This is a genomic window from Gluconobacter morbifer G707 (assembly GCF_000234355.1).
In the GTDB taxonomy this organism is placed as follows: Bacteria; Pseudomonadota; Alphaproteobacteria; order Acetobacterales; family Acetobacteraceae; genus Gluconobacter; species Gluconobacter morbifer.
Map to the genome: position 1 here is coordinate 1 of NZ_AGQV01000005.1, position 57230 is coordinate 57230.

A 57230-nucleotide genomic window follows, 5' to 3' on the forward strand; every position below is an offset into this window, starting at 1 on the left:
GTTTTTTTGTTGCTGGCCGTCCCTGAGCAGGAACGCCTGCCGGGGTGTTATTTCCCGACGACGGCGCTGTTTCCCATAACCTGAGCTTTCTTGACGAGCTGATTGCAGAGCATGACGCGCTTGGTCTTGCCCAGCGTCGTGATGTCAAAGGTGCTGTTGCCCTCGGTCTGAAGCAGGCCCTTGCCACCCAGCGAGTAGAACTGGTCGTTCTGCACATCCGGGCGTTTGGCCAGCGTACGAGACGCGACGATGGGTGCCGTACCGAGAACAAGCTGATTGTGCAGGCAGTAATAGGTCAGGCCCGCGACGTTGCCGGCCTGCGCGCCCTTGATGGAGGGGAGGCCATAGGCGTCGAGAGAACCGGGCGATGCCGAGGTCTGCACGCCGTTCACGCCGCTGACGGCCTGGACATGGTTAGGGGTGATGACAGCCTGTGTGCCGGGGGGCACGGTGGCGACCGGACGGGTCTGTGCTTCAGCAGGAATTGTCTGTGCGGAGACCGCACCGGAAAATGCCAGAGCAGCAAAAGCAGAAAGAGCAAAAGTATTTTTCGTAATCATGATAGTTTTCTTTCCATATTTGAGATGATTACGTGACAGTCCAACTGGGTCTGTATCATCCCGTACCCTTGCAGGGTACCAGTGTGATACAGACCGTTGCGGCTATAACACCATATTTCATTCGCAGTTTCTTGATGGATATCATTTTTCCCTGAAATCCATTCTGCTCTTTGCCATGCCGTGAGGGTTGATGCATGGGGCAGATTGAGTCTGCACGTTTTCTGCGCCAGAGTTCTGGCATGTCAGATCATACCCATACCCTGCCTCTTCCGCCCTCTCCCCGCCGCGACCCCGTCACGATCAGGCAACTGGGCCGGACCCGCACGGATTCCTATGCCTGGATGAAGGACGAGAACTGGCAGCAGGTTCTGCGTCATCCTTCCGTCCTGCGAGCGGACATTGCCGACTACCTGAAGGCGGAAAACGCCTATCAGGATGCGGTCCTGAAAGACATGGAGCCGCTGCGGGAAGAGCTTCTGAAAGAGATGATCGGGCGCGTCCCGCCAGCCGAGGAATCCGTCCCGGTTCCGCATGGACCATGGGAATATTACAGCCGGTTTGCCGAAGGGGCACAGCATCCCATTCGCGCACGGCGACCGCGCGGGGGCGGAGCCGAGCAGGTGCTGCTGGATGCGGATGCACTGGCGAAGCAGCATGACTATTATACCGTTGCCGCGGCGACCCATTCGGACGATCACCGCTATTTCGTCTATGCGGAAGACGTCCAGGGATCGGAAGTCTATCGCATCCAGGTCGAGGATCTTGAGACCGGGGAACTCTGCGCTCCGCCGGTGGAAAGTGCGACCGGCAGCTTTACCATTTCCCCTGACAGCCAGTGGCTGTTCTGGATTTACCGCGATGACAATGGCCGGCCCTCGCGGATCTATCGCCGCCCGCTGACGGGTGGAGACGATGTGCTGGTCTTTGACGAGACCGATCCGGGTTTTTTCCTGAGCATCGCCACCACGGCATCGCGGAAATGGATCATCATCGAACGGGGCGATCATGACACGAACGAGACGCTGCTGATCCCGGCGGTCGATCCGACGGCAAAGCCGGTTGTGGCGGCGCCGCTCATCCGTGGGGAACGGTATTCCCTGACGCACTGGAATGACCGCTTCATCATTCTGACCAATGTGGGTGGCGCGGTGGACTTCCAGTTCATGCAGGCACCTGAGACTGCCACGGGGCGGGAAAACTGGATGCCATTCGTGCCTTACCGGGTTGGCCATTACCTGCTGGGCGCAAGCGCGTCGCGCGATCATCTGGCTTGGGCGGAGCGACGGGACGGGAATATCGATATTCTCGTCGTGGAGGCGGGCGTAACAGGCGATGTGCGGACACAGGCGCAGACCATCCGCATGGATGAACCGGCCTATGACCTGACAATGCAGGGCGCGCTCGAATATGACCGCCCGACCCTGCGTTACATCTACGAGTCCCCAACCACACCGGCGCACTGGTATGATTACGACATGGCGACGGGAGAGCGTGTCCTCCGCAAGGTGCGAGAGGTGCCATCCGGACATGATGCCTCGCAATACGAGACGCGCCGCCTGTTCGCTACCGCTCCGGATGGAGAGCAGGTGCCCGTGACAGTGCTGATGCGCCGCGGGCAGACACTGGATGGTTCCGCGCCGCTGCTGCTTTATGGTTATGGGTCTTACGGCATTGCGATTGACGCCAGCTTCCTGACGACCGTGTTCAGTCTTGTAGACCGGGGCTGGATCTATGCCATTGCCCATATCCGTGGGGGATCGGAGAAGGGCTGGAACTGGTTCCTTGAAGGACGCGGAACGAAGAAACCAAATACCTTTACGGATTATATCGCTTCGGCCCGGCATCTCGTGGCTGAAGGCTACGGGTCAGCCGGGCGCATCGTGGCGCAGGGCGGGTCCGCAGGCGGGCTTCTGATGGGCGCCATCGTCAACATGGCGCCGGAGTTGTTTGCAGGCATTGCGGCGCAGGTGCCGTTCGTGGACATGCTGAACACGATGTCGGACGTATCGCTGCCGCTGACGCCGCCGGAATGGCCGGAATGGGGTAATCCGCTGGAAGACCCTGCGGCCTATGACCTGATTGCCAGCTATTCGCCCTATGACAATATCGGGCCAAAGCATTACCCGCCTGTTTTGGCCATGGGGGGGCTGTCCGATCCGCGCGTGACCTACTGGGAACCTGCAAAATGGATCGCAAAGCTGCGGGAAGTTGCATCCGGAGGTCCGTTCCTGTGCCGGATCAACATGGAAGCCGGACATGGCGGCTCCTCCGGACGTTTCAAACGTCTTGAAGAAGTGGCGCTGGTGCAGGCCTTCGCCATCTGGGCGATTGATCGTGTAGGGCAGACCGGGAAATGATGCGGAGCGGCTGACGGTACGGTCCGGCGATTCAGGGCGCGGACTGGAGTTCAGGGGCTCTGCCTGAACAGAGCACTTCTTTTCGGGGTGTTCCCTGCCTGTGTGATCAGGAGATGAAACGGGTCAGGCAGGAGCCTGTTTCAGAACGAGGTCAAAGGCGTGCCCCTGATGGTAAAGCGCGAAGCTGGGGGTCTGCCGGACCAGCGTCGCCGGTCCAAGGAACTGTCTGGCGGCACTCCATTCGGCTGGCGTGTGTTCGCGACTGTCCACACCGTTCTGGCGGAACATCACGAAGCCGAAGATATCGTCGTCATGCAGCCCTTGTCGGGGAAGAAGGCGAGCAAGGACCGGAAAGGCCGACACGGCATTCCGGACGACGGGAGAACTGGCCTCGTCACCATAGATGAACAGATCGTCTCCCTTTTTGAAACCGGCGTCATCGAGAACGCCGGCCAGACGTTGGATCTGCGCGTTTTCAAAGCGGGTCTGTTCCTTCAGGGCATTACCATAGCTGTAGGACAGAACGAGGAAATACAGTACCGGCAGCGCGGCAAACCAGCGCATTTTCCGGAAAGGGCCGAAGAGGAAAGCCAGGTTGCCCAGCAGCAGACAGGCCGAAAACGACATGAATATCCGCGGTTCATAGATCGGATATTTCAGGAGCAGGATGATCCCGGACAGCAGGACAACCAGCATGACCGGCACCAGCAGCCCGACGCTTCCGGCCAGTACGGACAGGAGACGGCGCTCCCGGATGCACCGCAGACCGATCCATCCGGCGTAAACCGTTCCAACGGCATAGAACAGTCCCAGAAGCAGGGCGGGACCAGGTGTCAGAAGGGGGCGGAGCAGCGCCATCGTCCCGGAAAGGTTGATGAGAAGTCCGTCCGTGTTGACGTCCTGCCAGCCACGCATGACGGCGTGCCCGTCCTCGTAGGAACCATGGACGAAGTGCCGCGTGATCAGGACATGATAGAGGATGGCAGCTACCAGCAGGGCCAGCATGTTCCGCCCCATACACCGCCAGACGAGCGGGATGCTGGTCGTCTGGCAGTCACGCAGGAACACAACGAGGGACACGGCCACGAACGTATTGATCGCAGGCTGGTAGAACGCCATGACGCTGAACAGAAGGGCGACTGCCGTCCCGGACTGGCGCCATGGGTGATCATTCTCCGAACGTCCGATGGCGAGGACGGCGCAGCTCTGGGCCAGCAGCATGGGCAGGGCGTCAAACTGATAGGACAGGTTCTCGAGAAAGAAGGGCTGCACCACCAGCGGTAGCGCGCACAGAAGGAGCGTAACGCTGTCGGGGTACCGTTCACCGCTCAGCCGCCGTGCCAGCCAGACGCCCGTCAGGGACAGGGCCAGAAGACCGAGAAACTGCCCGAGGGGAGCGATGTTCTGAATGTTTCCGACCCGCAGATCGAGGGCATTCATCAACAGGGTTGAGAAGATCCGCCCGCTCCGCCCCCAGGCATAGCCGTGCAGGACGCGGGCGTTATCGTCCATGTAACCGCAGTTCGCGAGAGCAATCGGAAAAAAAAACAGGATTTCGACGCCAGCGACGAGGGCAGTCTGCGCAGCGATGCTGTTTCTGGGTGCCGTCATTCGTCCAAGCTCATGCCTCGTCGGGCCTGATTAGAGGAAAGCCGGACGATTGACGATGACGTTTTGTAAAATATTGTCCCGTTGCAATACCCGGAAACGGAGGAAGGTCTGGCACAGGACCTTCAGGCTCAGCCCTGCCTCCTCATACTTCCCTGTAAGACAATGTCAGACGCTGCATCCCTCCGGTCAGCGATGGCCGACCAGATGGCGCAGGTCGTCTCCAAAATGCTGGAGGGCATCCTGCGTGGAGCGGTGACGGCGGTTTCCTTCCTCGGAGACAATCGTGACGGTGGCGGTCATGCCGGCGGCCAGCGTCAGGTCCTTGGGGACCGTGTCGATCTTTACACGGACGGGAATACGCTGCGCCAGCCGGACCCATGTATAGACCGGATCGACAGTCGGGAGCCCCTGCTTGTTGACCAGTGCATTGTTGCTCGCGATGCCAAGCGTCACGCTCTCCACATGGCCGAAGAGGGGCTCGTGGAAGCCCATGAGGTCCATGCGGACGAGATCGCCTTCCTGAAGGCCATGGACCTTTGTTTCCTCAAAATAGCCATCCACCCAGAAAGAGGCCGTATCGATGATGTGGATGTTCACGTTGCCAGCGGTCGCAAAGTCACCGGGCCGCATGATGAGGTTGGTCACCACGCCATTGATCGAACTGCGGACCTGCGTACGCTCCAGATTGATTTCCGCCTGCCGCAGAGCAGCCTGTGCCGCGTTGTACTGCGCCTCTGCCTGCTGGGACATGGCCACGTATTCCAGCTTTTCTTCCTTGGAGACCGCCGTACCAGGAATGGCGCGCCGCCACTCGGCCTGGTTGACGCGGAAGGCCCAGTCCGCCTTGCGCTCGGCTACCTTGGCGCGTGCGGTCTCAAGCTGGACCTTGAAATCGAACGGATCGATTTCATACAGCACGTCTCCCTTATGGACGAACTGATTGTCCTGCACCTTTACATCCAGAATCTGGCCGGAAACACGCGGGGCGATGTTCGCCACCTGCACGCGGACCTGTCCGTTCCGGGTCCAGGGAGACGCGGTGTAATAATCCCAGAGGATGATGACAACCACGGCGGCCACGATCAGGATGCAGAGGGTAACCGAGAAACGGATCAGGCGATGGGCACTGGCAAGCACGGAACAGAAGCCTTGTCGTCAGAGGATGAGAGTGTAGAGGCCGATCAGGCAGATCAGGAGACCGAATTGCGCCAGAGGCGGATCCCAGACAAAGCGCCAGAGATCAAAGAGCGCGAGCGTCCATCTCAGGATGGCCAGCGTCAGCAGGGCAAGGGCCAGGTTGATGACGAACGCCGAAACCAGCACGCCATCCAGATCGATGACCTGTGTCGTCACCATCTTTTCCGTCCTATTCCATAACGATGCACTGCCGCCCGGTTGTGAACCAGCAGGGCGCGGACAGCTTCCAGCCCGCCGATGCAGTTGATCAGCAGGACTTCTTCCCCTTTCACACGCTGGGCCAGACGCTGGAAGAAGAGTTCCTGAAGGTCGGGAATTTCCGCTTCCAGCAGGCCCAGTCGGTCATGTGACATGGCCCGCCGTACGGGACCGAGGAGCGGGCGCAGAGTAGGCACATGACCCGCATCGTCCAGATAATGGCGGACACGGGCGATGGTGCTTGAAAAATCTTCCAGCCCTACGAACTGGTCGAACACCCGTTTGGGAGCGAGGCCTTTGCTGTTCATCCGGTTCGTCCACAGAAGGAACTGGCTGAGGCGGTCATATTTACGGCTCAGCAGCGCAGGCCCCATCTTCTCACCGTGCCATGAAAGCTGCTGTTCCAGATCATGGGCGATGGAGACGGCAAGCCTGAAACGGTGACGGCGTGCGGTCGGTGGCCAGAGCAGAACCAGAAGAATGAAGGAAATGACGGCTGAGAGGGCATAGAACGTATTGCGCGTAATGAAGGCCGTCGGGTCATAGTTGTGATGGTTACCCAGACCGATGAAGACCAGAAAGAACACCCCATAATTGAAGCCGATGGCGCTGGTTTTCGGGTTCATCAGCAGAAGACAGCTTACGATCGTCTGCGGCAACAGGACGAGGGCGAGCGTGAACATGCTGCCGACATGGGGCAGCACATAGAAATCCAGCCAGGCCGAGACGAGAATTCCGGCGGGCATTCCGATGATTGCCCCCTTACCGAACTGGGCCGTATCGAGCGCCGTTGACGCCAGCGTCAGGACAAGGGCCGTCTGAGACAGGGCAGTAAAGGAGGCGGGAATGCTGGAGCCGACACAGATTGCAGCGGTGATGCTGAAGCCCAGCAGGACGCGGATGCTGTTGATGAAGGCGGTAACGTAATCCGGTTCGCTCTCAAGCTGCGCCAGCTTGAGGGCATCACCCGCAGGCGTGGCCCGCAGCAGCGTGTTCATGCCGGTGCGGATGTGCAGGCGATTGCTGAGGAGGGTCGAACTGCGTTCCAGAAACCAGGCTTCACGCGCCGTCGGGAAATAATCAGGGTCTTCGTGGCGGATATCATCAAGAATGGTGTTCATCGTCTCCTTGCGGTCCGTTCCATCCTCGCTGCGCTCATGCCAGGCCCGGATATGACGGATCAGCAGGTCGGAAATGCCGCCGCGTTCCAGAAGATAGGAGATGGCGCGGCTGCATGTCAGAACAGTCAGCATTCCGATGATGCCGAGGCGGGCGCCGGCCATGCGCAGCCGTCCGCGCTCCACTTCCGTCCGGGCGTAAGAGATCTGGGTCATGAGGGCAAGGATTTCCGCCGCCAGGCCTGTCATCTCCGCGGGCGTGGGAATGGGCTCTCCCATCAGGGCGTTTTTGCCCGTCTGCCGCACACGATGGGACAGCAGCTCCATGCTTTGCGACAGACGCTTCCAGGCTTCAGGGGATCCGGCGAGGATGTTGACGACGGCAACAGCAGCCACGCCAATGGCAATGGTGGAGGCGCGCGCGATACTGACTGGATAGACGTTCTGCGGATCGTCCATGGTTGGGATGGCCACCAGCGCCACGGTATATCCCGCCAGCAGGGCACCGTAGGACCGGAAGTCGCGCTCGAGCGAGCCGACAAAGGCACAGCCGGCGATCCACAACGCCGTGCCCCCGAGGAACAGGGCGCGCTCCTGGTTGAACATCGCGACAAGGATGATGGACACGCTGACGCCGAGGAACGTCCCCGCAAGGCGGTAGAGCGCCTTGGACAGCGCCTGTCCACGCAGGGGCTGGGCAAGGATCATGACCGTGACCCCCGCACTGGCCGGCGCATCGAGCTGCGACCAGAACGCCGTGGCCAGAGCCAGAACCAGCGCCAGCCATGTCCGGACACTGAAATGGAGCCAGCCGGGCCGGAACACAGACTGAAGCGCCGAAGTCAAGAGAATGTACTCCTGCCCAGCAAATCCTTCATCCCGATATCCGTCCCATGACCTCACTCAACAAAATACGAGCGCTATCCTAGTCCTGCTGTTTGCAAAAGGTTAGCCCCCGTCTGCTGTTGACATACTTTGACGAGGTTCAAGCGAGTATTCAGATGATGCGAAATGATTATTCGTCGAGAGGTGGAAGGGCAGTGCAGGCCTTTGCCAGATTGGGCGTTTTACTGGAGTCAACGTCCCGGCAAAGAGTTCGCGCGTCGGCACCACACATATTCGTGACATCCTCCATCTCGGAAGACAGGACATCACGCGCCACGGCGAGATCTTCGTTGTGTTCGCTGTCGCTGCCCTCTTCCTTGCCCAGAACGTCCTGGGCCTTGTGCATTTCCTTGAGGGCGTTAATGCAGGAATCGCTGGCCTGGTCAGGATTGGCCTGAAGCACTCTGAGAATGCGGTTGATGTTCACCCCCTGCTGGTTGATGGTGGGATCATCATCATTGGTCTTGGCGCCTTCAGCAGCATGGGCAGGCATCGTCGCGAGAAGGGGGCCAGCCAGCAACAGGACGGCCAGAAAATGGCTTTTTTTCATAATGAGGGGTACGTTAGGGGAAAATCCGGATCGCACAAAGGGCTTTACGCCTGCTGTTGCAAGTTGTTGAAAAACCCCTCCGCTGCCTGTTTTCCCCTGTAAAACCGCGCGCGCAGCTTGACTCATGGAAGAGCGCTCGTTAAGCGGAGCCATTCTTTTGCGGGCTTTCCGGCCCGCTGCCCGGCCCGCAGGGCCATACCGTCGAGAGCCTGGAAACACCATGAAGATCCGTAACAGCCTGAAGTCCGCCAAGGTCCGCGACAAGGACTGCCGCGTTGTCCGCCGTCGCGGCCGCGTTTATGTCATCAACAAGAAGAACCCGCGCCTGAAGGCACGTCAGGGCTGATTGCCTTGCATCGCCGGATGACGGAAAAACGGCGCTGGCTGCTGGCTGGCGCCGTTTTGCTGTCTGCACCGGGGAAGCTTTCTGCCGCGCCGCCCGCGTCGGCCCCGCCCGCGGTTGCGCCCTCGCAGGCCACGAAATCTCCGGCTCCCGCTTCCGGCAAGACACAGCCAGAGGCCTCTGCCCGTCCGCATCGCCGGACGCTGCATGAGCGGCTCCTGGCGGCGGAAAAGGCTCTTGCCATGGCGGGGAACGAGAAACAGGCCCGTGAACTGGCAGACCAGGCCGAAGCTCTGCGCAGCAGGGCCCTGACAGGCAGTACGCGGATGCTCCTGACCGATTCGCAGGAGGCTCTGGGCAAGAACGATTTCCAGACCGCCGAAGAAGACATGACCTCGGCCCTGACGATCCAGCCGGATCAGTTTATCCTGCGTCGCCAGCGTGCGGCCGTGCGGCTGGCTGCGGGAGACAATAACGGGGCGATCGAGGATCTCGGAATCGAACTCCAGTCCGACCCGGGAGACCCAACGGCATGGGGAATGCTGGCCGAGGCGGAGCATGAACGCCACGAGCCGGACGCCGCGCTGCGCGCCTATCATCAGATGATGCTTCTGGACCCGAAAGCGCCGGATGCAGACAGGCAGCTTAAAACCCTTCAGAAAGAAAAAGAAGGACAGGAGGACTGAACCGCCGCGCAACCTCTTGCATCCGGCCGTGTTCGTTCCCTGATTCCGGTATCAGGAGGATTCCATGACGACACATTCCACAACCGTAGAAAAACCCGTCCAGAAACAGAGCTGTTGCAGCCGGATGAAGTCCTGCTGCAAACATGCAGGGCGCGCCCGCGAGATCGGGCTGGCAGGCATGACCGCCATGGCGACATTCGGACCGAAGCGCCTGCGTCCCTACTTTCAGCAGGTGCTGGCCGTGATCTCGGTCGTCACCGCAGCGGTGCAGTTCTTCCGCGCACGCAAGGGCTGAGACCGCACGGGGCGTTCGGTGAGCGCCCCGTTCACAAATGTTGTTCCAGCCTACAGGAACGAGATCGGATCGATATCGATGTCGATCTTTGCGCCACCGGCCGGTTTGATATCAGCGAGCCACTGACGGAGAATCGGCTGAACGGCGATTCCCCGCATGGTCCGCAGCAGAAGACGCCTGCGATGGCGTCCCCTCAAAACCGAAAGCGGCGCAGGCGCGGGCCCCAGTACCTGTACCCCTTCCCTCTCCGGCGCGGCCAGGGCGAGTTCCCGCGCCAGAGCATCTGCTCCTTCCGCGGTCGGAGCGCTGACGATCAGCGCAGCCAGCCGGCCATAGGGAGGCCAGAAGGACGGCCTTCTCTGCTCGGCCTCCTGCTCCATGAATGCCTGAAAATCGTTGGAGACCAGCGCGGTCATGACCGGGTGTTCCCCGACATAGCTCTGCAGCAGGACACGTCCCCGGTGTTCCGCACGTCCGGCGCGTCCGGCAACCTGATGCAGGAGCTGGACCGTCCGTTCCGCCGCCCGCAGGTCACCACCTCCCAGCCCCAGGTCAGCATCCACGACGCCGACGAGCGTGAGCTTCGGAAAATGCCATCCCTTGGCGACGATCTGCGTGCCGATAATGAGGTTGACCTCCCCATCCGAGATTTTTCGCACGGCTTCGGCCGTAGCCGCAGGAGAACCGAGTGTATCGGATGACATGACCAGAAGCTTTGCATCCGGAAAACGCATCCGGGCCTCTTCCGTAATGCGCTCAATCCCCGGACCGATCGGCACAAGGGAGTTCTCGGCATGACACTGCGGACATTCGGAGGGGATCCGCTCCGTATGTCCGCAGTGATGACAGGTCAGGATACCGCGCGCGCGATGTTCCACCAGCCAGGCCGAGCAGTTCGGACATGCCATCCTGTGTCCGCAGGCGCGGCACAGCGTCAGAGGGGCGTAACCGCGGCGGTTGAGGAACAGCATGGCCTGTTCCCCGGCCTTCAGGGTTTCATCAATCGCGCCGCACAGCTTCGGGGACAGAAACAGGCCCCGCTCGGGCGGGTCGCTCCGCATGTCTATAAGAGAGACATCCGGCAACGTGGCGTTGCCATGACGGGAGGTCAGGATTTCGTGGCGATAGCGGCCTGATTCCACGTTGGCGAGCGTTTCGAGCGAGGGGGTGGCCGAGACGAGGATGGCAGGCGCTTTTGCCAGGCGGGCGCGGACCACCGCCATGTCCCGTCCGTGATACATGACGCCGTCTTCCTGCTTGAAGGCGCTTTCATGCTCTTCATCCACAACAACGAGGCCCAGATTCTCAAAAGGCAGGAACAGGGCTGAACGCGCGCCCACAACCACTCGCGCCGTCCCGTCCGCCACGGCACGCCAAGTTTCCCGGCGGCGTTTGCTCCCGAGATCGGAATGCCAGACGGCAGGAGCCGCGCCGAAACGTCGGATGAACCGGTCCGTCCACTGGGCGGAGAGTGCAATTTCCGGCAGGAGGACCAGAACCTGCCGTCCTTCGGCCAGACAGGCAGCCACGGCCTCGAAATACACTTCCGTCTTGCCCGAACCGGTGACGCCTTCCAGCAGCGAGACCTGAAACCGGTGCGCCTTCACGGGCGTGCAGAGTTCCTGCGCAACTTCGGCCTGCTCATCCGACAGGACCGGCGCCCCGTGGGTTGGATCAGGCGTGGCGAACGGGGACGCCACTGCGATGACCGCTTCCTTCAGCAGGCCAGCCGTCGCCAGCCCGCGAATGACCGCCGCGCTGGCGCCGCTTCGGGTAGCAAGATCGGCGGTCGTTACCGGTGTCCGGGATGCGACGGCAAGGACGGCCTTCCGCGCGGGCGTCAGGCGCAGGCCGTCTTCCGGAGCGTCGGTCCGGACCCAGCCCAGGGCGGGTCTGGGCGGGTCTTTCAGATGGATGCGCGTCGCCATGGCGAGAACGAGCCCGGGAGGTGTAAGGGTATAGGCCGCAACCCAGTCGATAAAATGGCGCAGGCTGGCCGGCAGCGGACGGACGTCCAGCTTCCCCGCGACAGGACGCAGGCGCGCCAGGGCGATCTCGGGAGAAGGCGGGATGGCGAAATCCTGCGGAACGGTGCTGGTCGCATCCCAGACGCAGCCGATCGTTTCGCGGCGCCCCAGCGGGACGGAGACGAGGTCTCCCGGTTGCAGGGGAATGGTCGCGAGATAGTCCAGCGGACCCGGAAAAGGCAGAGGAACGAGCACCGGAATGCGCGTTCCGGTGACGGGTGGCTTTCGCCGCGGGTCAGGCTTGGGTAGGCTGCGTGATGCCATGATCCTTTTTAACCTCTCCGGACCCGGAACGCCATGATGGCCCTTGATGCCCTGCGGGACTGGACGGAATGGCTTCAGCACGAAAAGCGGTCCAGCCTCCGCACGGTGGAAGCCTACCGGCATGACATCATTCTGGCGTTGAACTTTTTCGGGCAGCATCTGGGGGAAGAGGTGACCCTTCAGGCACTTCAGACCCTGTCCCTCGCCGATCTGCGCGCCTGGCTGGCGCATGAAACGGCGCGGGGGGAAAAGCCGGGCCGCCGCGTCACGAGTGCGGATGGCCGCGCGCGTTCCCGTGCGCGCCGTGTTTCTGCCCTGCGGTCTTTCTACCGGTATCTGGCCCTGCGTCATGACGTCTCCAATCCAGCCCCGTCCCTTCTGGCGACGCCGCGGCTGAAGAAACGGCTGCCGCGCCCGTTGTCACGCGTGCAGGCGCTCAGCGCGCCAGAGGGCATTTCCGATGATGCGGAGACCAGTCAGGCAGCCCTTCGGGACCGGGCGCTCTTCACGTTGCTTTATGGAACGGGGCTGCGCATCGGGGAGGCGCTGGCGCTGGATGTGCGCGATCTGACGGCGGCGGGCGCAAACATGCTCCGCGTCATCGGCAAGGGGGGCAAGGAGCGGCTTGTGCCGCTTCTGCCGGCCGTACAGGAAGCACTGGCGACCTGGAAAGCCGCCCACCCTGCCCCCGCGCCGGATGCGCCCCTGTTCTGTGGTGTGCGAGGCGGGAGGCTCAATCCGGGGGTGGCACAGCGGGCCATGCGGGAATGGCGTAAAGGTGAAGGGTTACCCGATTCAGCTACGCCCCATGCGCTTCGTCATTCCTTTGCGACCCATCTGATGGAAGGCGGAGCCGATCTGCGATCCATTCAGGAGCTGATGGGACATGCCTGTCTCTCCACGACACAGACCTACACGCTGGCGGATGAAAAACGCCTTCTGGAAGTCTGGCAGAAGGCCCATCCTCGGGCAGGACAGGATTCATGAGGCGTTTTCTGGTCGCTGGCCTGTTTGTGGCGCTCTGTGCCATTCAGGGTGGAATACAGGGACTGGCGGCGGCTCCGGTCTGCCAGACGCGGCAGGCCGTGACGCTCCCCCTGCGCGATGATGGAGGCTATCTGAGTGTTCCTGCCACGGTGGAAGGACGGGACGTATCCCTGATCGTGGATACAGGATCGGAAGGGAGCCTCATGACGCCACGTGGCGTGGCGCTGCTTCGTCTTCCTGCCGACCCAGCGCACCGGACCATGATGCTAGGTCCGAATGGAGGGCCCCGCCTCGTGCCTAATGTCCGCATCCGGGAGCTGCGGCTGGGGACGCTCGATCTCGGAAGTGGAACGATGGCCGTGGGTGCATTGCCAGGCTCTCCGACGATCCAGCCGCCTATTCTCGGCCTGCTGGGGGCTGATGTGCTGGCGGATTATGATGTGGAATTCGACGTCCCCCGGCACAGGCTCATCCTTTGGACGGTCCGGGCCGGTTCGGACGTCTGCCGTCCACCGCCGCTCTGGAGCGGAAAATGGCTGTCTGTCGCAACGAAGCAGGAATCCGGACGGCTGACCGTCCCGTTTACGCTCGATGGTGCGACCGGGACGGCACTGCTCGACAGCGGGGCACGCTCCCATATCGTCAGTACGGATTTCGCCCATCGTCTGGGACTGACCGATGAGCAGCTCGGGCGCGACCCCGGCGGCGTAACGGCAGGAGTGGACCTGAATGAACGGCGCTATCACTGGCATCATTTCCAGCGCTTCGACATGGGCGGAATGGTCTGGAGCCACCCGGTCCTGACGGTGGCACCAGTGCATGACCAGGCGGACATGCTGCTCGGGGCAGACTGGTTCGCACGGCACGATATCTGGCTATCCTACGCCACGAACCATGTCTTCGTCCGAGCGGATACCAGCCCTTAGGTGCAGGACTCATAGCCAGAACATGACGTTTGCAGCGAGGCAAATGAGGTGGGCAGGCCGGTCCCTGGCCGTCACACACAACATGCAGCATCGATCATCAGACGCTTCGAACGCCCAGCCCGTTCTGTCAGCGCGACGAAAATCCGGTCGAAAATGCCCAGGCAACCCTGAAGAATGAAACGCTTGTATAAAGTCTTGTGTAAGCCATAGGCTTTTTTCACTGAAGGCCGTTATGGATGACATAGACGCTCCCGCTCAGCTCAACAAATTAACAGGTCCTGAGCCTAAATGCGGCTGATACCCTCAAGTATCAGCAGGAACATAACAAGTGCTCTATATGATGGCTTGGCGTTTGACTGATAACTGATGACGTCCACAGGCGCTTTCTTCAAAAGCGTCTTATTCCGTATCCCATTTCTTTCGGAGACTGGGCAACATGCCCCGAGGCATAATGCATTACCATTCGACCAGATCTTGACATACATTCCGCTTTCATTTCTTTTTTGTAGTGGCAATGGACTCTGCCTGACCTCATTACGTCGAACCGCGATCCTTCGGGGCGCTGATGATTCCTACCTCGCATGCAACCGTGAGGAGGAGTGTGTCCGTCACCATGCCTGTTTTATTCGGTCGAACTTTTTGGTCATGCCAGCATATCTCCCCGCCTGTATGGCGAATTACTGCCGGCATATTCTGGATCGCCATTGCCCAATTTCGGCTCAATACCCTTCATGGCATGTTGTGGTTGATAGCATCCATTGTCACGATTGGGTTCAGACCACTTCCTGCTTTTGCAGCAATAGCCAAGCTGCCTCAGGAAGATACCACTACATCAGCATTCCAAGTGCCGTCGCGAGAAGAAGCTACATCGTCGGCATCTGACACGTGTTCGTCCGGCTCTGATGTGAGGTCGCTCAGTCATCAAGGGAAATGGGGTGTTTTCAATCGTGGTGATGGTTCGGCAGCAGGATTTGGGCCTGTCAAAAATTATGGCACGGAACCTTGGGCGGAAGAGTGGCGGGAGCTTCCTTCCGGGCCATGCTCTCCACACGATCCGCTGGATGCACTGAAACACATCGATCTGAACGATAGCCGCTCCATCTGGCTCAGTCTTTCCGGCGAAACCCGTCTGCGCAACTGGTTCGATTCCAAGCCTGATCTTGGTGCCTATCACAATAATGATTCGGGCCGGTTTACCGTACGCAATCTTTATGGCGCGGATCTTCATCTTGGCACCCATGTCCGCGTGTTCGGGCAACTGGTTAATGGTGAGGCCGCCGGATGGAACGCATTCGGCTACGGTCCTACCTATCGGAAAGCAATCGACCTACAGCAGGCTTTCATCGAAATTACCGGCAAGGCTTTCGGAGCACGACAGGGCTTCATTTTTGGGCGTCAGGAGTTCCTTGATGCACCTCCATATATGCTTTCGAACCGCCAGACACCCAATATACCCATTTCGTGGAACGGCTTCCGTGCCTATTCGGTCTGGAAACGCGTACGTGTCGATGCTTTCGATTTTGTCCAGACTGACGATACTCACTCCGGAGCACAAGATTTCAAAGACACCGAAAATTACAACAATCGCCTTTATGGTGTGAATATCACCGTCGCACCGCCAGATTTGCACGTGTTCGGCGGTATCGGTTGGTCGTTTCTTGATCTGTTTTATATTGGCTACAAACTGGCCGGGCATCCTGCGGCAGCCAGTACAGTGGAGGGCGCGCTCGCTGGATCAACAACCCGCAACAATTTAGGCTTCCGCTGGCATGGAAGCGCAGGACCGCTGGTTTTTTCGATGGGAGGTATCTATCAGGGCGGCATCTTTCACGAAGCCGACAGCAGTATGCGCAGGCCTGTAGCAGCGTTTTCCATCAATACGAGCCTCGCCTACCGATTTCGGTCAGTACCATGGGTACCGCTTCTAGGCATACAGACAGATATTTATTCAGGCGGAGGTGCAAATAGTCGTACCGGTCTTTTGGGAAACTATATCGAGCCCTTCGGACCCAACACGAACTATATCGATACCACGACTTATCTAACCGGCTCCAATCTTGTTGGGGTTACGCCATTTCTTTCATTAAATCCGCTTTCTTTTTTAAATATTTCCTTGAAATATCCGTTTTACTGGCGTGAAAGCACGGATGATGCAGTCTATTCCTATTTCCTGGCCGGACGTTATACTTTTACTCGGCCCATGAGCGGTGGGTTCATAGGCATGGCACCGCAGGCGTCAATGGACCTGAAGATTGGTCGTCATCTTACCTGGACGCAATATGTCGCTCGTTTCATAACCTCCCACTCTCTCGATCGAGTTGGCGGTTCGAGCAGTACGTATTACCAGTCCAATCTCGTCTTCCGTTTTTAGGCTCAGGTTCGAGTTCAGTCAGCCCTCTTTTTCCGAACCACTTGGTTCTTGGCGAGAGAAATATCATCCCGATGGAACTGAAGCAGTATCAAGCTATCAAGTATGCCCTATCTGAGATTGTAAGGGCACTGCCATGGTGCTCTGATACGGCGCTTCGCAATCGAATATTGTTCGAACGTCTGGCCATGGACCGTTTTAATGTCGCGGTCGTCGGTCGTTATAGCCGAGGCAAATCGACGCTTCTTAATGCATTGACCGGTCTTGATCGGCTACCGATGGGAGCAGAACCGCTCACATCCGTGATTACCAGTCTTCGTTACGGGACAGAAGAAAAAGCTATTGTTCACTTTCAGGCGACCTCTCTGACAGAAGATATCCCTCTTTCCGTAATCAAAGACTATGTCACGGAGCATGGCAATCACGCCAACCGACGAAGGATACAAGAAGTTGAAATTATACTACAGTCACCCATTCTAAAATCAGGTTTCCGATTTATTGACACCCCCGGGATAGGCTCTATTATTCACGCCAATACAGAGACGACGCTAGAGTTTCTTTCTGAGATAGACGTATTCGTCTTTGTGACGGCCTGCGATTCTCCGTTAGGTTCTGACGAGAACAGCCTGCTGAGAGAAATAGCATCAATACATAAGCCATTATTTCCCGTTCTGAATAAAGCTGATCTTGCCTCCGACCTGGATCTCTTGCAGAGGTCTGAAGTTCTACACGAGATTTTGCGTGAGAATGGGCTCATGAAGAATGATCAGATATTCTGTCTGAGTGCCGTTCAGGCCCTGGAAGCAAGACTGTCGCATGACGATGACCTGTTGCAGCGATCGGGATTGCTTCTTCTGGAACAGGTTTTGTCAGATTTCTTGCTGAAAAGGCGACGTAAGACATTTCTGACAGATATATGTGCCCGTCTTACAGATGCCGTAAAGCAGGATTCCCCGCGTGATGCTGCGTTCCTGCTTTCATGGGTTGAAAATATTCGCCATGAGGTCGCAACAGATCAGGATGATGCATCTCACGCGGGACAGATCGCACAAGATGTTTTTCGCGGAAAAGTTCCTCCTTGTCCTGTCTGTCAGCATGTCGAGGAAAACGTCTTTGATCATCTGACATTTTTGCAAGGTGCTTTACGTAGTCGTCAGATTGTAAGAACTGCATTTCTACAGGATGGGGGCCTCTGTGCACCTCAATATGCATGCCTTTCAACAGCTTGCTGCGCCTCGTGAAATTGCCACGGCCTGTGCTCCATTATTCATGAGGGAGGCGGCACGTCTGCGTGAGCGTGCGGATGGTATAACCCAGCAGGACTTACCGCAGACATGTTCTGCCTGTGAGGTGGCAGCCCGGATAGTTGGCAAACAGATTGGAAAACTGGCTTACACGATCGAACATGACCCGTCTGCGCTAAAGCGCGCTGCAGGACTATGTCAGCCCCATTTTGAGCGGGTTCTCGAACAGATATCCGATCCTGAGCGAAAAACGTTGGTTCTTTATCAGCAGGCAGCCATTCTGGAGCGTCTCGCTGATGATATGAATGGTTTTGCCCTGAAACAGGATGCCAGTAGAAGCGATGCCATGACACAGTCCGAGCGATATGCCGCACGCTCCGGTCTCGACCTTTGGAGCGGCCTTGCAAATGCCTGGATCAGTCAGCCAATCGTTTCCAACGTTGTCAGGATAAAAGACAATCTGGAGAAGAGTCATTCAGAGGATGACGGTAGCTGCGAGGCAGATGGCTGAGAAGAAAGTGTGGGCACACCGGTTGTAACGCGTTGCGATACGACGCCAGCCCTTGAGTTTCCCGAAAAGGTTCTCGACCCTGTACCGCTTTCCATACGGATGATGGTCGTAAAGCAGTCGTTTCCTTCAGGTTTTTGTTGATGGAATACAGGGCGCAATACCATGCAAGGAGGCATTTCCGGTTCTGCGGCGTCGTTCAGACTGCCCTGTTCCCCCGGCGTATCAAACCTTTCCGATACTGAGGCGTAAGGGGCACAGCACAAAAAGGATTTTCCCATGCCTCTTCAGGGTCTCACACGTTTTCCCGGTCAGGTCGTTCTCGTGACGGGCGCGGCGTCCGGAATCGGGAAGGCTACGGCCCGGCGTTTTGTTCAGGAAGGCGCGACGGTCATTTTCGCCGACAAACAGGAGGAATCCCTGCACGAAGCAATGGACAGGCTGGAACCGGCACAGGCCATTCCCTCCATTACAGATGTTTCAATATCAGAACAGGTTCAGACCATGATCAGCATGGTGAATGAGCGCTTTGGCCGTCTGGATGTGCTGGTCAACAACGCCGGGACGACAGCGCTCGGCACTGTGCTGGACAGTCCCTGGGCAGAATGGGAGCGCGTCTGCGCTACCACCCTGAGCGGGACGGTGGATGTCAGCCGTACGGCCCTGCCTTATCTGATTGAAAGCAAGGGCTGTATCGTCAATACGGCATCTGTCTCCGGGATCGGCGGGGACTGGAACACACCGTATTACGATGCGGCAAAGGGCGGCGTGGTCAGCCTCACGCGGGCCATGGCGCTGGACCATGGGCGCGATGGCGTTCGGATCAATGCCATCTGCCCGTCTGTCACGCGGTCGGAGATGACAAAGGACATGCTGGATAACGAGCCCTATCTTCAGAGCCTGCGGGACAGGGTTGCCCTGGGGTGGATGGGAGAACCGGAAGACATGGCCGCCGCCATTCTCTTTCTGGCCAGCGCGGACGCAGCCTATATCACTGGGCTTATCATGCCAGTGGATGGTGGCACCACGGCTTCCAACGGGCAGCCTCCCTTCCCCACGACCTGATCTGCGAGCCTAGTGCCCTGAAACGAAAAACCCCTCCGATGAGGGAGGGGTTTTCGGAAAACCGGAAGCTTACTCGCCCTTCAGGCGGGCATTGCACTGCGACCAGTACCCACCGCCCTTCTGGATCCATTTCAGGCTGCCATTGCCGCCGCTTGCCTTGTTGGCGTTGTACTGCGCGACGCAGGTTTCCAGACGGGCCTTGCCGGCAGACATGCTGGAGTATTTTGAACTCACCGCGGAGGGAAATACGACATTGCCCGAAGCGGCGACAGGCGCCTTGGCAGGGATGGTTGCCTTCGTGCCGGTCGGTTCAGAGTCTGGCGGGTTGGCCTTCGAGGTGGCCGTTGGTGTGGCGTCTGCTGCCGTAGCCGGAGCGGCGGCCTTGCTATTGTCACCACAGTTGGCGGCCTTGAAGGCCTTGTAGGCCTGCCCGTTGAGGGTGCCGTTCTTCTTGGCCGTCTGGAATGCGACGTGGCATTCCTTGGCGGTCATGGCATGCGCCGGTACCGCCGCGAGGCCTGTTGCAAGAATGGCGGCGAGAGACAGGCGGGACAGTGTGTGGCTGAAAGCCATGGAGAAACATCCTCTGTACGTAACGCAACGGAAGGCTGCGGCCTCCCGTTTTCCGAAGAAAGCCGGCAGGCCGCGCATCAGTTGATGCGCTCACCATGCAGGACCATGTCGAGACCTTCAAGCTCCTCTTCCGGGGAAACGCGAAGCCCCATGACCATGTCCAGAATCTTGAGGATCAGGGTAGTCATGATGACACACCAGATGATCGTCACGCCCACGGCCTCGATTTGCGCAATGACCTGATGAACACTGGCCACGGTGCCGGTGGGATTGGAGGCTGTGGCTGACAGCGGGCCATAAGCAAACGCGCCCGTCAGGATCGCGCCGACGATGCCGCCCGTGCCATGGACACCGAATGCATCAAGGCTGTCATCATAACCGAAGCGGTGCTTGAGCCAGGTGGCGCTCCAGAAGCAGATGGCTCCGGCCAACAGACCGATCACCACCGCTCCGCCAGGCAGGACGAAACCTGCGGCAGGTGTGATGGCGACGAGCCCCGCCACGGCACCGGAGATGATGCCCAGCGCTGTCGGCTTGCCGGTACGCAGCCATTCAACGATCATCCAGGCTACGCCACCGGCTGCGGCGGCGACCTGCGTGGTCAGCATGGCCATGCCGGCGCGGCCGTTCGCGCCCAGTGCCGAACCCGCATTGAAGCCGAACCAGCCGACCCAGAGCAGGGACGCGCCGATGATGGCATAGGTCAGGTTGAAAGGAGACATGTCTTCCGCCCCGATCCCGCGCCGTCTGCCAAGGATGATGGCGCAGACCAGACCCGCGATACCGGAATTGATATGCACGACCGTGCCGCCTGCGAAGTCCACCGCGCCCAGCGCCGCGACCCATCCGGTCGGGCTCCAGACCCAGTGCGCCACCGGCACATAAACCAGAAGCAGCCACAGCACCGTAAATACGCACATGGAGGAGAACTTCATGCGCTCGGCATAGGCGCCGGTGATGAGAGCTGGCGTGATGACGGCGAACGTCATCTGGAACATCAGATAGACGCTTTCGGGAATGGTCATCGGTGCGGCCGCGGGCGTGCCTGCGCCCAGCGTGAAGGCGGTATCCACGCCATCATGGAAACCGTCAGCAATGCCATGCAGGAAGAAACGGGACAGGCCGCCGATCCATGGCGTTCCGTTAGAGAAGGCCAGACTGTATCCAGCCACCATCCAGACCATGCTGGCGATACAGCAGATCATGAAGGACTGGATCAGCGTGGCCAGCACGTTCTTCTTGCGGACCATGCCTCCATAGAACAGGGCGAGCCCCGGAATGGTCATCAGCAGCACCAGGGCGGTGCTGACCAGCATCCAGGCCGTATCCCCCGTATCGATAGCAGGAGGAGTGTCCGGCGCGGCCCATGCCGCCATAGGCAGGAAGAGCGCCCCCGTAGCGGCGGCCAGAGAGAGACGTTTCATCAGAGGGCGGCCTCCCCCGTCTCTCCGGTCCGGATGCGGATCATCTGGTCGAGGCTGGAGATCATGATCTTGCCATCACCGATCTTGCCGGTCCGGGCCGCGGTCATGATCGCCTCGACCACGTCCTCGACAATGGAATCCGCGACCGCGACCTCGATCTTGAGTTTGGGCAGGAAGCTGACGTGATACTCGGCACCGCGATAGATTTCGGTCTGCCCTTTCTGGCGCCCAAAGCCCTTGACCTCCGTGACGGTCAGGCCCTGTACGCCGAGCGGGGTCAGGGCCTCACGGACGTCATCGAGCTTGAACGGTTTGATGATGGCTGTGACGAGTTTCACGAAAAGCGTTCCTCAATTACGGTCAGGCAGTCTGACGGCGAATATGCCCCAGTTCGTGCCAGTTTCATAATGATATTGCCGGTCCGGAGCGTGAAACGATCCTCGCCGCACGTTATCCCTGTTTTGCGGAACCAGCGGCAATATCGGGTCCGCGATAGGGGCCGGTCGAGGGGCGGTTGACGGGAGGGGACATGACGTTATCCGGCCACGGACTCTGATCGGGAGCGTTGGAGACGATGGCGGTCCGTTCGCGCGGCATGCATTCCGGCATTTCCTCGCGGATGCGTTTGAGCAGGCGTTCGCGGATGTCACAGCACAGGTTCCACATTCCGTTCGCATCGGCCGCGCCGGCGATCAGGCGGATGGAAATGACCTGCGCGTTGCTGTCGGCGATCTGGCATCCCAGCGAGGTCTTGTCCTGATCCCAGTCCGGACAATGGGTCAGTTCCTCGTAGAACAGATCCCGCAGGCGATCCATCGGCGTCTGGTAGTCCAGCCAGAGGAAGACCGAGCCGATGAGGGAGGGGGAACTGTGGGTCCAGTTCTGGAACGGATTTTCCAGGAAATAGGAGATGGGCACGATATAGCGCCGCCGGTCCCATGTCCGCAGGACGACGTAAGTGGCGTTGATTTCTTCCACCCAGGCCCAGTCACCGTTCAGGATCAGCATGTCTTCCATGCGGATTGGCTGCGTCACGGCGATCTGGATGCCTGCGATCAGGTTCGACAGGGCCGGGCGGGCGGACAGACCGACGATCAGGGACGCCGCACCCGCTGAGGCAAAAAGCGAGACGCCGAATTTCTGCACCGAGTTGAAGACCATAAGCGAGGACGCGACCGTCAGGACACCGAAACAGATCTCGATCAGGCGGCGAAGGACGCGGATCTGCGTCTGGTGGGCGCGGGCGGTGATGTCATCCGTATGGTCACGGGCACTAATGCGCTCGAGATACTTGTCCGTGACGAAGCGGAACGTCTTGATGATGCCAAAGCCCAGATTAAGGATGAACAGGCAGATGAAAGTCTGGGACAGAAAGATTTCGGTGGAAGGGGTGAAGCCCGTCGTAGCCTGAAGCGTCGCCGTGACAGCGACCAGCATCAGGAAATAGCGGATATTCGTGTGCAGCCGGGCAATAATAGCATGAATGAGCTGGATCCGCCGCAGACCCGGAAGACGCGGCAGGACGTTCATGATGGCACTGCTCAGGAACCAGGCGACGGCAGCAGCGAAGACCAGCAGCATGATCGAGCCCAGTGGCGCGGGCATCCAGTCCACCAGAACCCGCAGATGAGCCACGAGGCTTATGTATCTGTTTTCGATCATGCGCTCCGGTCTCTTCCCTCTGACAGACCGGGCCGCCCTCCTCTCTTCCTTGGAAGGGCAGCCCGGAAGCGGAGGAAAGCCGGACGGCCATCGTCTCCGCGGTATTTGTAATTCGCCGCGGTGACAGATTGCGGGGGAACGACAGAGGACATTCCCTGTGGCCAGGACGTTGCCTGAGGCGCGTTACATCATCATCGCGTGCTGGTTTCCGATGACCCAGAGGGTACCACCAACCATCAGAAACACAATCAGGACCGAAAACAGGATAAGCTGGAGGTCATCGCGGTGAGAGCGCCTGAGGTCGATATGCAGGAAATAGCGGAAATGCACGACGACCTGGATCAGCCCTGCCAGAAAGATGGCTCCGACCAGCATGCGACCACTGGCAGCCCCCGTCACAAGGAGCCCGAAAGGCAGGGCGGAAAGGATCAGCGCGAACAGCAGCCCCTTGATATAGGACATGCGTTCAATGCGTTCCTGTTTGCGGCTTTCAGGGGTCATGGCGCCAGTCCCAGCAGATAGACGACGGAAAAAATCCCGATCCAGATGATATCAAGGAAATGCCAGAACAGGCCGAAACGCATGAGGCGCGTCTGGACGTCCTGATCGAGACCGAAGACAAAAAGCTGCACGATCATGACAAGGCCCCACAGGCATCCGACCGTAACGTGCAGCCCGTGTGTCCCGATCAGGGTGAAGAGAGCGGACAGCCAGCCGCTGCGTGATGGCACGCCGCCTTTTGACACCATGTCCATGAAGTCATGAACCTCGAAACCGAGGAAGACAAAGCCCAGCAGCAGCGTAACGATCAGCCACGCGACTGTCCTGCCTGCGGATTCCTCGTATTTCGCGCTGAGGGTCGACATGCCGCAGGTGAAGCTGCTGGACAGGAGGACGACCGTTTCAATGGCGGCACTGTTCAGGTCGAACAGGCCTTTCGGGCCAGGGCCACCGGCGAGTGCATCACGCATGACGCCATAGGTCGCGAAAACCATCGCGAAAATGACGAGGTCACTCATCAGGAAGATCCAGAAGCCGAACATGACTTCCTCGCTTTCTTCCCGGGCCTGAGTTTCGGTATGGGGCTGTCCGAGCGGTGTGTGGTCCCGACCGTGCCGTTCGATATCCTGCCCGGTGGTGCTCGGGCCTCTCATGCTGGCAGACTGGCTCATTCGGCGGGTCCCCTGACCAGACCGTGATTGTGAAGGGTCAGTTCCTGATCCGCCGTGACGGATGGCGTGGAACGGACGGCATTCAGCCAGCGCGTCTCGATCCGGCTGACCTCTTCCGCGTTGAGGATGCGCGTCGTGTGTTTGTTGAAGCTGCGGATGATGATGGCGGCGACGAAAACCATCAGACCGAGAAGGGCCAGCCACCAGATATGCCAGGTCAGGGCGAAACCCGTCGCGGCCATGGACATGCAGCAGATCGGTCCAAGGGGCGTGTTGGTGGGAATCTCGATGGGATGATAGGTTTCGGGCGCCTGCCAGGCCGTTCCGTCCATCTTGGCCGCGAAAAATGCATCGCGGGAATGGACCTGCGGCAGGATGGCGAAATTGTATTCCGGCGGTGGGGCGGAGATGGACCATTCCAGCGTGCGACCATCCCATGGATCACCGGCATAGACATTCAGTTCGTCACGGTGACGGATGCTGATCCAGAGCTGCACCATCATGCTCAGGAGCGCGGCGCCGATCAGCAAGCCACCGAACAGGGCCACGATTGTATAAGGCAGGTAGGCGCCCTCGAAATATTCCTGGCTGCGGCGGGGCATCCCGAGCACGCCCAGCGCATAGAGCGGCATGAACGCGAACACGAAGCCCGAAACCCAGAACCCGAAAGCCGCGCGTCCCCAGCCTTCGTGCAGGCGGAAGCCGAACGCCTTGGGAAACCAGTAGTGATAGCCGCCGAGCATGCCAAACAGCAGGCCGGGGATCAGCATGTTGTGGAAATGCGCCACAAGGAAGAGCGTGTTGTGCGCCTGGTAATCGAAGCCGGGATTGGCCAGCATGACGCCCGTACTGCCCCCGATGGTGAACAGGATCATGAAAGCGCAAGCGTAGAGCATCGGGACCGTCAGGCGCACCTGGCCACGGAACATCGTCAGGATCCAGTCATAGACCTTCACGCCGGTAGGGATGGCGATCAGCAGCGTGGCGATGCCGAAGACGGCGTTGACGTTCCCACTCTGCCCCATCGTAAAGAAATGGTGCAGCCAGACGGTGAAGGACAGAACGGCGATGCACATGGAGGCCCAGACGAGCGATGTGTAACCGTAGAGGGTCTTGGAGGAGAACGTTGCAATCGTTTCGGAATAGACGCCGAAAGCGGGCAGGATGAGGATGTAGACTTCCGGATGCCCGAACAGCCAGAACATGTTGACGTAGTTCATCATGTTCCCGCCACCGGTATTGGTGAAGAAATGCATGTCCATGTAGCGGTCGAGCGCCAGCATAAGGGTGGCGACCGTCAGGGGCGGCATGGCGAAGATCATGAGAATGGAAATGCACAGGCCCGTCCAGCAGAACAGCGGCATCCGGAACAGCAACATGCCGGGCGCACGTTTCTTGTAGATCGTGACGGCAAAGTTGATGCCGGTCATGGTGTTGCCGATTGAACTGAGCGTGACGGCCCAGATCCAGTAATCGACGCCCACATCAGGGCTGTAGGTCAGTTCCGTGTAGGGCGGATAACCGCTCCAGCCGCCGGTAGAGAACTTACCGATGCACAGCGAAACCATCAGCAGCACCGCGCCAGCCGCCGTGAAGGCCAGGCTGACGGCGTTCATGACCGGATAGGAGACATCCCGGGCCCCGAGCTGAAGCGGCAGGACGAAATTGTAGAGCCCGATCAGGAACGGCATTCCCATGAAGAAGATCATGATCGTGCCATGCGTGGTAAAAAGCTGTGCGAAATGTTCCGGAGGAAGGAAACCTGCGGACTGATACGCCACGGCCTGCTGCGCGCGCATCAGGATAGCCTCGATGGCGCCACGCAGGAGCATCACTAGGGACAGTACCACATACATGATGCCGATGCGCTTATGGTCCACGCTGGTTAGCCAGTTGGTCCAGAACGTCTTCCAGCCCCTGAGCCATGTAATGAAACCCGCAACGCCGATGGTCCCCAGCACAACCATGGAGGCGGCGAAGGTTGCGATGGCGCTATAGAACGGAAAAGCGGAAAAGCCGAGTTTACCCAGCAGAAGGGACGTCATGGAAGGCTCCGTCCGGGAAGTGGGGGCTGGTGATAATGATTGACGACCGACATGAAAAAGCCATCCGGCACATGGGAGAATGTAAGGCCCTGCGGTTGCAGCGGATTTCCGGATGCATCGTCGGGGGCGAGAGTGGACACGACGTCCCGGTCATCGCCATCGGGCTGGAGAACGCGCCGGTAAACGGCGTCATCAAGGATATGCAGGCTGTGGTCTGCCTCGTTCATCCAGTGCGTGAAATCCGCCTGCGACAGAACGAGGGCCGGGAATTTTTCGCCCTGGAAGCCCATGCCGTTGAACTGCGTGTTCTCCCCGAGATACTGCCCTGTCCGGTCTGCCCGCAGATGCAGGGTCGTCACCATTCCGGCCATGGCATAGATCTGGCTGCCGAGACCGGGAATGAAGAAGGACTGCATGGTGGCATCACTGGTGAGGTGGAACCGGATCTCCCGCCCCTGCGGCAGGGCCAGCGTATCGAGGCTAGCGACATGCTGGTCCGGATAGAGGAACAGCCACTTCCAGTTCAGACCGATTACCTGGATGTCCAGTGGGGCATCGGTCCCGACGGGATTAGCCGGGCTGTATCGCCGTTCCGGTCCGAGGATCAGGAGGGAGAGAATAACCACAACCACCGTCGGGACTCCCCAGACGAGCCATTCCAGAATACGGGACGACTCCCATGTCGGACGATAATCTCCCGGATCACGACGCAGGCGATAGCGCCACATGCAGTAGGGAACGCCGATGAACACCGGCACCACCACCACGGAGAGCGCCGCGAGAATGAAGAGCAGCCAGTTCCGCTGATGTTCTGCAACCGGCCCGCCCGGGTGCAGGAAGGTGATGCCATCATGCCCGCAGCCGCCCAGAAGAAGCAGAAGCATCAGCATCGGAAAACTGTTCGGCACATGGCAGCGCAGCGCCCGCCATGCCTGCCATCTGGAAAAAAGCACGTCTGTCAGACCCGAATTGTATCATCTGATGTCTCAACACGTGACCCGACAGAGTGTTCCGGAAGGGCTGGCATTTTATCTGTGCTGTTTCCATGGATACGGAGATCTGCATCCTGCCGCTTGCCGCACTGGGAGCTTCCCCATGGGTTACGACCTTCGCATTACCTGTGTCCCGTATCTGACCGGACATCCTGGCCGGCACATCACGCTCGACGAATGATTCAAGGTTATCAGCAGGGATGAGGAACTTCGTTTTTCCGTACAGAACGACGTGACCCGTTACGGAACGACCGACGCTGACTGACAGGCCAACCCTGACCCTGAAAGCCGCGTGGAAGAACAAACACTGCCTGGAAGTAACGGAGAAATCGTCGTGAGATATCCTGACGGCCAGAATGATTCGTATCGCACGTGAACTGAATTCCACCGTGACCGGTGACAACGGCGAGATCTACGATCTGGACAAAAAAGGGAAGTCAGGGTTCGGAATGACCCGCCCCCGCCGGATGTTTCGTGAGCTTACGGGTATGGCATCGGAATGTGCCCCTGCCGGGATTTCACGCAAGCACTCGCATCCGCCAATCCGGCGGAATCCGCGATCTTCCATCACTGGTATCCGGGATATTCTTCCGCGCTGGACGAGGTCTGGTACCAGCAGGAAAAACGTATTCTGAGCATGCCGGAAAATCGTCAGAAACTGATGGACGAGCAGGCTTTTTTCCGGGGATTCTGTCTCGAGAATCCCGGGCGGAGGTTTCTGGATGCCGTCATTGCACTGATCAGGTTCCAGCTTATGCGCTATCCGTCGGAAATACCGCCTGCCCCGTCTGCCCCGCCTTCCGTGTAACGCTGCCCCCTTCCGCTCATCCTGTCACAGGAGTAGGACAAGGGGCCTATGGAGACGAGCACGATGAGAAAAACCCATTACGATCTCTGCATCAATGGCGCTGGCCCTGTGGGAGCGACTCTGGCTTGTCGTCTGGCGGCAGAGGGAATGCGCGTCCTGCTCATCGACCATGCAGCGTTGCCGGGCATGGAAGACCCCAGCCTTGACGGCCGGGCCTATGCCATTGCCGAAGGATCCCGGCGGATGCTGGAGGCTGCGGGGATCTGGGACAATCTTCCCGGAGTGGCCCAGCCGATCCGTGAAATCCGCGTTACGGACGGGCGCCCGCATGAAGCACCTTCTCCGCTCTCGCTGTACTTTCATCACGATGATGCTCCGGAAGGGCAGAGCTTCGGCTGGATGGTGGAAGCGCGTGACCTTCGTCTGGCCATCAATCGCACCCTGGAACAGTACCGGACACTAGACGTCCGCGCACCGGATCTCGGCACATTTTCCTTCCGTCCCGACCATGTCCTTGTCCGGCTCGCTTCCGGGCGGGCCGTGACGGCGCGACTGGCGGTCGCGGCGGAAGGCCGGCGCTCCCCGCTGCGCAAACAGGCCGGTATCGGACTCACGAAAATTCCCTACAACCAGTTTGGAATTGTTGCGACCATCGCGCATGAAAAGCCCCATCATGGCGTGGCGCTGGAGCATTTCCTGCCTGAAGGGCCATTCGCACGGCTGCCCATGCCGGGAACGGAGGATCATCCGCACCGTTCGGCCATTGTCTGGGCGGAAGGTAACGGGCGGGCGCATCGCTTCTATGAGTTGCCGCACAAGATTTTCGCCCGCGAAATCGCGGCCCGCATGGGTGACGAGGATTTAGGCGCCATTACGCCTGTCGGGCGGCGCTGGATCTATCCGCTTTCGGCCCAGTATGCCCAGACCTATATCGCACCACGCCTTGCGCTGGTGGGGGATGCGGCGCATGGCATCCACCCGATCGCCGGTCAGGGCCTGAACATCGGATTCCGGGACGTGATCGAACTGGCCGATCTGCTGATCGAGGCGTATGAGCGCAATGCCGATCCGGGCAGCCGGGAGCTTCTGCTCCGCTACCAGCGGCGCGCTCGCCCTGCGAACATGGCCATGCTCGTCGCGACCGATGCGCTGGAGCGTCTGTTTGGCAATGACAACCCTGTCCTGCGCCGTCTCCGCGATCTGGGTATCGCCGGGGTTAACCGCCTGCCGGGCCTGCGCCGCGCCTTCGTCAAGCGAGCAATGGGCGTATGATCAAGATGCCTGATCTGCCCCTCCTGTGGAGGGAGATGCAATCCCAGGCATGCAGCTGCCATGATCCGCTCATTCAGGATGTCTTCGCTACGAATATTGGCGATCATGCGGATTTCCAGTCCGCTCTCGCCTCCCTGCTGGGCACGAAACTGGCGGACCGTTCGATCTCTGCCACGGCCATCACCCGACTTGTCGCGAACATTCTGGCAGCCAGTCCGGAAATCGCCGTGGCTGCAGCGGCTGACATTCTTGCCACCCGCGAGCGTGACCCGGCCTGTCCCGACCTCGTTACCCCGTTCCTGTTCTTCAAGGGATGGCAGGCCCTGCAGGCCTATCGTATCGCCCATGACCTCTGGCGGCAGGATCGTCGTCATCTGGCGCACCATTTCCAGAGCCGGGTCAACGAACTTTTCGCCATCGACATCCATCCGGCCGCACGGATCGGGCAGCGCCTGACCATCGATCACGGGACAGGCATCGTCATCGGTGAAACATGCATCATTGAAGACGATGTCTCTCTTTTCCAGAGTGTAACCCTTGGTGGCACAGGGAAACTGACAGGGAACCGGCATCCGATTGTCCGGCGGGGCGTCATGATCGGTGCGGGCGCCAAGGTTCTGGGCCGACTGGTCATCGGAGAATATGCCCGGATCGGAGCGGCAACGGTCGTTCTTGAAGATGTTCCACCCCACACCACCGTTGTGGGAAACCCCGCCCGGCCTGTGGGACATATGCGTCAGGTCGCGGGCGAATAGGCAACAATCAGGGCTTCATCAGCGCGAAAAAACGTCTTTTTCCTTGTTTGTCGGGCAAGACATCCTGACTCAGAGACCCTGAATCGCGCTTATTGTATCATAGTGTGTCCAACTTATGCTTTTTATGCAACACTGTAGCGCTTACAGTTCCTGACAAGTTCGTTGCAGATAGACAAAAATCCGTCACAAAAACATCATGCTCGGGAATGAACCGTTTTTAACTTTTCGCGAGTCCCGAAATGATCCTTACCCGACGCAAGGAACTGTTTCTTTGCGCCTCGATCCTGGCGACAGGACTGGCGTGGAACGCCGCCGCGCAGGCACAGTCCACCTCTCAGCAGGATGGCAGCACCGCGCATCATACCAGCGCCAAGAAAAAACGCGTCTCTACGCACCGGACAACAACGGCGGCCACGCCCGCAGCAACGGCCACTTCCGCCGCGGCGGTTCCGGCTTCCACCACCGGCACGACCTACAGAGCTGCCCAGCCTGTGCGGCACACGTCCGGTTCGGCCCTGCGCTCCATCGACACGGGACGCGCCGAAACGGTCGTCGTGACGGGTTCGGCCCTGAGCACGTCTAACAATACCAATGCGAACCCGGTCCAGATCGTGACCAACAAGCAGATCGAGCAGACTGGCGCCACGACGCTGAGTGACTTCCTGCAGCGTCTGCCGTCCGTGGGTTCCAGCAGCCAGACCAACAGCCAGACCAACGGTACCGGCGGCACGGCCTGTACAGACCTCCGGAATCTCGGCACCAACCGCGTTCTGGTCCTGATTGACGGCAAGCGCGCCGCCATCAATGGCGAGAGCAGCTGCTTTGACATGAACACCATCAACGTTCACCAGGTGGCGAGCGTTGAAATCCTGAAGGATGGTGGTTCCGAGCTTTATGGTGCGGATGCGGTCTCCGGCGTTATCAACATCAAGCTCAAGCACAACCTGAACGACGCCAACATCACCATCCGTGGTGGCATCACCGACCGCGGCGATGGCCAGACGGGCATGATCTCCGGTTACAAGGGCTGGAACTTCGATCATGGCAAGGGCAACGTCACGGTTGCCGGTTCCTACATGACGCAGTCCGGTATCATGCAGCGCAACCGGGCCTGGGCCAATCCGGTTCAGTCCAACGATCCGCTCAGCGCGTCAGACGTAACATTCGGCTCGTCCATTCCGACGGCCGGCCGCTACTTCAAGGACGATGGCAGCAGCCTTGTCGGCAACCTGACGAACTCCAATAACCTGCACAACTATTCCAACGCTGACCGTTACAACTACGGCCAGGACCAGCAGCTGACGAACTCCCTGCAGGATGCGACCCTGTCATTCGATGCCCATTACGACATCAATGACCATTTCACGCCCTACGCCAACTTCAACTACAGCCATCGTAACTCCAGCGCCTATATGGCGCCGATGCCCGCCATGGGCAGCATCTATCCTTCGACGATGCCGAGTGCGATCGAAATTCCGGCTAATGCGCCCTACAACTCGCTTGGTGAAGAAGTGCAGATGTATCGGCGTATGGGTGAGTGGGGGAACCGCCGCACCGAAAACGCCTCTGACACCTATACCGGTATTGGCGGCATCAAGGGTGATATCACCCATGGCTGGAAATATGACGTTTCCTACACCTATGCCTGGAACCAGGACATGGATCAGACGTCAGGCGTCGGCAACTACACCAAGCTGCTGAACTCCTATGGTCTGACCCCGACCACACCGGGTGACCCCAACAGTCTTCTGACCTACAGCCCGACGCTCTGCTCGTCTTCCCCTGGTTGCGTTGCTGCTGATCCGTTCGGCAAGATGTCTCCCCAGTCGGCAGCATATTCCAACTATACGTCACACGATCACTACTACTATCAGATGCGTGACCTGAACGTCCGTATCAACAACAACCATGTCGCGCACATGCCGTGGAACAATGGTGGTGATCTGGGTATCGCGCTGGGTATGGAACACCGCGGTGAGCAGCTGTCCTACTCCCCTGATCCGCTGGTGGCTGCCGGTCAGACGCTGACGAACTCCGCATCCTACACGGGCGGTGGCTTCAACGTGACGGAAGGCTATCTGGAAGGTCAGATCAAGCTGCTGAAAAACGCGTTCCTCGCCAAGGATCTGACGATCGATGCGCAGGGCCGTTATTCCGCTTACAACACCTTCGGCGGTACGAAGAACTGGAAGGCCTCCATCAACTGGGCGCCGATCCGTGATATCCGTTTCCGTGCAACGCTGGGAACGTCCTACCGTCAGCCGAACGTCTACGAACTGTATGGCGGACAGTCGCTGGGTTACGCTTCGGCGACCGATCCCTGTGACTCCGTGCAGGCCGCCACCTATGGTGCGGCTTCCCCGCTTGTCGCAGCCAACTGCGCCAAGCAGGGCATCAACACCAAAACGTTCTCCTCGGCATTTGCTGGTCAGGCGCCGACGCTGTATGGTGGCAACAAGGCTCTTCGCCCTGAAACCGGCAAGACCTATACGGTTGGTACAATCATCACGCCGCGCTGGATTCCGGGTCTGACGGCGTCCGTGGAATACTGGCACTACACGCTCAAGAACATGATCTCGTACCTGAGCAGCCAGTACATCATGGATCAGTGCTATACGGGTTCGAACACGAATTACTGTGGTGACATCACCCGTCTGAGCTCGGGCCAGCTCAACGCCGTCAATGCCACCTATGACAATATCGGTGGCCTGAAGACGAGCGGTATCGACTTCGACCTTGACTACCACATCCGTGTGTCCCGTCAGGACGTGCTGAGCCTCAGCAATAACTTCCAGCAGCTTGTCAGCTATCTCCAGCAGAACGAGGTTGGCGGAAAGTGGTACAACTACGCCGGCCGTATGTTCTATCAGAACGGCTCCGGCAACCCGCGGGTGCGTGACTATGCCAGCGCAACCTGGCAGCATGGCGCCATCGGCATCACTTACATGATGCAGTACACGGGCGGTATGCGCTGGAACGACGGCACGTCTGACCTGACCCGTGCGAACGGCTATGGCCGTACCAAGACGCCTGGCATCTTCTCGCACGATATCACCGTGACGTATCGCTGGAAGGACTGGAACTTCCAGGGTGGTGTCAACAACCTGCTCGACAAGAAGCCGCCCTTCGTGGCCGATGCGACTGAAAACAGCGCCGCCGGTCTTTATGGCGATCTCTACACTGGCCGCTATGTCTTCCTGCAGGCAGGTGTGAACTTCTGATCCTTCTCCAGACGGATCACTCCAGCAAAAAGGGGGATGGCCCAGAAGCCATCCCCCTTTTTTGTATGCAGTCTCCGGCCTCTTACTGGTTAGAGAACCGGAACGTCGTCGTGTAATCGAAGGTCTGGCCCGGCTTCAGCTCCGTCGTCGGGAAAGACGGGTGGTTCGGGCTGTCAGGATAGTGCTCGGCCTCGAAGGCGATGGCATCGGTCTGGCGATAGGCATGACCGGAAATACCCGCATAGCCGCCATCCAGGGAATTGGACGTATAGACCTGAAGACCTGGCTGGTTCGTCAGGATTTCCATGCTCCGGCCCGAACGGGGATCATAGATCTTGCCAGCAAGGCGCGGCGCCTGACCATAAGCGCCATTGACGATCCAGTTCATGTCATAACCACGCGCATACATCATCTGCGGATCGTTGCTGCGCAGACGCTCGCCGATGGCTGTCGGCTTGCTGAAATCCAATGGTGTCCCGGCGACGGACGCAATCTGTCCGGTCGGAAGTGAGGTGCTGTTCGTCGGGGTAAAGGTATCAGCATTCAGCTGAAGAACTTCGGGCTCGATCGAGCCCGAGCCTTCCCCATTCAGGTTCCAGTAGCTGTGATTCGTCAGGTTCAGAACCGTCGGCGCATCGGTCGTGGCGACATAATGCAGAGACAAGGCGTTATCCGGGCTGAGCGTGTAGGTCACATGCGTCGTCAGTTTGCCGGGGAAACCCTGGTCACCATCCGGGCTGACGAGTTTCAGCGTCAGATAGGCGCCAGAGGCGTTCCGACCTGTCTTCTCGATCGTCCAGACATTCTTGTCGAAACCCTTTTTGCCACCATGCAACGCATTGGGCGGAGCCGTAATGTCTGTATGATACGTCCTGCCCTCCACCGGGAAAGATCCGCCTGCCAGACGGTTCGCATACCGGCCGATGATGGCACCGAAGAACAGTCCGCCTTTGGCGCTATCCACCGTGTAACCGTTCAGGTTGCTGAAGCCGAGTACGATATCCTGGGGATGTCCGTTACGGTCCGGAGTTTCAACGGACTGGATGACGCCGCCATAGGTGATGACGCGGACAGTGACACCGTTTCCACTCTGAAGCGTCACGATCTTTACAGACTTGCCATCAGGGGTCTTGCCCCAGGGATGGGTGTTGACGGACGGGTGTGCCTGAGCTGCACCAAGAGACAGCGCAGCCGCAGCAACGGTGGCCAGAAATCGGCTTTTACGCGGGGAAAACATGATCACGACAGGACCTCCAACTGTTGAGTTGAAGTCACACTGCTCCGAAATTCCTTCGATCGTCAAAGCAGTCAGAACGACCCGCAAGCTGCTGTATCGTTAAAGTTTTATGTGACTTCACGCAGGCAGTATTTGCGAACATACAGGGATGCGAGTTCCGACGGGATGCGGTATGACTATTACCTGCCGCAGTTTTCCGCGACGGATGGCTCGTGGAGCGGGGCCCTGGCTGAGGTTTCGACGGGAACGGATTCTGAAAATGACCGTTTCCGGATGAAGTCTTCGTGAGGTGCAGCCAGGATGGGTGTTTTGGGGATGGTTATGGACTCTCGGCAGGATACGAACGGTAACAGGCTTGGATATTCGCGACGGAGCAGGACGCTTGCGGGCGTTCTGGCGCTTCTGACGCTTGGTGCCTGCGGCTCACTGCGTAACCCTCCTCCAAAGGATCCTGATGATCTGGCGGACTACAAGGCGGCCAATGACCCCTACGAGCCACTGAACCGCAAGATGTACAATGTGCAGATGTGGGCCTATCACAAGGCGCTGCGTCCGATCGGGAAAGCCTGGATCTGGGCCATCCCCAAGCCCGTCCGTCATTCGATCGCGAATGTGAATGAAACCTGGCGTGAGCCGTCGGTCTTCTTCTCCGATGTTGGTGCGGGCAAGTCGCGCATGGCGGGAGACTCGTTCATGCGCTTTGCCATCAACATGAGCGCGGGCGTTGCCGGCTTCATCGACGTAGCAAGCATGGTGGGCTACAAGGAACATGACAACGACCCGGGCCTGACATTAGGAAGCTGGGGTGTTGCGAGCGGGCCTTATCTCTTCGTTCCGTTCGTCGGACCAACCAATTTCCGCGATGGTGCAGGCTATGCCATCAGTCAGGGTCTGACACCGATCAACTACGTTCCGCGTGGTTATGACCTGCTGACATTCAACTGGGCCTATAACGTCGCCGGAACGCTGGAGGGATACGCTAACAGCATCGACCAGATCGACCATGTGGAGCAGGACAGTCTCGACCCCTATTCCTACATCCGTAGCGCCTGGCAGCAGAACCGTCAGAGCCAGATCGACGCCATCAAGGCCGATCACCGTGCCACCACACCAGCTTGGTACAACTGAGGAAAACTGCATGTTCAACGTCTTTTCACGCCGCACCATACTGGGTGTTTTCGCCGCGGCCCTCATGGCCGGAACGGGTGTGGCCCATGCCAACACGGCAACCGATTTCGTGAACAGCTTCGGCACCAAGCTGGCGACCATCATCAATTCCAGCAAACCGCTTGAGGAAAAACGGCGCGAGGTCCTTCCGCTGCTTCAGCAGAACGTGGACATCGCCGGCATCGGCCGTTACTGCCTCGGCAAGTACTGGCGCAGTGCAACCGAAGAGCAGAAAAACAAGTACCTTTCCCTGTTCGATCAAGTCCTGCTCAACACGGTGACGGATCAGATCGGCAATTATCAGGGCGTCAGTTTCCGCGTGACGGGCAGCACGCCCACCCCCGACGGCGAGCGTGTGACTGCCCTGATTGACCGTCCGGGCCAGCAGGAAGTGAACATGCAGCTCGTCATCGGTGGTAATCCGTCGAAAGTGGTGGACATGTACGGTGAAGGAGCCAGCCTGCGCCTGAGTCAGCGCGGCGATTACAGCTCCTATCTCGCCCATCATGGCGGGGACGTGAATGCCCTGAACGTGGCGCTGGAGCATCAGCTCAGCCATCACGGTCAGGTCCAGCACTAACCACGCCCCCCGGCGGGCTGGGAGCACTTTTTAACCCCAGCCCGCCCCGGTTCTTCAGGCCCGCAGGCACCTGAAAATGGCTGTCCCATCTCCTTTCAGAAGTGGGACGTCCGAACTGGTCCGTCAGCTGTCCGCCAAGCTTTCGTAAAGCATCATCGTGTCTCCATCCCGCAGGAAGGTCTCGACATGCCGCATACCGATACTGCCCAGCACCATGCGGGATGCCAGGTTATCCTCCCGCGCCACGGCGATGACGCGCTTTTCTCCTGAATCCAGCACGAAACGTAGCGCAGCGGATGCGGCCTCACGGGCGATGCCACGCCCGGCCGCCCATGGAAAAATCGAAAACCTCAATCCCAGCCCACGACCATCCGGACGCTCGTGAACGCCCGTTATCCCGACGAAGCGTCCCTGCTCCCGGATCGTGAAGATCCCCACGCCGCGCCGCGCCCAGAGCGCAACATCCGCCGCCATTTCTGATTCGGTTTCAAGGCGGCTGCGGATACCACCCAGCATCCGGCCAAACGCACCGGCATCCGCTTTCAATGTGGCCATGGCTTCCAGATCCGGCCAGTTGACAGGTGTCAGGACAAGACGTGCCGTGCGGATTTCGCGCCCCAGCAACCGCGCACCTCCTCAGAAGATCAAAAAAAAACGGGACAGACTGACCTGCCCCGGTGCCGATGAAAAAAAAGGGTAGCCCCTAAACCCTCAGCGGGCCAGAGGGCGGTACTTGATGCGGCTCGGCTCCGTGGCATCCGGGCCCAGACGGCGGCGCTTGTCTTCCTCGTAGGCTTGGAAGTTTCCTTCGAACCATTCGACATGACTGTCGCCTTCGAAGGCGAGGATATGCGTGGCGAGACGGTCAAGGAACCAGCGGTCATGGGAGATGACCACCGCACACCCGGCGAAATCAGCCAAGGCATCTTCAAGAGCGCGCAGCGTATCGACGTCAAGATCGTTGGTCGGTTCGTCGAGGAGAATGACGTTGCTGTCCTGCTTGAGCATCTTGGCCAGGTGAACCCGGTTGCGCTCACCACCGGAGAGGACGCCCACGCGCTTCTGCTGATCTGCACCCTTGAAGTTGAAGGCACCGACATAAGCCCGGGACGGAACAGTGCGCTTGCCGAGCTGGATCACATCCGTCCCGCCGGAAATTTCTTCCCAGACGGTCTTGTTGTCATCCAGCGAGTCACGGGACTGATCCACATAACCGAGCTTTACGGTCTCACCGATTTTCAGTGATCCGCCATCCGGCTTTTCCTGCCCTGTGATCATCTTGAACAGCGTGGATTTACCCGCACCGTTCGGGCCGATCACGCCAACGATGCCGCCCGGCGGCAGCTTGAAGTTCAGGTGGTCAATCAGGAGGTGATCGCCAAAGCCCTTGCACAGCTCGTCGGCCTCGATGACCGTCCCGCCAAGACGCGGGCCGGGCGTGATGACGATATCCGCCGTGCCACCTGCCTTCTCGGCATTGGCGGCCAGCATTTCCTCGTACTTGGTGATACGGGCCTTGCTCTTGGCCTGACGGGCTTTCGGAGAACTGCTGATCCACTCCTGCTCGGCAGCCAGGGCGCGCTGGCGGGCACTTTCTTCCTTCTCTTCCTGCGCCAGACGCTTACGCTTCTGCGCCAGCCAGGAGGAATAGTTGCCTTCAAACGGATAGCCGCGGCCACGTTCGAGCTCGAGAATCCAGTTCGTGACGTTATCGAGGAAGTAACGGTCATGGGTAATGACAATGACCGTGCCCTGATAATCCCGCAGCGTCTTTTCCAGCCAGGCCACGCTCTCGGCGTCGAGATGGTTGGTCGGTTCGTCGAGCAGCAGCAGGTCAGGCTTTTCAAGCAGCAGGCGACACAGGGCCACGCGGCGCTTTTCACCACCGGAAAGATTTTTGACGGAGCTGTCTGCCGGGGGGCAGCGCAGGGCGTCGAGAGCGATTTCGAGCTTGCGGTCCAGTTCCCAGCCGTCACCGGCATCGATCTTTTCCTGAAGCTCGGCCTGCTCGGCGAGGAGAGCGTTCATCTCCTCGTCCGTCATCGGCTCGGCGAATTTCATGGAAATCTCGTTGAAGCGGTCAACGGCCTGCTTGAGCTCACCGAAACCCTGCGCGACATTCTCGCCGACTGTCAGGTTCTCGTCGAGCTTCGGCTCCTGCTCCAGATAACCGACCCTGACGCCATCGGCCGCCCAGGCTTCGCCGCCATATTCTTTCTCGATCCCGGCCATGATCTTGAGCAGGGTGGACTTACCGGCGCCGTTGACGCCGAGAACACCGATCTTGCTGCCGGGCAGGAAAGAAAGGGTAATGCCCTTGAAGACCTCACGTCCACCCGGATAGGCCTTGGTGAGATCCTTCATGACATAGACATACTGGTAGGCGGCCATGGCAGGTCTCCTGAAACTGGGGTGGGCATGGGAGGAACGCGACATCTGTCAGCGCGCGAAAGATAAAGCACCGTGCGCCCGGAGGGACTCGAACCCCCAACCAAGCCGTTATGAGCGGCCGGCTCTAACCAATTGAGCTACAGGCGCGCGGGTGCAGCACGAAATTGCTTAACTAAGGCATTTTTGCAAGGGCTGACTTGGTTAAATATGCCTTTTTAAGTTAATGTGTCACGCCTTCCCGTTCCTGAAAGGGCGTTTCATCGACCTTTGCTGCTGCTGCGAGATGGCCGGATGGTCCAATTGCCTGCTTCCGGGAGATTCCCTATGCCTGCTGACGCCCCGCAATCAGCGTGTGGTTCATGCGCGGCATGACACTAACATGGCCTGACGCACTTATCCGCAAGCTGCGCTGGCTTTACGCTCCGGACCCGGTCATGGCCGGGTATGCTCTCCGGACGACCTGCACCTCTCTTCTTGCTCTCGGCATTGCACTCTGGATGGAGCTGGGCAGTCCGCAATGGGCCGCCCTGACCGTCTGGATGGTCGCACAGGGAACCCGCGGGCGGAGTCTCGCCAAGGCGAAATGGCATCTGTTCGGCATGGTTGTCGGCGTCATCAGCGGAATCGTGCTCGTGGGCGTTTTCCCGCAGGCGCCACTCATGTTCATCCTGATGCTGGCGGTGGGGATCGGCACATTCTGCATGATCGGCACGTTCCTGCCCGGTCCGGCCTCCATGACCAATTACCGCATCCACGGGATGCGGGCCTCTGGTTTTACCTACGCCATCGTCTCGCTCGACGGCATCGCGGACCCCAACCACATTTTCCAGATCGCCGCGTCCCGCGCGACCTATATCGTTCTGGGAATTGTTCTCGAAGCGTCCATTTCCGGGCTTTTCCAGCTTGGTCTGACCAACCGGACGCGCCAGCAGCTCGCCACGACTTTCGAAGGCACGCTCAAACCCGCCCTGACGGCGATTGGCGGCATCCTGACGGGAGAAGAAAACGCTCTCGCCAATGTACAGACGATTTTCACCCAGATCACGACCCTCGGGGACCAGGTGGAATTCGCTGAAGTGGAACTGGGACGGCGGGATCATGCGGGGGATCACGCGCGCGCTGCGCTCGGGGATATCGCTGTCCTGCTCGCCCGCGCCCTCGATCTCGCAACGCTCATGCGCCTGCCTCTCAGTCAGGACGATGATTTCCGGGTAGAAGCGGACAGAATCCGGAATATTTTTATCGGCCTGCCTGCGCGGCTGGAAAGCTCGGAGAGCATGGATTCCATTCTAGCGGGCCTGCGCGAACTGCGTCAGGACTGTCGCAAACGCATGGTTGGGGATTTCGGAACCGATCTGCCGAACAATGACGCCCGTGGCGCGGTTCTGCGACATGGCATGCTACAGCAGGCCCTTATCGAACTGATCGACGCGCTGCGGATGGCGCTTCAGCAGTTCGAAGCCAGCCGCCATCCGCAGCCCCATGACCATTTCCATGACCCCATCCGGTCCTACCGGGACTGGCAGCAGGCCATTACCAACAGCCTGCGCTCCTCCGTCACCGTTTTCGGGGCGGGACTGATCTGGATCTGTACGGCTTGGCCTCAGGGCCTGACCTTCATCATGTTCGTGTCCATCGCATGCAGCCTGTTCTCGACACTTGAACGGCCTGCCCTTGCGACGCAGGCCTTCCTGCACGGGGCATACTGCGCCGTGGTCGCGGCCGGAATTCTCGATCTGGCGCTTCTGGCCAAACCGACGACGTTCGAGATGCTCGGAATGTGGACGGGGCTGGCCATGCTTCTGGGAGGGTTCGCCTTTGCGTATCCGCCGCTGACACTGCCTGCCGTATCTTATAATCTGTTTCTTCCCATCCTGATCGGTCCTGCCAATCAGGGGCGCACGAACGAGATCACCTTTTTCAATACGGCACTCCCCCTGATCCTGGGCCTGACCTACACGACATGGATGTACCGCGTCTTCCTGCCCTATGATCCCGCCCATCAGCGCTGGACCATGCGGTCACAGATCCTGCGCGACCTTCACCGCATCGCCACGGGCAAGGCCTCGGAGACAGTGGACAGCATCGTTGCACGCAACGTTGACCGTTTCGTGCGACTCATGGCGAATTCCGGCAGCACACCGGATCCGGTCATTCAGGCCTATCTGAAGGGAATCCTCTCGGCGATGCGCGTCATGCTGAATCTGCTGCGTGTGCAGATCATCCGCCATGACGGCACCCTGGGCCCCCGGGCCGACCGTGCGCTGGATCTCGTTCTGGGGCGCATGAGTCACTTCACGGGCCGGTATCACGGACATTACGGACGCACCCTGCGGGCCACGCGTCTGGCCATCCTGTGCCTGCGCGACTGCGAGGCGCAGGCTTCGGACGTGCGGACCCGTTTTCTGCTGATCGGCGCGCTAACGAGTCTGGACGTGATCGCTACCGAACTGGACACGAACCGGATCTTTTTCGACGCTAACAGCCCCTATCTGGATCCGACTGAAGGGACCGCTCACTGAGCAGAAAATCCCCGCTCACGAAAACCTCACGAAGAAATGTTCTGAAATACTCTTCCCTTTTTTTTCAAAGAAGAGAAAATTCAGGTTCTGAACCGCGGGTTTCCGCGGAAGACAGGGTCTTCAGAAAGGATACCGTGATGTTTCGTCGTATCGTACCCGTCCTCGGCCTCGCCCTCGGGCTCGGGCTGGTCTCCACGGCCGCCATGGCGCAGGACGACGCCCAGACCGTTCCGCCGCCGCCGGCCGTGAAGGGTACTCCGGGCAAGGATTTCAGCAGCGTTTCTCCTACCAACCTTGCCGGCATCATGAACTACTGCATCGAGGAGGAATATGTCTCCTATGATGAAGGCAACCCGGTTCTTTACGGACTGGCCGAGAAGTACAAGGCCACCGAGCAGACCGTTGGCAATTATGACTATGCCCTCGGAACGGCCGGCTATTTCAACAGCAATGGCAAGCAGTACTACCTCGTCGCCTACACCAATGAGGACGACCGTCGTGCAGCTTGCCATGCCGCTCTCCAGGCCGCACAGCCGATGCTCTGACGATTCCTGAACGAATCTGAATGGTACAAACTCCCCGCATGTGAGTGCGGGGAGTTTTTTATTGCCTCGGGACTTCCTCCTTCCTTCCGGACTGTGCAGACGCGGATGGCGTGGCTAGTATCGCCGCCGTCTCAACAGAGTTCAGGACAGGAACATCATGGACGTTTCCAAGATTTCACCCGGCAAGGACGTACCGAACGACATCAACGTCGTGATCGAGATCCCGCAGGGTTCACAGGTCAAGTACGAAGTGGACAAGGACAGCGGCGCGATTGTCGTGGACCGTTTCCTGTTCACGCCGATGGCCTATCCGGCCGCCTATGGCTTCATTCCCGGCACGCTGGCCGCTGACGGCGACCCGGCAGATGCTCTCGTTCTGACACCGGCGCCTGTCGTTCCGGGTGCAGTCATCCGGGCGCGTCCGATCGGGATGCTCAAGATGGAAGACGAGAGCGGACAGGACGAGAAGATCATCTGCGTCCCGCACGACAAGGTGCATCCGCAGTTCTCCAAGGTTCAGTCCGTCGAGGACCTGCCGGAGATTACCGTCAAGGCGATCACGCATTTCTTCGAGCGCTACAAGGACCTCGAACCCAACAAGTGGGTAAAGGTCACGGGCTGGGCCGATAAGGCCGAGGCTGGCAAGGTGATCGAAGCAGCAATTGCCGCCTACAAGTAATTATTGGTAATAATAGCAGGATCTTTTCAAAAGATTTCTGACTTTATACGATAAAAACCCGTCCCTCTTCATAAGAGGAGCGGGTTTTTTCAATTAAAGAGTAGCGTCATGCGTTAATTGCATCCGGGGGTACGGATTTTTTCTGTTCTTTAGCGGTAAACTTCATCCTATGAAATGATGCTCAACCCGTTCCCCAAGGAAGCACAGACTTGTCCCGTGTCTCTTTTCGTGTCGCCCTCTGCGCGGCCATCTTCCTGCCTTCAGGCGTCGTCGCCCAAGGTACGGATCTTTCCACCGGGACGCCGCAATCCGGGACCGTCCTGCAATCAGCGCCGTCTCCTCAGCAGGTCTCCACTGTTCAGGCGCGTGGGGGCGCCATGCCCGCAACACCCGGAACCACCTGGCCGGATCAGAACTCCGTCCTCCCCAGCGAGCGCGTCAATACACCGCTGAACGTGGTTCAGTTCGGTCAGGAATGGGTTCCACCCCTGCCTCAGCCGGAAGCGATCCTGGTCAATCCCTTTGGCTGGAACAGCTGGCTGCGGGACCGGGGCGTTGCCTTCACAATGGACACCACGAACGAATTCTCGGGTGCCATTACCAAACCGACTCCGGGTTATGGTCTGAAACAGGGCAGCAGCAACGCGGGTCAGTACAGCCTTGAAAATGACATTGACTGGGAACGGCTGGCCGGTCTGCGCGGCTTCTCGACACATATGCTCGTCGTCGGACGGTATGGCATTCCTGCCAGCCGCATGTTTGGAGACAACCTGAACCCCAGCTCCGAAATCTACGGTGCAGGTGGCAACGTCGTGGTTCACCTTGTCTATGCCTATGCCGAAGAAACCATCGCCAAAGGACGGGTCGATCTGGCAGGCGGGCGAATTCCGTTCCTGAACGATTTCTCGTCCAACCCGCTCTACTGTACGTTCCAGAACAACGCCTTCTGCGGTAACCCCAAGGCATCCTCGGACAATATCGCGCACTCATCCTATCCGGACGCCAACTGGGCCTTCCGTATCCGCACGCGCCCGACGACCAGCACATATATCCAGACGGGTGTCTATTTCGTTGCAGCCGGACTGTATGGAAACGTGCAGTACCGGACCGGCTTCAAGTTCAACGGCGCTGACATTACGGGCGAGTCCATCCCTGTGGAAGCAGGCTGGGAGCCGGTTTTCGGCAAGGACCGCCTGCCCGGACATTACAAGCTGGGCTATGCCATCGACAATTCGCCTCATGCGGACAACTACTATGACGTGAATGGCAATCCTTATGTTCTGACAGGCCTGGGGGCCCGCACAGTTCATTACTCTTGGTCGGCCTGGGCGCTGGCAGACCAGATGATCCTGCGCCATCACGTCAGGGGCAATCCGGATGCGGGGCTGGTCATCATCGGAGGCATGTATGCCAACAGCCCACGCACGCAGCTCCGGGCGCAGCAATATGAAGTCGGCCTGATCGACAGCGGGTTCTGGGCCTCCCGTCCGCTGGACACGATCGGCATCAACTTCTCCTACGTCCGTGTCTCAAAATGGGCGACCGCAACCGAGCGGCTGCAGGCCGAACGCGGCATGTCGCTCATGGCAGGATCCCTCATGCCGCAGACTTTTGGCGAGGTGCTGGAAGCCACGTATCGCATCCATGTCTGGCGCGGCATCACCTTCGCGCCGGATTTCCAGTACTATTTCCGCCCAGGCGCGCAGAGTGGCCTCCGGGATGCAGCCATGTTGGGCTTCAAGAGCCATATCCAGTTTTTCTGAGGTCATGCCGGGCCAGCGGGATATTCCGTCTGGCCGCCTTGGGAGCCGATGGGCAACGGATACGAAAAAAGGCGCCTGATGGCGCCTTTTTCATCTGGAGCGGGTGATGGGATTCGAACCCACGACCCCAACCTTGGCAAGGTTGTGCTCTACCCCTGAGCTACACCCGCACTCCGTGGACGCGCTTATGGCGGAAAGTACGATTCGGCGCAAGGGGAAACACAATCCGCATGCAGCACCGCTGATAGATTTTCCAGGCAGGTACGGATACGAAAAAAGGCGCCTAGTGGCGCCTTTTTCATCTGGAGCGGGTGATGGGATTCGAACCCACGACCCCAACCTTGGCAAGGTTGTGCTCTACCCCTGAGCTACACCCGCATTCCGTGGACGCGCTTATGGCGGAAAGCGGCATCCCATGCAAGAGGGCGAACACCGTTTGCAGAAAATTTTTCGTAAAAGCTTTTCCCTGTCCGTCCATTTCAGGGCCAGACTTGCACGTTGCCTTCATGCAACCGATCTTTCAGGAATCCTTTTTCCCATTCCTTTCCGGTGGTCCCTTTCATGAGCAGCACTTTTGATGAACATCTGATTGGCCAGCCCAAGACCGCGGGCGCGACGGTCATTGACGCAGACCAGACCACCTTCATGGCTGAAGTCGTGGAAGCCAGCCGGACCATTCCTGTCATCGTCGATTTCTGGGCGCCCTGGTGCGGCCCCTGCAAACAGCTGGCGCCTGTCCTCGAAAAGGTCGTGGGCAGCACGGCAGGCCGCGTCAAGCTCGTCAAGGTGGATGTCGAGGCCAACAAGGCCCTTGCCGCGCAGCTGGTGCAGCTTGGACTGCCGCTTCAGTCGATTCCTGTCGTGGTGGCGTTCTGGAAGGGACAGGTGCTCGATCTATTCCAGGGGCTTCAGAAAGAAAGCGAAATCCGCCGATTCGTGGAAGCGCTGCTGAAGATGGCGGGCGGCGCCATGCCCGCGACCGATCTTCTCGCCGCCGCGAAAAAAGCCCTTACGGACAATCAGGCTGCCGAGGCTGCGGGCCTGTATGGTGAGGTGCTGGAGACTGAAGCGGAAAACGCCGAAGCCTGGGCCGGACTGATCCGGTCACTCATTGCCCTGGGCGAGACGGAAGCAGCTGAACATGCCTCTTCCCAGATCCCGGAAAAACTGGCCTCCAACCCGGAAATCACGGGTGCGCGCGCCGCGCTGGACCTGCACAGGGAAGGCGCGGCGGCGGCAGCGGAACTGGAAGGCCTGCACCAGCAGGTGGCAGCCGCTCCACAGGATTTCGACCTGAAGATGAAGCTCGCAGCAGCCCTGAATGCAACCGGCAGACGCGAAGACGCTGCGGAGACCCTTCTCGGCATCATCCGTGCTGACCGCGACTGGAATGACGGTGCCGCGAAAGCCGAGCTTCTGCGCTACTTCGAGGCATGGGGTCATACCGACCCGGTGACCCTGTCGGCGCGGCGCAAACTCTCCTCCCTTCTGTTCTCGTAAGCCTATGACCAACACATCCGACATGCTGCATGATGAGGATGACACCCCCCGCCGCGTTCCGCCGATCACGGAGATGACCCTGGCGGACATTCCACCGCGTGTCGGACTGTTCCCTCTGTCAGGTGCCCTGCTCATGCCGGAAGGGCGCCTGCCACTGGTGGTGTTCGAACCGCGCTACGTCAGCCTGGTGGAAGACGCGCTGGCGGACCGGCGACTGATCGGGATGATCCAGCCTCTGGACGAAAATGATCCCTCACCCGAGCCTGAACTTCACCGCATCGGGACGCTAGGACGGATCAGCGATTTTTCGGAACATGCGGATGGCACATTCTCCATCACGCTGCTGGGAATCTGCCGTTTCCGGCTACTGCGGGAAGCAGCGACGGACCGGAGCTGGCGGCAGGGCCTGATCGATGCCTCTCCCTTTGCGGGCGACATGGTGGAGGACGACCCCCTGCCGGTAACGCGCAAGGCCCTGCTCGATGGACTGAAACGCTATCTGGCTGCGCGCCAGCTCAAGACTACCTGGTCAGTCATCGAGGAGATGGACGATGACATGCTGCTCGTCGTCCTGCCGATGCTGGTTCCCTTCAGCGCAGATGAAAAACAGACCCTTCTTGAAGCCATAACCCTCGACGAACGCGCCGGGGTCTTGCTGGAACTGCTTGAGCGGGGCATGGAATGATCATGAACACTGAACTTGATTCCCGTCTTCTGTCCCTGCTGGTCTGCCCGGTCACGAAAGGTCCTCTGACCTATGACCGGGAAGCGCAGGAGCTTGTCAGCCCACGCGCGAAGCTTGCCTTCCCGATCCGGGATGGCATTCCCATCATGCTGCCGGATGAGGCACGCGCCCTCGGCGACTGAAGACCGGAAGCCACCTGTGCCTAGAAGTTTCCCTCCGGGTGACTTCGGGCCGGTCATTCTGCGGCTTTGCGCTGAAGACGTCCCGTCTACAATGCGCCGTCGTCAGGGCAGGATATCAGGCATCAGTTCTTCTGATTGTTCTGTCCGTAAGTCACTTCCGTATCCGGAACAGCGGCCTGTGGCGTGACGTCGGCCGAGTTTCCGCCGCCATCGCCTGAACCGAAGGTCACGCTCCCCGGAGAGGCTCTCCGGCCACCACCATCACTGGTGGCGCCGCCACCTTCCGCACCCGGTGGCATGGCCATCATGACTGGCGCATCATCCGCATAGGAGACGCCACTTCCGTGCCGGGGCCGATGATGGCCGTGGTCAGGTCCGGCGCCGGGAGGTGGAAGTTCAGCCATATCGGGAGCGGAACTACCGCATCCACCCAAGGCCACACAGGACAGCACAAGAAGTGAAAGAGAGAGGGAGCGCATAGTCGTGCCCTCTATCACTTTTCGGCGGTTGACGCATCCCTCTTTGGGATGGGACACAGCCTTACATTTCCAGCCATTGCGGCACACTTCCTTCAAGGACAGGACCCCTCATGTTCAAGGGCCGGATCACCTCCCCTGCCGATTTACGCCGTGCCTGGTGGGACAGTCTTTTTGTAGACCATTCCGTTTTCCGTCTGGGATGGACGAACCTGTCCCCCGTCGTGCCCGGAAAGGTCTGGCGCTGCAACCATCCTACACCTGCCCGGCTACGCAGTCTGGTCCGCCGCCTGAACCTGAAAACACTGGTCAACCTGCGCGGACACAGACAGTGCGGCTCCGACGCTCTGTCACGCCGCGCCAGTCATCGTCTGGACCTGACACACCTGGACATGGCTTTCGAGAGCCGGGGCGCGCCGCACCGGGACCGCATTCTCCGTTTCCACGAGATGTACCAGACCCTTCAGTTCCCCATGCTGATGCACTGCAAGTCCGGTGCGGACAGGGCCGGTCTCGCGGCCGGGTTGGTCCTGCTGTTCGAGGGTGGAACTTCCGATGATGCCCTGCGCCAGCTTCACTGGCGCTTCGGGCATTTCAATCGCTCCCGTACGGGTATTCTGGACGCGTTTTTCCTACGCTACCGGGCTGAGGCGGAAGGGCGCATTCCGTTTCTCGACTGGGTCAGGAATGAATATGACGAAGATCGTCTGCGTGCTGATTTCAAGGCGGGGAAACTGGCATCCTTCCTGAATGACAGCATTCTGCGTCGCGAATGATCAGTCCATGGTTTCGCCCTGTGGAGCGAGACTGCGCATCAGATCCAGCATCCTCTTGCGCACGGCCTGATCCGGAATGCGATAATAAGCACGGACCAATTCTACCGTCTCGCGGCGGCTGAAAAGAGAAGCCTCATCCGGCGGCAGATCGAAGAGCCGCGGCATGGTTGGAGTTGCTTTGGGCGCAGGACCGCCAAAGGCGGACTGGGCTTCCGCAAAACCGCTTCCTGCTGGCGGGGAAACGCTAGAAAGTGCAGAAGAGCGCGCAGTTGCTGGAGCGGATGCCGCCTGCATGTCATCAAAGAAAAAACCGATCGGAACATCCAGCACGCGCGCCAGATCATATAGACGACTGGCTCCGACGCGGTTCGTCCCGCGTTCGTATTTCTGGACCTGCTGGAAGGTCAGCCCCAGAGCTTCGCCCAGTTTTTCCTGGGACAGTCCGAGCAGCGTCCGACGCAACCGGATGCGGTTGCCGACATGGACATCGACCGGTCCAGCCGCAGCGGGGCTTCTGGGCTCCGTTCTGGGACGGCCTTGAGACATCTTTCTGCCTTTCGAGAACTCACCGAAAGGTAAAAAAACAACCCTGAATTGTCAATGTTAACCTTTAGCAACCAATACCATACGCTCCTTTGACTTTCCCGGACGGAAAAGCAGGGACAGCAGCACACAGAGAACGGAAAGTCCTATGGGAATGGCCCGGCCATAACGGGCGAAAACGGTGGGCGACAGGGGCGGCGGCACGTTGCTGACCACGACATCCGCCCGTCCCCAGCCAAGCCGTGCGGTTTCATGGCCTGTCGCGTCATAGATGGCAGAAATGCCGGTATTGTTGGCAAAAACGACCGGCAGTCCTTCTTCCACCGCCCGCATGCGACCAGTCGCGAGATGCTGGCGCGGACCGGCGCTGTTGCCATACCAGGCGTCATTGGAAATCGTGACCAGCCAGTCCGGCCGCTGTCCATGCGCCACCACGGAGCCGGAAAAAATGATCTCGTAACAGACCATCGGCCCGACACGCCCTATCCCTGGCAGATCCCATGTCTTCAGACCCGGCCCCGGCGTCAACACACCGGGCAGCACATTGAAGGGGATGATCCAGGGTTGGTATTCGCCAAAGGGGACAAGCCTGCTCTTGTCATAGATGGCTTTTATCCTGCCATCGGGAGCGACGGCTTCGAGGCTGTTGAACCAGTCCCTGCCGGAGCGGCGATCGGAACCGATCAGGGCGGGCGCGCCACTACTGGCCTGTCCGATCATCTGTCGCGCCAGTTCATCTTCATCCAGAATCCCGGGAAAACCGGATTCAGGCCAGACAACAACGACAGGACGGTCATCTCCCTGGGCGAAAGCGCGGTCCGCTCCTTCCCGGGTCAGACGCAGATATCGCCGGAAATTCTCGATCGACTGGGAACGGTTGATGATCTCGCTTTCCTCGACATTGCCCTGCACCAGTACAACGCGCGGATTGATCACGGCCAGCGGCCTGGCCTTTTCCATCCGCCATATCCCGAAGCCACTCCACAACACCGCGATGGCTGCGACGGCGACCACAGCCCGACGCCCCTGAAAAATGGCGAGAGAGGCCAGAACCAGCGTCAGCGTCAGACCATCCACTCCCAGAATGGACGCAGGCTGGATCAGCGCATCGCCAATGCATCCGGGAAGTTCCAGGTCACTCCCGAGAGGATTCCATGGAAAGCCGGAAAAAATGAGAACCCGGGACATGTCTGCAAGCGTCCAGCTTCCCGCGAACAGCAGCACACGTCGCCAACCCGCTGGCACCAAACGACACAGGACAGCCGGAATACAGACCAATGGCGCAATAATGAGCGAAACACCCGGCGCAGCGAACGGGACAACCCACCAGAATTCGTGAACGCGCGTCAGAATGGCATTGGTCAGCCAGTATAGTCCCGTCGTATGAAATCCCATTCCGAACAGGAACCCACACCAGGCTGCCTGTTTCCAAGATCTGGCATCTTCCGAAACGCGGAACAGGACCATCAATCCCAATGGAAGAAGAAACAGGGCATGAACCGGCGGCAGGGACAGGGCCGCGACAGCCCCTGCCAGCAGCATCAGTCCGGCCAGCCGCCAGCCGCGGACAGGGAGCGTCGAAATCATGGATGTGACCACTATTGGCTTGGAAAAAAAGGCAGCCGGACCGCAGGCTGGTCCGGTCTATATCCTGTTTCCGTCAGGTATCGAGAGCATCGCGCAGGCGACGCTCGTAGTGACGGTAATACTTGTCCGCCAGCAGTTCGCTTTTCACCAGCACTGCGACATCCGTCGTATTGAACTGCTCGTCCACCACGGCGCCATCGCCAACATACCCCCCAAGCCGCAGATACCCCTTCAGAAGAGGCGGCAGCTTGTTCAGGCAGGCCCGGTAGTCGAGGGCATGCAGGTCGGTGCGCTGCATCTCCACATATCGCTCCGGCAGGGCACGGATACGCAGTGCGGGTGGCGCAAGATGATTGTGGTGCATATAGGTCAGCTGGTCAGCCAAGGCATCCGGATCAGTTCCCGGAAGGCTGCCACAGCCGAACAGCACGTCAATGCGATGCAGGAAGATATAGGAGGCAATGCCACGCCACAGGAGCTGCATGGCGGTGCGCCCGCGATATTCCTTCGCAACGCAGGAACGCCCAACTTCCAGCAGACGACCCGGAAATTCCGTCAGGACGGAAATGTCATATTCCGACGCCGTGTAGAACCGTCCTACCCGCTCTGCCGCATCGGAGCGCAGCAGCCTGTAGGTGCCCACCACGCTTTCCGGACCGGAGCCCTTGGAATGATCAATCACGAGGAGATGATCCGCAGCCTCGTCAAACGCATCCACATCCCGCTTGGTGCGGAAGGTCCGTTCATCGGGGCGTGCGCCCAGTTCCTCGAAGAAGACGCGGTAACGCAGGGCCTGCGCGGCATCACGCTCGGCAGCGGTCTCGGCGATCCGTACGCCCAGGGCGCCTCCCCGCAATTCCTGGAAACCGCCTTCGCGGTTCAGGGAAAGCGTGGAGAGAGTCTCCATCTGCCGCAGCGTGGTTTCACTGCTGGCAAGCGAATGAGCGGGCTTCGATGCGCCATCCGCAACGGGAGCGGAGGCGGTTTTTTCGCCCGGATTGATACTCATGTCGCGCTCTTTTTTCCATTTACCGCAGGGGAAATCTTCTTGCCGTCATCAGCATCCGCACGACGGTGGCCAAACAGTTCGATCCGGTGGGAGACAAGATCAAACCCCATCCGCTCCGCCAGCTGACGGAGCAGTAAAACCGGCTCCTCGTCTTCGAATTCGAGGACGCGCCCGGTATCGACATCAATCAGATGATAGTGATGACCGCTGTCACTGGCTTCATAGCGCGCCCGGCCGCCACCGAAATCGCGCCGCTCCAGAATGCCTTTTTCTTCCAGAAGGCGCACGGTACGATAGACGGTCGCAACGGAAATCCGGCTGTCGATCTCTGATGCGCGCCGATAAAGTTCCTCTACGTCCGGGTGGTCATCGGCTTCCGACAGGACCTGGGCGATCACGCGTCGCTGTCCGGTCATTTTCAGGCCATTCTCCACGCACAGTCGCGCGATGGGAGAATCCTCCACAACAGCGGAGCCGGCCTCTTTCCGATTCCGCGCCCGTTTATCCGTTTTCGTATCCAGGACCATATCTAGCGGCCTAGCCGAAAAAAGGCATGGTTGTCCATCGGGAGCTTTCTATCCGGACCGGAACGCACCACCGCCTTCTGGGATGAAGTTTGGGAAGACGACGGCAGGTCTGTTCAGTCAGTCTCTTCTTCTTCACGGCGGCGGCCAAGACCGATCTTGCGCGCCAAGGAAGAGCGGTGGTTGGCGTAGTTGGGTGCAACCATCGGATATTCAGCCGGCAGGCCCCAGCGCTCGCGGTATTCCTGCGGGGTCATGTTGTAGGCCGTCTTGAGATGGCGGCGCAGAAGCTTCAGCTTCTTACCGTCCTCGAGGCAAATGATGTAGTCCGGGAAAACGGACTTGCGGGGCGGGACGGCCGGAACCGGCTTCTCCGGCGGGAGTTCTTCAGGGACATCCACCTTCGCAAGGGATTCATGCACCGAACGGATCAGACCCGGCAGGCTGTCCGCGGGGATATCATGGCTCGACACATAGGCCGTAACGATCTGGGCGGTCAGGCGGCGCAGATCAGGGTCGAAAGTCTCTTGCGACATTGTACTAGTCCTTCATCCTTGAAAGGAGGCGCTTTTAACAGTAATGATATTCCAATATCAAGCATAAAAAAGAAGTAATCCGGACATGATAAAAAATGAAACATTTTCGTTAGACGTAACTGAGAAAGTTTGTCCTATGACGACTGTTTATGTCCGCGCAAGACTTGACGCCATGACTTCCGGGCAGCGTCTTTCCATCTTTGTCAAAGGCAAAGAACCCAGGCAGAACGTAGCCTCCGCGGTCCAGTCACTGGGGCACCATATCCTTGAAAACTCTACTACTTCCGGACGGGAGGATGTTTACTGCCTGCTGGTTCTCAAACACTAGAAACCAGAACCAAGGCATCACTTCCATCACGGTAATATGCCCGGCGTAAGCCAGCTTTTACAAACCCACATCTTTCATACAAGGCACGCGCTTTTTTGTTACACTCTGAAACTTCAAGAAACACGCGGCTTTTTTCTAAAACACTTTTTACAAGTAACGTGCCAGTTCCACGCCCCTGTCTGGCTGGATCGACAGCAATGGTGAGGATTTCTGTTTCATCGGCAATAGTCCTGCAAAGCACAAATCCGACAGGGTCATCCTCATCAAGGGCAATAACGGCCTCGGTATAGGGTGTAGAAAGCAGGGATACGAAAGACGCTTCATCCCAGACTTCGCCGCCCGCAAAAGCTCTTGCATGCAGGGCGGCCAGGACCCTGGCGCTTTCCAGCCCCATGACCTGTAACCGCAGACTGCCCTGTTCCTTATTCATTGCGGCGCGGAACGAAGGCCACCAGTAGGAGGACGCGCCTCGGGCGGGTCGACATACAGAGGTCGCAGAGGCGCTGGACATTCCCTGAGTGACGCCTGAAAGATCCCGGCAGCCGTCGGCGCGCAACAGGTCAGAGCCTCACAGGGCCAGGAGGAATACTCTTCCACTCCGTCTCCAGCAACCGCCGACCATCCTGCCGGGTCCAGATCGGTGGTCTGGACCGCGACAACAGGCCCAGCAGGCGGATCAACGAACAGTCGCCCTCTCCGAGCCACACTGACACAGGTGACATCCGGACGCCCCAGCGTGGCCCTCAGGGCTGCTCCAAGCGTCACGCCATAGGTCGGGCAACTCCATCCTTCCGCAAGTCCGGCCGCTAGAGACAGGGACGACCGCAACCCGGTGAAAGAGCCCGGCCCCGTCACGGCCACGACCCGGTCGGGTGCGTCCTGCCATCCCGCCTGCCTCAGCAGACGTCGCGTCAGCGGTGCGAAATGTTCCGATGCACCGCGCCCGGCAAGCTGTTCCTGCGCCACCACAGCGCCGTCCTGCATGAGGGCGACGAGATTTGTCGCTCCTGTTCCTGCTCCGGCTCCGTTGAAAACAACGGCTCTCACAGACACATGCATGCTTCGGAAAAATCAAGCCTGGGCGCGCGCGGTGTCACATGGTCCGGATGGGGTTCGTTCTCTGCCGGATAACCTAGTCCGACCAGAAAATTGGCCCGCCAGCCCGAGGCATCCAGCAGCGTGTCTTCAATGGTGAAGGCATCGAAACCGGACATGGGCATTGCGCCAAGCCCCAGCATCCGGGCGGCAATGATCAGGTATCCACCCTCAAGCGTTCCATTCCGGAAGGCTGTCTCCTCGGACAGCCCCACATCTGCCGCGAACCAGTCACGCAGGCCGTCCTGCGGATTGAGGCGGGGCAGAGCTTCGAAAAACAGAGGATCGTGACAGACCACCACCAGCACCGGCGCGGCCATGGCCCGCTCTACATTGCCGGGCGACAGGGCGGGACGGATGCGCTCGCGGGCATCCTGCGTCGTCAGAAACACAAACCGCCCCGGAGAACAGTTGCCTGAAGTCGGGCCGAGACTGACCAGTTCGTACAGACGGCGCAGGACATCGTCTTCCACCGGACGCGACGAGAATGTTCTCGGCGTCCGGGCCTGCGTGAAGAGAACCTCCGCTTCCGGTACGGGACCGGTCAGTATCGAAGTTCCCGAAGCCGTTTCAGCTGTAGACGAAGTCTGCCCGTCCATAATTCCCAATCAATCCTCGACCTGCTCGACCGAGACCACTTCCGGCACGTAATGACGGAGCATGTTCTCGACACCGTGCTTGAGTGTAGCACGGGAAGACGGACAACCTGAACAGGCGCCCTGCATGGCCAGATAGACAACGCCTTCCTTGTAGCCACGGAACGCAATGTCGCCGCCATCTCCCGCCACAGCCGGCCGCACGCGCGTATCCAGCAGATCGAGAATGCGTGACACGACCTCGCGGTCCTCTGCCGCAACGTCATGATCCAGAACTTCCGCATCCCCGGACAGGACAGGACGGCCATTCTCAAAGAACGTCGTCAGCGTTCCAAGCACCACGGGCTTGAGGTCACCCCAGCTGATGCCGTCGGACTTGGTGATGGAAACGAAATCGCTACCCAGGAAGACGCGCCGGACATCCTCGAGACCAAACAGCGTTTCAGCCAGTTCGGAGCGACCGCTGGCGGAGTTTGCATCCCCGAAATCGACAGGGCGGAAATCGCCGGTTACGGCGCGCCCCGGCAGAAATTTCAGCGTGGCGGGATTGGGAGTATCTTCTGTTTCGATGAACATTGCGGTCATGTCCTCATTCTTCAATGAGACCTGACATGTGCCACTTCGGCTTCGGGTGCAAGTGTCGGGACTACATTAGTCCGACTTCTTTTTCTTCAGGCCAGCACCGGCTTTCCGCCCTCGTCCGCTCCCGGCAGGATAATGGTCACGCACAATCCGCCATAACCCTGTGACGCATCGCCGCGTCCCAGAAGCAGTACACCTCCCTCACGCTGGATCTCACGCGAGACGATGGCGAGTCCTAGTCCGATTCCCCCCGTCGCCCGCCCGCGAGAGCCTTCCAGACGATAGAACGGTGTCAGGACACGCTCGTATTCGCTCTCCGGAATGCCCGGACCGCCATCGCTGATGGAAATTTCCAGACTGCCGTCCTTATGGGATTTCAGCATCGCCAGAACATTCCCGCCATAATGAATCGCATTCTCGACCAGATTGGACAGCACGCGCTTCATGGCCAGAGGCCGCACGCGTACCAGCATCCGGTCCGGCCCTTCATAACGGGCATCCCGCCCGTGATCGGCCTGATCATCCACCAGTGTGTTGAGTGTGGCGACGATATCGATCGTACGGGGAACTTCCGGGTCATCCGCGCCGGCCAGATAGGCCAGGACGCCATTAACCATGCCTTCCATCTCGTCGAGATCCGCCTCGATGGCCGCCTGCGCATCTTTGTCAGCCAGAAAGCCACAGCGCAGACGCAGACGGGTCAGGGGAGTGCGCAAGTCATGGGAAACAGCCGCCAGCGCCTGCGTGCGGTCATTGATAAGGCTCTGGATGCGTGTCTGCATGGCGTTGATGGCATGGGCCAGTCCGCGCACTTCGCGCGGGCCACGTTCGGCAAGGGGCACCCAGTTCTCGTCCGCGCCGATCCGGTCCGCCACGGAGGACAGCGCCCGCAGCGGCATGCTGAGACCCCGGATCAGCATGGTGGCGGCGATGGCTACCGCCCCTGCAGCGATCGCGGCGGCGGCCAGTCCGCGCGTGACGCGGTGATGCCCCAGAAGGCCGGGCACGCGAAATCGCAGGAAACTTCCGTCCGGCAGGCGCTCGGACCCCAGGACGTCCGCACTCCCGGGCCCAAGCGTGTAGAGATCGAGCCGTGCCTTCGCCAGAACAGGATCATCGCTTTCGAGACGGTTGATGAGCTGCTGCAGGGCTGGCGTCCGATGGACCTGAAAACCAGGCGGGGGCGCCGAAGAGGCCGCGGGCTGCCAGCTCACGTTCAGTTCATTGCCGGAAAGCATGACGGCAAGAAACGAACGCTGGCTGACGGGAGCGGCCGCCAGAACGCGAAGATCTGTACTCAGCGCCTCTCCAAGCTGGGCGATCCGTACATCATCGACGATGTACATCTCCGCTTCACCATAGAAGACGGCGTTGGTGAGGAACACCAGCGTGACCGCCACGGTCAGGACAACGCAGACACGTCCGACCAGACCGAGAGGCCACAGCAATATGCGGTTCTGGATGTTCAGATCCGTTCAACCTCAGCCACGAAGATGTATCCCAGTCCCCGAACCGTCCGGATCAGCTGATCGGCATCAGCCCCGAGCTTGCGGCGCAGACGGCTGACCAGCACGTCGATACTGCGGTCCGAGACATCCCCGAGACGCGTCCGAGACAGTTCCAGCAGACGGTCACGGGCGATGACGCGCTGCGGATTGTCGAGAAAGCTCGTCAGCAGGTCGTGTTCGGCGCCGGAAATATCCACAGTAGCCCCTGTGGGGTCCATGAGTTCACGACGGCGCAGATCGAGCGTCCAGCCGGCAAAGCGCAGCTTCTCGCGCCGGACCTTCTCCGTAGGGGCAACGGATGTTCCCCGGCGGAGGACTGCCCGCACCCGTGCCAGCAGTTCACGCTGGCTGAAGGGTTTGGGAACGTAGTCATCCGCACCGGATTCAAGTCCGGTGACCCGGTCACGCTCCTCGCCACGGGCAGAGACCATGATGATGGGTACCTGGGACGGCGGGGTCTCATCAGGGTGAACGGCTCCCTGCCCGCTGCGAAGCGCGCGGCAGAGGTCAATGCCATTGGTGCCAGGAAGCATGATGTCCATGATGATGAGATCGACAGGAGCGCTCTGAAGCGCTGTCCACATCTCGTCACCACTGGCAACACCTCGGGCACGGAAACCGTCCCCCTGAAGGGCACGGAGAATGAGCGTTCGCATCCCTGCGTCATCTTCGACGACAAGGATGCGGGCGGGCAGATCGGGATCAGAAAGATTGGGCGCCATACTGTTTTCCATAATCACGGGGGGACAGACATCACAAGCAACAAATCCTGACAGTATCCGTTCCCTTCGCTTGAACGCTCATAACGTTTTCGCATATCGCCCTGAAAGCGGATTGGAGCGGAAAGATCCCGTTTCCCCGGTTTTCGGGCGGAACCGTGCCCTCATTGCTCCCTGTCCGATAATTTTACCCGTCATCGGGGTGACAGCCCTTTTCTGCCATCACCGTGAAAGCACCCACAGCGTCACCACGATCCGGAGCGAAGCCGTGATCTATCCTTTTTGCCTCGATGCGTGGAAACCTTCGGACCGCCTCATCTTCTGCTGTCTGCTGAATGTCCCACGATACGGACGTCCGGTTCGACTGCCTCCTGAAGTTAGCCAGCCTAGCGCCATGCATGGCACATGCCTGCCGGGGCCAAACTGGCCGCATGGACTGCGCCGCCATCAGGTCAGTCCGAACCAAATGGAGGGCTATTATTTTCCAATATTTACTTAGAAAATGTCATTTTTCCCGTCAATTTAATCATTCATTAATATTTTTATGGTAATTTCGTCTCTAATTTTTAACGAACCTGATTCAGGTT

At 59.3% G+C, this 57230-nt stretch carries 55 protein-coding genes, 3 tRNA genes and 1 pseudogene; 25 read left to right on the plus strand and 34 right to left on the minus strand.

Going from position 1 to position 57230, the window contains the following annotated elements; translation table 11 throughout:
• Window positions 1–47: 47 nt before the first annotated feature.
• Entirely contained in the window at window positions 48–560 is a 513-nt protein-coding gene (locus tag GMO_RS07520; protein WP_008851743.1) for a hypothetical protein, read from the minus strand.
• 239 nt (window positions 561–799) lie between these two features.
• Here GMO_RS07520 and GMO_RS07525 point away from each other — a divergent pair, with 239 nt between their 5' ends.
• Window positions 800–2917, plus strand: a complete 2118-nt coding sequence (locus GMO_RS07525) for a S9 family peptidase (protein WP_175282598.1) — start codon at window positions 800–802, stop codon at window positions 2915–2917.
• A 123-nt stretch (window positions 2918–3040) separates the two neighbouring features.
• Here the strand turns inward: GMO_RS07525 and GMO_RS07530 are convergent, their stop codons facing one another.
• From GMO_RS07530 to GMO_RS07550, 5 genes are all read right to left on the minus strand, one after another.
• Entirely contained in the window at window positions 3041–4528 is a 1488-nt protein-coding gene (locus GMO_RS07530; protein ID WP_008851745.1) for a glucosyltransferase domain-containing protein, read from the minus strand.
• A gap of 186 nt (window positions 4529–4714) precedes the next feature.
• The gene (locus tag GMO_RS07535; protein ID WP_008851746.1) at window positions 4715–5665 is read right to left on the minus strand and encodes an efflux RND transporter periplasmic adaptor subunit; all 951 of its coding nucleotides are present in this window, start codon (window positions 5663–5665) and stop codon (window positions 4715–4717) included.
• Window positions 5666–5683: 18 nt separating this feature from the next.
• Window positions 5684–5884 (minus strand): DUF1656 domain-containing protein, encoded by a 201-nt coding sequence (locus GMO_RS07540; RefSeq protein ID WP_008851747.1) that lies wholly within the window; start codon window positions 5882–5884, stop codon window positions 5684–5686.
• Window positions 5878–7887 carry an FUSC family protein gene (locus GMO_RS07545; protein ID WP_040508670.1) on the minus strand — a complete coding sequence of 670 codons (2010 nt, stop codon included), beginning with the start codon at window positions 7885–7887 and terminating at the stop codon, window positions 5878–5880. Before GMO_RS07545 ends, GMO_RS07540 begins: the two co-directional genes overlap by 7 nt.
• 169 nt (window positions 7888–8056) lie before the next feature.
• On the minus strand, window positions 8057–8476 hold the full coding sequence (locus GMO_RS07550) for a hypothetical protein (RefSeq protein ID WP_008851749.1): 420 nt from the start codon (window positions 8474–8476) through the stop codon (window positions 8057–8059).
• 220 nt (window positions 8477–8696) lie between these two features.
• Between GMO_RS07550 and ykgO the strand changes: the two genes are divergently transcribed.
• The 3 genes from ykgO to GMO_RS07565 all read left to right on the plus strand — a co-directional run bounded on the left by ykgO (window position 8697) and on the right by GMO_RS07565 (window position 9800).
• Window positions 8697–8822 carry a type B 50S ribosomal protein L36 gene (ykgO, locus tag GMO_RS07555; RefSeq protein WP_008851750.1) on the plus strand — a complete coding sequence of 42 codons (126 nt, stop codon included), beginning with the start codon at window positions 8697–8699 and terminating at the stop codon, window positions 8820–8822.
• A 17-nt stretch (window positions 8823–8839) separates the two neighbouring features.
• Window positions 8840–9505: a tetratricopeptide repeat protein gene (locus GMO_RS07560; protein ID WP_008851751.1), complete on the plus strand. Its 666-nt coding sequence runs from the start codon at window positions 8840–8842 to the stop codon at window positions 9503–9505.
• A gap of 64 nt (window positions 9506–9569) precedes the next feature.
• Window positions 9570–9800 carry a hypothetical protein gene (locus GMO_RS07565; RefSeq protein ID WP_008851752.1) on the plus strand — a complete coding sequence of 77 codons (231 nt, stop codon included), beginning with the start codon at window positions 9570–9572 and terminating at the stop codon, window positions 9798–9800.
• 50 nt (window positions 9801–9850) lie between these two features.
• Here GMO_RS07565 and GMO_RS07570 read toward each other — a convergent pair whose 3' ends face one another.
• Entirely contained in the window at window positions 9851–12091 is a 2241-nt protein-coding gene (locus GMO_RS07570; RefSeq protein ID WP_040508672.1) for a primosomal protein N', read from the minus strand.
• Window positions 12092–12124: 33 nt separating this feature from the next.
• Here GMO_RS07570 and GMO_RS07575 point away from each other — a divergent pair, with 33 nt between their 5' ends.
• The 5 genes from GMO_RS07575 (at window position 12125) to GMO_RS14180 (ending at window position 18127) form a co-directional block, all read left to right on the plus strand.
• On the plus strand, window positions 12125–13078 hold the full coding sequence (locus GMO_RS07575; protein ID WP_008851754.1) for a tyrosine recombinase XerC: 954 nt from the start codon (window positions 12125–12127) through the stop codon (window positions 13076–13078).
• A complete protein-coding gene (locus tag GMO_RS07580) occupies window positions 13075–14004 on the plus strand; it encodes a retroviral-like aspartic protease family protein (protein ID WP_008851755.1) in 930 nt (309 codons plus the stop codon). Before GMO_RS07575 ends, GMO_RS07580 begins: the two co-directional genes overlap by 4 nt.
• 601 nt (window positions 14005–14605) lie before the next feature.
• Window positions 14606–16375, plus strand: a complete 1770-nt coding sequence (locus GMO_RS07585) for an alginate export family protein (protein ID WP_245528458.1) — start codon at window positions 14606–14608, stop codon at window positions 16373–16375.
• Window positions 16376–16446: 71 nt separating this feature from the next.
• Window positions 16447–17613 carry a dynamin family protein gene (locus GMO_RS13890; protein WP_008851758.1) on the plus strand — a complete coding sequence of 389 codons (1167 nt, stop codon included), beginning with the start codon at window positions 16447–16449 and terminating at the stop codon, window positions 17611–17613.
• Window positions 17614–17869: 256 nt separating this feature from the next.
• On the plus strand, window positions 17870–18127 hold the full coding sequence (locus GMO_RS14180) for a hypothetical protein (RefSeq protein ID WP_139064412.1): 258 nt from the start codon (window positions 17870–17872) through the stop codon (window positions 18125–18127).
• On the opposite strand, the pseudogene GMO_RS13895 reads toward GMO_RS14180, so the two are convergent.
• Window positions 18092–18253 (minus strand): annotated as a pseudogene (locus GMO_RS13895) (transposase); the annotation flags it as partial. The gene GMO_RS14180 and the pseudogene GMO_RS13895 sit on opposite strands and share 36 nt — an antisense overlap.
• Before the next feature lie 150 nt (window positions 18254–18403).
• Between GMO_RS13895 and GMO_RS07595 the strand changes: the two are divergent.
• Window positions 18404–19189 (plus strand): meso-2,3-butanediol dehydrogenase, encoded by a 786-nt coding sequence (locus tag GMO_RS07595; protein ID WP_008851760.1) that lies wholly within the window; start codon window positions 18404–18406, stop codon window positions 19187–19189.
• Between the two features lie 69 nt (window positions 19190–19258).
• On the opposite strand, the gene GMO_RS07600 is transcribed toward GMO_RS07595, so the two are convergent.
• The 8 genes from GMO_RS07600 to GMO_RS07635 all read right to left on the minus strand — a co-directional run bounded on the left by GMO_RS07600 (window position 19259) and on the right by GMO_RS07635 (window position 27018).
• A complete protein-coding gene (locus GMO_RS07600) occupies window positions 19259–19762 on the minus strand; it encodes a hypothetical protein (protein WP_040508673.1) in 504 nt (167 codons plus the stop codon).
• A 77-nt stretch (window positions 19763–19839) separates the two neighbouring features.
• On the minus strand, window positions 19840–21186 hold the full coding sequence (locus GMO_RS07605; RefSeq protein WP_008851762.1) for an ammonium transporter: 1347 nt from the start codon (window positions 21184–21186) through the stop codon (window positions 19840–19842).
• Entirely contained in the window at window positions 21186–21524 is a 339-nt protein-coding gene (locus GMO_RS07610) for a P-II family nitrogen regulator (protein WP_008851763.1), read from the minus strand. The genes GMO_RS07605 and GMO_RS07610 overlap by 1 nt, the downstream gene beginning before the upstream one ends.
• Window positions 21525–21636: 112 nt before the next feature.
• Window positions 21637–22848 carry a mechanosensitive ion channel family protein gene (locus GMO_RS07615; RefSeq protein WP_040508674.1) on the minus strand — a complete coding sequence of 404 codons (1212 nt, stop codon included), beginning with the start codon at window positions 22846–22848 and terminating at the stop codon, window positions 21637–21639.
• A gap of 183 nt (window positions 22849–23031) precedes the next feature.
• Complete coding sequence (locus tag GMO_RS07620) at window positions 23032–23349, minus strand: cytochrome o ubiquinol oxidase subunit IV (protein ID WP_008851766.1); 318 nt, start codon at window positions 23347–23349, stop codon at window positions 23032–23034.
• Window positions 23346–24020, minus strand: coding sequence for a cytochrome (ubi)quinol oxidase subunit III (locus GMO_RS07625; RefSeq protein ID WP_008851767.1), 675 nt, complete (start codon window positions 24018–24020; stop codon window positions 23346–23348). The genes GMO_RS07620 and GMO_RS07625 overlap by 4 nt, the downstream gene beginning before the upstream one ends.
• Complete coding sequence (locus GMO_RS07630; RefSeq protein ID WP_008851768.1) at window positions 24017–26065, minus strand: cbb3-type cytochrome c oxidase subunit I; 2049 nt, start codon at window positions 26063–26065, stop codon at window positions 24017–24019. Before GMO_RS07630 ends, GMO_RS07625 begins: the two co-directional genes overlap by 4 nt.
• Complete coding sequence (locus GMO_RS07635) at window positions 26062–27018, minus strand: cytochrome-c oxidase subunit 2 (RefSeq protein WP_008851769.1); 957 nt, start codon at window positions 27016–27018, stop codon at window positions 26062–26064. Before GMO_RS07635 ends, GMO_RS07630 begins: the two co-directional genes overlap by 4 nt.
• A gap of 538 nt (window positions 27019–27556) precedes the next feature.
• On the opposite strand from GMO_RS07635, the gene GMO_RS07645 reads away from it, so the two are divergent.
• The 4 genes from GMO_RS07645 to GMO_RS07660 all read left to right on the plus strand — a co-directional run bounded on the left by GMO_RS07645 (window position 27557) and on the right by GMO_RS07660 (window position 33113).
• Window positions 27557–27865, plus strand: coding sequence for a hypothetical protein (locus tag GMO_RS07645; RefSeq protein WP_008851771.1), 309 nt, complete (start codon window positions 27557–27559; stop codon window positions 27863–27865).
• A gap of 63 nt (window positions 27866–27928) precedes the next feature.
• The gene (locus GMO_RS07650; RefSeq protein WP_175282599.1) at window positions 27929–29137 is read left to right on the plus strand and encodes a UbiH/UbiF/VisC/COQ6 family ubiquinone biosynthesis hydroxylase; all 1209 of its coding nucleotides are present in this window, start codon (window positions 27929–27931) and stop codon (window positions 29135–29137) included.
• On the plus strand, window positions 29134–29892 hold the full coding sequence (cysE, locus tag GMO_RS07655; RefSeq protein WP_008851773.1) for a serine O-acetyltransferase: 759 nt from the start codon (window positions 29134–29136) through the stop codon (window positions 29890–29892). The genes GMO_RS07650 and cysE overlap by 4 nt, the downstream gene beginning before the upstream one ends.
• Before the next feature lie 239 nt (window positions 29893–30131).
• Window positions 30132–33113, plus strand: coding sequence for a TonB-dependent receptor domain-containing protein (locus GMO_RS07660; RefSeq protein ID WP_008851774.1), 2982 nt, complete (start codon window positions 30132–30134; stop codon window positions 33111–33113).
• An 82-nt stretch (window positions 33114–33195) separates the two neighbouring features.
• Here GMO_RS07660 and GMO_RS07665 read toward each other — a convergent pair whose 3' ends face one another.
• The gene (locus GMO_RS07665) at window positions 33196–34350 is read right to left on the minus strand and encodes an aldose epimerase family protein (protein WP_040508770.1); all 1155 of its coding nucleotides are present in this window, start codon (window positions 34348–34350) and stop codon (window positions 33196–33198) included.
• 321 nt (window positions 34351–34671) lie between these two features.
• On the opposite strand from GMO_RS07665, the gene GMO_RS07670 reads away from it, so the two are divergent.
• Together GMO_RS07670 and GMO_RS07675 are read left to right on the plus strand one after the other, a co-directional pair.
• Window positions 34672–35478, plus strand: a complete 807-nt coding sequence (locus GMO_RS07670) for an MlaA family lipoprotein (protein ID WP_040508772.1) — start codon at window positions 34672–34674, stop codon at window positions 35476–35478.
• A 10-nt stretch (window positions 35479–35488) separates the two neighbouring features.
• Window positions 35489–36097 (plus strand): MlaC/ttg2D family ABC transporter substrate-binding protein, encoded by a 609-nt coding sequence (locus GMO_RS07675; RefSeq protein WP_008851778.1) that lies wholly within the window; start codon window positions 35489–35491, stop codon window positions 36095–36097.
• Window positions 36098–36220: 123 nt separating this feature from the next.
• Here GMO_RS07675 and GMO_RS07680 read toward each other — a convergent pair whose 3' ends face one another.
• From GMO_RS07680 to GMO_RS07690, 3 genes are all read right to left on the minus strand, one after another.
• A complete protein-coding gene (locus tag GMO_RS07680; protein WP_008851779.1) occupies window positions 36221–36721 on the minus strand; it encodes a GNAT family N-acetyltransferase in 501 nt (166 codons plus the stop codon).
• An 87-nt stretch (window positions 36722–36808) separates the two neighbouring features.
• Entirely contained in the window at window positions 36809–38488 is a 1680-nt protein-coding gene (ettA, locus tag GMO_RS07685) for an energy-dependent translational throttle protein EttA (protein WP_008851780.1), read from the minus strand.
• Window positions 38489–38561: 73 nt separating this feature from the next.
• A tRNA-Ile gene (locus tag GMO_RS07690) sits at window positions 38562–38635 on the minus strand.
• 221 nt (window positions 38636–38856) lie between these two features.
• On the opposite strand from GMO_RS07690, the gene GMO_RS07695 reads away from it, so the two are divergent.
• The 4 genes from GMO_RS07695 to GMO_RS07710 all read left to right on the plus strand — a co-directional run bounded on the left by GMO_RS07695 (window position 38857) and on the right by GMO_RS07710 (window position 43997).
• Window positions 38857–41010, plus strand: a complete 2154-nt coding sequence (locus tag GMO_RS07695; RefSeq protein ID WP_040508774.1) for an FUSC family protein — start codon at window positions 38857–38859, stop codon at window positions 41008–41010.
• A gap of 137 nt (window positions 41011–41147) precedes the next feature.
• Window positions 41148–41555: an alcohol dehydrogenase gene (locus tag GMO_RS07700; protein ID WP_008851783.1), complete on the plus strand. Its 408-nt coding sequence runs from the start codon at window positions 41148–41150 to the stop codon at window positions 41553–41555.
• A gap of 157 nt (window positions 41556–41712) precedes the next feature.
• Window positions 41713–42234 carry an inorganic diphosphatase gene (ppa, locus tag GMO_RS07705; RefSeq protein WP_008851784.1) on the plus strand — a complete coding sequence of 174 codons (522 nt, stop codon included), beginning with the start codon at window positions 41713–41715 and terminating at the stop codon, window positions 42232–42234.
• 209 nt (window positions 42235–42443) lie between these two features.
• Window positions 42444–43997: a carbohydrate porin gene (locus tag GMO_RS07710; RefSeq protein ID WP_008851785.1), complete on the plus strand. Its 1554-nt coding sequence runs from the start codon at window positions 42444–42446 to the stop codon at window positions 43995–43997.
• A 95-nt stretch (window positions 43998–44092) separates the two neighbouring features.
• Here GMO_RS07710 and GMO_RS07715 read toward each other — a convergent pair.
• Window positions 44093–44167, minus strand: a tRNA-Gly gene (locus GMO_RS07715).
• A gap of 133 nt (window positions 44168–44300) precedes the next feature.
• Window positions 44301–44375, minus strand: a tRNA-Gly gene (locus tag GMO_RS07720).
• A gap of 183 nt (window positions 44376–44558) precedes the next feature.
• Here GMO_RS07720 and GMO_RS07725 point away from each other — a divergent pair.
• From GMO_RS07725 to GMO_RS07735, 3 genes are read left to right on the plus strand one after another with little or no spacing between them, the layout of a single operon-like run.
• Entirely contained in the window at window positions 44559–45497 is a 939-nt protein-coding gene (locus GMO_RS07725) for a tetratricopeptide repeat protein (protein ID WP_040508779.1), read from the plus strand.
• A 4-nt stretch (window positions 45498–45501) separates the two neighbouring features.
• The gene (locus tag GMO_RS07730; RefSeq protein ID WP_008851788.1) at window positions 45502–46182 is read left to right on the plus strand and encodes an LON peptidase substrate-binding domain-containing protein; all 681 of its coding nucleotides are present in this window, start codon (window positions 45502–45504) and stop codon (window positions 46180–46182) included.
• Window positions 46179–46364 carry a Trm112 family protein gene (locus GMO_RS07735; protein WP_008851789.1) on the plus strand — a complete coding sequence of 62 codons (186 nt, stop codon included), beginning with the start codon at window positions 46179–46181 and terminating at the stop codon, window positions 46362–46364. Before GMO_RS07730 ends, GMO_RS07735 begins: the two co-directional genes overlap by 4 nt.
• 122 nt (window positions 46365–46486) lie before the next feature.
• Here GMO_RS07735 and GMO_RS07740 read toward each other — a convergent pair whose 3' ends face one another.
• Window positions 46487–46900 (minus strand): hypothetical protein, encoded by a 414-nt coding sequence (locus tag GMO_RS07740; RefSeq protein WP_245528460.1) that lies wholly within the window; start codon window positions 46898–46900, stop codon window positions 46487–46489.
• 53 nt (window positions 46901–46953) lie between these two features.
• On the opposite strand from GMO_RS07740, the gene GMO_RS07745 reads away from it, so the two are divergent.
• A complete protein-coding gene (locus tag GMO_RS07745; RefSeq protein ID WP_008851792.1) occupies window positions 46954–47616 on the plus strand; it encodes a tyrosine-protein phosphatase in 663 nt (220 codons plus the stop codon).
• Here the strand turns inward: GMO_RS07745 and GMO_RS07750 are convergent, their stop codons facing one another.
• The 5 genes from GMO_RS07750 to GMO_RS07770 all read right to left on the minus strand — a co-directional run bounded on the left by GMO_RS07750 (window position 47617) and on the right by GMO_RS07770 (window position 51815).
• Window positions 47617–48162, minus strand: coding sequence for a helix-turn-helix domain-containing protein (locus GMO_RS07750; RefSeq protein ID WP_008851793.1), 546 nt, complete (start codon window positions 48160–48162; stop codon window positions 47617–47619).
• Between the two features lie 57 nt (window positions 48163–48219).
• Window positions 48220–49746 carry an apolipoprotein N-acyltransferase gene (gene lnt, locus GMO_RS07755; RefSeq protein WP_175282600.1) on the minus strand — a complete coding sequence of 509 codons (1527 nt, stop codon included), beginning with the start codon at window positions 49744–49746 and terminating at the stop codon, window positions 48220–48222.
• 73 nt (window positions 49747–49819) lie between these two features.
• On the minus strand, window positions 49820–50653 hold the full coding sequence (locus GMO_RS07760; protein WP_040508781.1) for a GNAT family N-acetyltransferase: 834 nt from the start codon (window positions 50651–50653) through the stop codon (window positions 49820–49822).
• Window positions 50654–50751: 98 nt separating this feature from the next.
• Entirely contained in the window at window positions 50752–51282 is a 531-nt protein-coding gene (locus GMO_RS07765; protein ID WP_008851796.1) for a Fur family transcriptional regulator, read from the minus strand.
• Window positions 51283–51395: 113 nt separating this feature from the next.
• Window positions 51396–51815, minus strand: coding sequence for a MucR family transcriptional regulator (locus GMO_RS07770; protein WP_008851797.1), 420 nt, complete (start codon window positions 51813–51815; stop codon window positions 51396–51398).
• Window positions 51816–51900: 85 nt separating this feature from the next.
• Here GMO_RS07770 and GMO_RS07775 point away from each other — a divergent pair, with 85 nt between their 5' ends.
• On the plus strand, window positions 51901–52143 hold the full coding sequence (locus GMO_RS07775) for a sulfurtransferase TusA family protein (RefSeq protein ID WP_040508680.1): 243 nt from the start codon (window positions 51901–51903) through the stop codon (window positions 52141–52143).
• On the opposite strand, the gene rimI is transcribed toward GMO_RS07775, so the two are convergent.
• The 6 genes from rimI to GMO_RS07805 form a co-directional block, all read right to left on the minus strand.
• Window positions 52133–52537, minus strand: coding sequence for a ribosomal protein S18-alanine N-acetyltransferase (gene rimI / locus GMO_RS07780; RefSeq protein WP_040508682.1), 405 nt, complete (start codon window positions 52535–52537; stop codon window positions 52133–52135). The two genes, GMO_RS07775 and rimI, sit on opposite strands and share 11 nt — an antisense overlap.
• A 32-nt stretch (window positions 52538–52569) precedes the next feature.
• Window positions 52570–53202, minus strand: coding sequence for a tRNA (adenosine(37)-N6)-threonylcarbamoyltransferase complex dimerization subunit type 1 TsaB (tsaB, locus tag GMO_RS07785; RefSeq protein WP_040508685.1), 633 nt, complete (start codon window positions 53200–53202; stop codon window positions 52570–52572).
• The gene (locus tag GMO_RS07790) at window positions 53187–53837 is read right to left on the minus strand and encodes a malonic semialdehyde reductase (RefSeq protein ID WP_008851801.1); all 651 of its coding nucleotides are present in this window, start codon (window positions 53835–53837) and stop codon (window positions 53187–53189) included. The genes tsaB and GMO_RS07790 overlap by 16 nt, the downstream gene beginning before the upstream one ends.
• Before the next feature lie 9 nt (window positions 53838–53846).
• Window positions 53847–54410 (minus strand): NifU family protein, encoded by a 564-nt coding sequence (locus tag GMO_RS07795; protein ID WP_040508687.1) that lies wholly within the window; start codon window positions 54408–54410, stop codon window positions 53847–53849.
• Between the two features lie 95 nt (window positions 54411–54505).
• Window positions 54506–55861, minus strand: coding sequence for an ATP-binding protein (locus tag GMO_RS07800; RefSeq protein WP_050801446.1), 1356 nt, complete (start codon window positions 55859–55861; stop codon window positions 54506–54508).
• 20 nt (window positions 55862–55881) lie between these two features.
• A complete protein-coding gene (locus GMO_RS07805; protein WP_040508784.1) occupies window positions 55882–56646 on the minus strand; it encodes a response regulator in 765 nt (254 codons plus the stop codon).
• Between the last annotated feature and the right edge of the window lie 584 nt (window positions 56647–57230).

Coding starts and splice junctions, on each gene's coding strand:
- GMO_RS07520 (WP_008851743.1), bottom strand. CDS start 560: ATGATTACGAAAAATACTTTTGCTCTTTCTGCTTTTGCTGCTCTGGCA.
- GMO_RS07525 (WP_175282598.1), top strand. CDS start 800: ATGTCAGATCATACCCATACCCTGCCTCTTCCGCCCTCTCCCCGCCGC.
- GMO_RS07530 (WP_008851745.1), bottom strand. CDS start 4,528: ATGACGGCACCCAGAAACAGCATCGCTGCGCAGACTGCCCTCGTCGCT.
- GMO_RS07540 (WP_008851747.1), bottom strand. CDS start 5,884: ATGGTGACGACACAGGTCATCGATCTGGATGGCGTGCTGGTTTCGGCG.
- GMO_RS07550 (WP_008851749.1), bottom strand. CDS start 8,476: ATGAAAAAAAGCCATTTTCTGGCCGTCCTGTTGCTGGCTGGCCCCCTT.
- ykgO (WP_008851750.1), top strand. CDS start 8,697: ATGAAGATCCGTAACAGCCTGAAGTCCGCCAAGGTCCGCGACAAGGAC.
- GMO_RS07560 (WP_008851751.1), top strand. CDS start 8,840: ATGACGGAAAAACGGCGCTGGCTGCTGGCTGGCGCCGTTTTGCTGTCT.
- GMO_RS07565 (WP_008851752.1), top strand. CDS start 9,570: ATGACGACACATTCCACAACCGTAGAAAAACCCGTCCAGAAACAGAGC.
- GMO_RS07570 (WP_040508672.1), bottom strand. CDS start 12,091: ATGGCATCACGCAGCCTACCCAAGCCTGACCCGCGGCGAAAGCCACCC.
- GMO_RS07575 (WP_008851754.1), top strand. CDS start 12,125: ATGATGGCCCTTGATGCCCTGCGGGACTGGACGGAATGGCTTCAGCAC.
- GMO_RS07580 (WP_008851755.1), top strand. CDS start 13,075: ATGAGGCGTTTTCTGGTCGCTGGCCTGTTTGTGGCGCTCTGTGCCATT.
- GMO_RS13890 (WP_008851758.1), top strand. CDS start 16,447: ATGGAACTGAAGCAGTATCAAGCTATCAAGTATGCCCTATCTGAGATT.
- GMO_RS07595 (WP_008851760.1), top strand. CDS start 18,404: ATGCCTCTTCAGGGTCTCACACGTTTTCCCGGTCAGGTCGTTCTCGTG.
- GMO_RS07600 (WP_040508673.1), bottom strand. CDS start 19,762: ATGGCTTTCAGCCACACACTGTCCCGCCTGTCTCTCGCCGCCATTCTT.
- GMO_RS07605 (WP_008851762.1), bottom strand. CDS start 21,186: ATGAAACGTCTCTCTCTGGCCGCCGCTACGGGGGCGCTCTTCCTGCCT.
- GMO_RS07615 (WP_040508674.1), bottom strand. CDS start 22,848: ATGATCGAAAACAGATACATAAGCCTCGTGGCTCATCTGCGGGTTCTG.
- GMO_RS07620 (WP_008851766.1), bottom strand. CDS start 23,349: ATGACCCCTGAAAGCCGCAAACAGGAACGCATTGAACGCATGTCCTAT.
- GMO_RS07625 (WP_008851767.1), bottom strand. CDS start 24,020: ATGAGCCAGTCTGCCAGCATGAGAGGCCCGAGCACCACCGGGCAGGAT.
- GMO_RS07630 (WP_008851768.1), bottom strand. CDS start 26,065: ATGACGTCCCTTCTGCTGGGTAAACTCGGCTTTTCCGCTTTTCCGTTC.
- GMO_RS07645 (WP_008851771.1), top strand. CDS start 27,557: ATGTGCCCCTGCCGGGATTTCACGCAAGCACTCGCATCCGCCAATCCG.
- GMO_RS07650 (WP_175282599.1), top strand. CDS start 27,929: ATGAGAAAAACCCATTACGATCTCTGCATCAATGGCGCTGGCCCTGTG.
- cysE (WP_008851773.1), top strand. CDS start 29,134: ATGATCAAGATGCCTGATCTGCCCCTCCTGTGGAGGGAGATGCAATCC.
- GMO_RS07660 (WP_008851774.1), top strand. CDS start 30,132: ATGATCCTTACCCGACGCAAGGAACTGTTTCTTTGCGCCTCGATCCTG.
- GMO_RS07665 (WP_040508770.1), bottom strand. CDS start 34,350: ATGTTTTCCCCGCGTAAAAGCCGATTTCTGGCCACCGTTGCTGCGGCT.
- GMO_RS07670 (WP_040508772.1), top strand. CDS start 34,672: ATGGACTCTCGGCAGGATACGAACGGTAACAGGCTTGGATATTCGCGA.
- GMO_RS07675 (WP_008851778.1), top strand. CDS start 35,489: ATGTTCAACGTCTTTTCACGCCGCACCATACTGGGTGTTTTCGCCGCG.
- ettA (WP_008851780.1), bottom strand. CDS start 38,488: ATGGCCGCCTACCAGTATGTCTATGTCATGAAGGATCTCACCAAGGCC.
- GMO_RS07695 (WP_040508774.1), top strand. CDS start 38,857: ATGACACTAACATGGCCTGACGCACTTATCCGCAAGCTGCGCTGGCTT.
- GMO_RS07700 (WP_008851783.1), top strand. CDS start 41,148: ATGTTTCGTCGTATCGTACCCGTCCTCGGCCTCGCCCTCGGGCTCGGG.
- ppa (WP_008851784.1), top strand. CDS start 41,713: ATGGACGTTTCCAAGATTTCACCCGGCAAGGACGTACCGAACGACATC.
- GMO_RS07725 (WP_040508779.1), top strand. CDS start 44,559: ATGAGCAGCACTTTTGATGAACATCTGATTGGCCAGCCCAAGACCGCG.
- GMO_RS07730 (WP_008851788.1), top strand. CDS start 45,502: ATGACCAACACATCCGACATGCTGCATGATGAGGATGACACCCCCCGC.
- GMO_RS07735 (WP_008851789.1), top strand. CDS start 46,179: ATGATCATGAACACTGAACTTGATTCCCGTCTTCTGTCCCTGCTGGTC.
- GMO_RS07745 (WP_008851792.1), top strand. CDS start 46,954: ATGTTCAAGGGCCGGATCACCTCCCCTGCCGATTTACGCCGTGCCTGG.
- GMO_RS07750 (WP_008851793.1), bottom strand. CDS start 48,162: ATGTCTCAAGGCCGTCCCAGAACGGAGCCCAGAAGCCCCGCTGCGGCT.
- lnt (WP_175282600.1), bottom strand. CDS start 49,746: ATGATTTCGACGCTCCCTGTCCGCGGCTGGCGGCTGGCCGGACTGATG.
- GMO_RS07760 (WP_040508781.1), bottom strand. CDS start 50,653: ATGGAGACTCTCTCCACGCTTTCCCTGAACCGCGAAGGCGGTTTCCAG.
- GMO_RS07765 (WP_008851796.1), bottom strand. CDS start 51,282: ATGGTCCTGGATACGAAAACGGATAAACGGGCGCGGAATCGGAAAGAG.
- GMO_RS07770 (WP_008851797.1), bottom strand. CDS start 51,815: ATGTCGCAAGAGACTTTCGACCCTGATCTGCGCCGCCTGACCGCCCAG.
- GMO_RS07775 (WP_040508680.1), top strand. CDS start 51,901: ATGATAAAAAATGAAACATTTTCGTTAGACGTAACTGAGAAAGTTTGT.
- rimI (WP_040508682.1), bottom strand. CDS start 52,537: ATGGGGCTGGAAAGCGCCAGGGTCCTGGCCGCCCTGCATGCAAGAGCT.
- tsaB (WP_040508685.1), bottom strand. CDS start 53,202: ATGCATGTGTCTGTGAGAGCCGTTGTTTTCAACGGAGCCGGAGCAGGA.
- GMO_RS07790 (WP_008851801.1), bottom strand. CDS start 53,837: ATGGACGGGCAGACTTCGTCTACAGCTGAAACGGCTTCGGGAACTTCG.
- GMO_RS07795 (WP_040508687.1), bottom strand. CDS start 54,410: ATGTTCATCGAAACAGAAGATACTCCCAATCCCGCCACGCTGAAATTT.
- GMO_RS07805 (WP_040508784.1), bottom strand. CDS start 56,646: ATGGCGCCCAATCTTTCTGATCCCGATCTGCCCGCCCGCATCCTTGTC.